58 protein-coding genes, 1 other RNA gene and 1 pseudogene (1 of these 60 running past the window's edge) are annotated in these 57671 nt (G+C 49.5%); 8 read left to right on the top strand and 52 right to left on the bottom strand.

Annotated elements, in window-relative coordinates; translation table 11 throughout:
* From AWJ19_RS08485 to AWJ19_RS08475, 4 genes are all read right to left on the bottom strand, one after another.
* Window positions 1-1052, bottom strand: partial view of an S-layer homology domain-containing protein gene (locus tag AWJ19_RS08485; protein ID WP_068722871.1) — the beginning only. The gene continues 4195 nt to the left of window position 1, outside the view; only the first 1052 of its 5247 coding nucleotides appear in the window; its start codon is at window positions 1050-1052; its stop codon lies beyond the left edge, outside the window.
* Between the two features lie 378 nt (window positions 1053-1430).
* Window positions 1431-1604: a hypothetical protein gene (locus AWJ19_RS35155; RefSeq protein WP_157889970.1), complete on the bottom strand. Its 174-nt coding sequence runs from the start codon at window positions 1602-1604 to the stop codon at window positions 1431-1433.
* Between the two features lie 13 nt (window positions 1605-1617).
* Window positions 1618-2823, bottom strand: a complete 1206-nt coding sequence (locus AWJ19_RS08480; RefSeq protein ID WP_068722870.1) for a Ger(x)C family spore germination protein — start codon at window positions 2821-2823, stop codon at window positions 1618-1620.
* Window positions 2820-4400 (bottom strand): spore germination protein, encoded by a 1581-nt coding sequence (locus tag AWJ19_RS08475; protein WP_082707774.1) that lies wholly within the window; start codon window positions 4398-4400, stop codon window positions 2820-2822. The genes AWJ19_RS08480 and AWJ19_RS08475 overlap by 4 nt, the downstream gene beginning before the upstream one ends.
* Window positions 4401-4532: 132 nt before the next feature.
* Here AWJ19_RS08475 and AWJ19_RS08470 point away from each other — a divergent pair, with 132 nt between their 5' ends.
* Window positions 4533-5645, top strand: coding sequence for an endospore germination permease (locus AWJ19_RS08470; protein WP_082707773.1), 1113 nt, complete (start codon window positions 4533-4535; stop codon window positions 5643-5645).
* A gap of 125 nt (window positions 5646-5770) precedes the next feature.
* On the opposite strand, the gene AWJ19_RS08465 is transcribed toward AWJ19_RS08470, so the two are convergent.
* From AWJ19_RS08465 to AWJ19_RS08435, 8 genes and pseudogenes are all read right to left on the bottom strand, one after another.
* A complete protein-coding gene (locus AWJ19_RS08465; protein ID WP_068722866.1) occupies window positions 5771-6688 on the bottom strand; it encodes a VOC family protein in 918 nt (305 codons plus the stop codon).
* Window positions 6689-6691: 3 nt separating this feature from the next.
* Window positions 6692-7120 (bottom strand): VOC family protein, encoded by a 429-nt coding sequence (locus AWJ19_RS08460; protein ID WP_068722971.1) that lies wholly within the window; start codon window positions 7118-7120, stop codon window positions 6692-6694.
* A 455-nt stretch (window positions 7121-7575) separates the two neighbouring features.
* Window positions 7576-12273 carry a polysaccharide lyase family 8 super-sandwich domain-containing protein gene (locus AWJ19_RS08455; protein WP_068722864.1) on the bottom strand — a complete coding sequence of 1566 codons (4698 nt, stop codon included), beginning with the start codon at window positions 12271-12273 and terminating at the stop codon, window positions 7576-7578.
* A gap of 239 nt (window positions 12274-12512) precedes the next feature.
* Window positions 12513-13557: pseudogene (locus AWJ19_RS08450) on the bottom strand (glycoside hydrolase family 130 protein).
* Between the two features lie 32 nt (window positions 13558-13589).
* A complete protein-coding gene (locus AWJ19_RS08445) occupies window positions 13590-15122 on the bottom strand; it encodes an extracellular solute-binding protein (protein WP_068722862.1) in 1533 nt (510 codons plus the stop codon).
* A gap of 76 nt (window positions 15123-15198) precedes the next feature.
* Entirely contained in the window at window positions 15199-15729 is a 531-nt protein-coding gene (locus AWJ19_RS33940; RefSeq protein WP_082707771.1) for a carbohydrate ABC transporter permease, read from the bottom strand.
* Window positions 15642-16082, bottom strand: a complete 441-nt coding sequence (locus AWJ19_RS34690; protein WP_128083542.1) for a carbohydrate ABC transporter permease — start codon at window positions 16080-16082, stop codon at window positions 15642-15644. The genes AWJ19_RS33940 and AWJ19_RS34690 overlap by 88 nt, the downstream gene beginning before the upstream one ends.
* 10 nt (window positions 16083-16092) lie before the next feature.
* On the bottom strand, window positions 16093-17031 hold the full coding sequence (locus tag AWJ19_RS08435) for an ABC transporter permease subunit (RefSeq protein ID WP_068722860.1): 939 nt from the start codon (window positions 17029-17031) through the stop codon (window positions 16093-16095).
* A 252-nt stretch (window positions 17032-17283) separates the two neighbouring features.
* On the opposite strand from AWJ19_RS08435, the gene AWJ19_RS08430 reads away from it, so the two are divergent.
* On the top strand, window positions 17284-19632 hold the full coding sequence (locus tag AWJ19_RS08430; protein ID WP_068722858.1) for an AraC family transcriptional regulator: 2349 nt from the start codon (window positions 17284-17286) through the stop codon (window positions 19630-19632).
* Window positions 19633-19928: 296 nt separating this feature from the next.
* Window positions 19929-20207, top strand: coding sequence for a hypothetical protein (locus AWJ19_RS08425; RefSeq protein ID WP_068722856.1), 279 nt, complete (start codon window positions 19929-19931; stop codon window positions 20205-20207).
* Between the two features lie 144 nt (window positions 20208-20351).
* Here AWJ19_RS08425 and AWJ19_RS08420 read toward each other — a convergent pair whose 3' ends face one another.
* Both AWJ19_RS08420 and AWJ19_RS08415 read right to left on the bottom strand, forming a co-directional pair.
* A complete protein-coding gene (locus AWJ19_RS08420) occupies window positions 20352-20984 on the bottom strand; it encodes a lysozyme (RefSeq protein WP_068722854.1) in 633 nt (210 codons plus the stop codon).
* An 11-nt stretch (window positions 20985-20995) separates the two neighbouring features.
* Entirely contained in the window at window positions 20996-21436 is a 441-nt protein-coding gene (locus tag AWJ19_RS08415; RefSeq protein ID WP_241781657.1) for a phage holin family protein, read from the bottom strand.
* Window positions 21437-21694: 258 nt separating this feature from the next.
* On the opposite strand from AWJ19_RS08415, the gene AWJ19_RS08410 reads away from it, so the two are divergent.
* Window positions 21695-22210 carry a stalk domain-containing protein gene (locus AWJ19_RS08410; RefSeq protein WP_068722852.1) on the top strand — a complete coding sequence of 172 codons (516 nt, stop codon included), beginning with the start codon at window positions 21695-21697 and terminating at the stop codon, window positions 22208-22210.
* Here the strand turns inward: AWJ19_RS08410 and AWJ19_RS08405 are convergent.
* Window positions 22204-24021 carry a phage tail spike protein gene (locus AWJ19_RS08405; protein WP_241781656.1) on the bottom strand — a complete coding sequence of 606 codons (1818 nt, stop codon included), beginning with the start codon at window positions 24019-24021 and terminating at the stop codon, window positions 22204-22206. The two genes, AWJ19_RS08410 and AWJ19_RS08405, sit on opposite strands and share 7 nt — an antisense overlap.
* A gap of 24 nt (window positions 24022-24045) precedes the next feature.
* Window positions 24046-25038, bottom strand: a complete 993-nt coding sequence (locus AWJ19_RS08400; RefSeq protein WP_068722851.1) for a tyrosine-type recombinase/integrase — start codon at window positions 25036-25038, stop codon at window positions 24046-24048.
* A 130-nt stretch (window positions 25039-25168) separates the two neighbouring features.
* Here AWJ19_RS08400 and AWJ19_RS08395 point away from each other — a divergent pair, with 130 nt between their 5' ends.
* On the top strand, window positions 25169-25387 hold the full coding sequence (locus tag AWJ19_RS08395) for a helix-turn-helix transcriptional regulator (RefSeq protein ID WP_068722849.1): 219 nt from the start codon (window positions 25169-25171) through the stop codon (window positions 25385-25387).
* A 64-nt stretch (window positions 25388-25451) separates the two neighbouring features.
* On the opposite strand, the gene AWJ19_RS08390 is transcribed toward AWJ19_RS08395, so the two are convergent.
* The 32 genes from AWJ19_RS08390 to AWJ19_RS35715 form a co-directional block, all read right to left on the bottom strand.
* Entirely contained in the window at window positions 25452-26684 is a 1233-nt protein-coding gene (locus AWJ19_RS08390) for a hypothetical protein (RefSeq protein WP_068722847.1), read from the bottom strand.
* 93 nt (window positions 26685-26777) lie between these two features.
* The gene (locus AWJ19_RS35730) at window positions 26778-28970 is read right to left on the bottom strand and encodes a hypothetical protein (protein WP_068722845.1); all 2193 of its coding nucleotides are present in this window, start codon (window positions 28968-28970) and stop codon (window positions 26778-26780) included.
* Between the two features lie 12 nt (window positions 28971-28982).
* The gene (locus AWJ19_RS08380; RefSeq protein ID WP_068722843.1) at window positions 28983-29789 is read right to left on the bottom strand and encodes a phage tail domain-containing protein; all 807 of its coding nucleotides are present in this window, start codon (window positions 29787-29789) and stop codon (window positions 28983-28985) included.
* Window positions 29786-32281: a phage tail tape measure protein gene (locus tag AWJ19_RS08375; protein ID WP_068722841.1), complete on the bottom strand. Its 2496-nt coding sequence runs from the start codon at window positions 32279-32281 to the stop codon at window positions 29786-29788. Before AWJ19_RS08375 ends, AWJ19_RS08380 begins: the two co-directional genes overlap by 4 nt.
* 4 nt (window positions 32282-32285) lie before the next feature.
* Window positions 32286-32561: a hypothetical protein gene (locus AWJ19_RS08370; RefSeq protein WP_082707767.1), complete on the bottom strand. Its 276-nt coding sequence runs from the start codon at window positions 32559-32561 to the stop codon at window positions 32286-32288.
* 20 nt (window positions 32562-32581) lie between these two features.
* Window positions 32582-32950 carry a hypothetical protein gene (locus AWJ19_RS08365; RefSeq protein WP_068722836.1) on the bottom strand — a complete coding sequence of 123 codons (369 nt, stop codon included), beginning with the start codon at window positions 32948-32950 and terminating at the stop codon, window positions 32582-32584.
* Window positions 32951-33012: 62 nt separating this feature from the next.
* On the bottom strand, window positions 33013-33900 hold the full coding sequence (locus tag AWJ19_RS08360; RefSeq protein WP_068722834.1) for an Ig-like domain-containing protein: 888 nt from the start codon (window positions 33898-33900) through the stop codon (window positions 33013-33015).
* Window positions 33901-33903: 3 nt separating this feature from the next.
* Complete coding sequence (locus AWJ19_RS08355; protein ID WP_068722832.1) at window positions 33904-34281, bottom strand: hypothetical protein; 378 nt, start codon at window positions 34279-34281, stop codon at window positions 33904-33906.
* Window positions 34282-34283: 2 nt separating this feature from the next.
* Window positions 34284-34706 (bottom strand): HK97 gp10 family phage protein, encoded by a 423-nt coding sequence (locus tag AWJ19_RS08350; RefSeq protein WP_347231095.1) that lies wholly within the window; start codon window positions 34704-34706, stop codon window positions 34284-34286.
* A 9-nt stretch (window positions 34707-34715) separates the two neighbouring features.
* Complete coding sequence (locus tag AWJ19_RS08345; RefSeq protein ID WP_068722828.1) at window positions 34716-35024, bottom strand: phage head closure protein; 309 nt, start codon at window positions 35022-35024, stop codon at window positions 34716-34718.
* Window positions 35025-35028: 4 nt separating this feature from the next.
* Complete coding sequence (locus AWJ19_RS08340) at window positions 35029-35304, bottom strand: hypothetical protein (RefSeq protein ID WP_068722965.1); 276 nt, start codon at window positions 35302-35304, stop codon at window positions 35029-35031.
* On the bottom strand, window positions 35294-35584 hold the full coding sequence (locus AWJ19_RS08335) for a hypothetical protein (RefSeq protein WP_068722826.1): 291 nt from the start codon (window positions 35582-35584) through the stop codon (window positions 35294-35296). The genes AWJ19_RS08340 and AWJ19_RS08335 overlap by 11 nt, the downstream gene beginning before the upstream one ends.
* Window positions 35585-35600: 16 nt before the next feature.
* Window positions 35601-36806 carry a phage major capsid protein gene (locus tag AWJ19_RS08330; RefSeq protein ID WP_068722824.1) on the bottom strand — a complete coding sequence of 402 codons (1206 nt, stop codon included), beginning with the start codon at window positions 36804-36806 and terminating at the stop codon, window positions 35601-35603.
* A gap of 13 nt (window positions 36807-36819) precedes the next feature.
* Window positions 36820-37464 carry an HK97 family phage prohead protease gene (locus AWJ19_RS08325; RefSeq protein WP_068722822.1) on the bottom strand — a complete coding sequence of 215 codons (645 nt, stop codon included), beginning with the start codon at window positions 37462-37464 and terminating at the stop codon, window positions 36820-36822.
* A complete protein-coding gene (locus AWJ19_RS08320; protein WP_198536522.1) occupies window positions 37412-38656 on the bottom strand; it encodes a phage portal protein in 1245 nt (414 codons plus the stop codon). The genes AWJ19_RS08325 and AWJ19_RS08320 overlap by 53 nt, the downstream gene beginning before the upstream one ends.
* 12 nt (window positions 38657-38668) lie before the next feature.
* Window positions 38669-40408 (bottom strand): terminase TerL endonuclease subunit, encoded by a 1740-nt coding sequence (locus AWJ19_RS08315; RefSeq protein ID WP_068722820.1) that lies wholly within the window; start codon window positions 40406-40408, stop codon window positions 38669-38671.
* Window positions 40401-40787, bottom strand: coding sequence for a hypothetical protein (locus AWJ19_RS08310; RefSeq protein WP_068722960.1), 387 nt, complete (start codon window positions 40785-40787; stop codon window positions 40401-40403). Before AWJ19_RS08310 ends, AWJ19_RS08315 begins: the two co-directional genes overlap by 8 nt.
* A 373-nt stretch (window positions 40788-41160) precedes the next feature.
* A complete protein-coding gene (locus AWJ19_RS08305; protein ID WP_068722818.1) occupies window positions 41161-41436 on the bottom strand; it encodes an HNH endonuclease signature motif containing protein in 276 nt (91 codons plus the stop codon).
* 840 nt (window positions 41437-42276) lie between these two features.
* On the bottom strand, window positions 42277-42516 hold the full coding sequence (locus AWJ19_RS08295) for a hypothetical protein (RefSeq protein WP_128083541.1): 240 nt from the start codon (window positions 42514-42516) through the stop codon (window positions 42277-42279).
* Window positions 42517-42555: 39 nt separating this feature from the next.
* A complete protein-coding gene (locus tag AWJ19_RS08290; RefSeq protein WP_128083540.1) occupies window positions 42556-42933 on the bottom strand; it encodes a hypothetical protein in 378 nt (125 codons plus the stop codon).
* Window positions 42934-43347: 414 nt separating this feature from the next.
* Window positions 43348-43971, bottom strand: a complete 624-nt coding sequence (locus AWJ19_RS35725; protein WP_068722800.1) for a hypothetical protein — start codon at window positions 43969-43971, stop codon at window positions 43348-43350.
* A gap of 271 nt (window positions 43972-44242) precedes the next feature.
* Window positions 44243-44404, bottom strand: coding sequence for a hypothetical protein (locus AWJ19_RS35720; protein WP_198536521.1), 162 nt, complete (start codon window positions 44402-44404; stop codon window positions 44243-44245).
* 561 nt (window positions 44405-44965) lie between these two features.
* Window positions 44966-45694, bottom strand: a complete 729-nt coding sequence (locus AWJ19_RS08260) for a hypothetical protein (protein WP_128083539.1) — start codon at window positions 45692-45694, stop codon at window positions 44966-44968.
* An 88-nt stretch (window positions 45695-45782) separates the two neighbouring features.
* A complete protein-coding gene (locus tag AWJ19_RS08255) occupies window positions 45783-46067 on the bottom strand; it encodes a hypothetical protein (RefSeq protein WP_068722795.1) in 285 nt (94 codons plus the stop codon).
* Between the two features lie 4 nt (window positions 46068-46071).
* Window positions 46072-47064: a DUF3102 domain-containing protein gene (locus AWJ19_RS08250; protein WP_068722793.1), complete on the bottom strand. Its 993-nt coding sequence runs from the start codon at window positions 47062-47064 to the stop codon at window positions 46072-46074.
* Complete coding sequence (locus AWJ19_RS08245; RefSeq protein ID WP_068722792.1) at window positions 47061-48626, bottom strand: PcfJ domain-containing protein; 1566 nt, start codon at window positions 48624-48626, stop codon at window positions 47061-47063. Before AWJ19_RS08245 ends, AWJ19_RS08250 begins: the two co-directional genes overlap by 4 nt.
* A 12-nt stretch (window positions 48627-48638) precedes the next feature.
* A complete protein-coding gene (locus AWJ19_RS08240) occupies window positions 48639-49025 on the bottom strand; it encodes a hypothetical protein (protein ID WP_068722790.1) in 387 nt (128 codons plus the stop codon).
* A gap of 281 nt (window positions 49026-49306) precedes the next feature.
* Window positions 49307-50482 (bottom strand): hypothetical protein, encoded by a 1176-nt coding sequence (locus AWJ19_RS08235; protein ID WP_068722787.1) that lies wholly within the window; start codon window positions 50480-50482, stop codon window positions 49307-49309.
* A 117-nt stretch (window positions 50483-50599) separates the two neighbouring features.
* Window positions 50600-50989, bottom strand: coding sequence for a hypothetical protein (locus AWJ19_RS08230; RefSeq protein ID WP_068722785.1), 390 nt, complete (start codon window positions 50987-50989; stop codon window positions 50600-50602).
* Window positions 50982-51386, bottom strand: coding sequence for a hypothetical protein (locus AWJ19_RS08225; RefSeq protein WP_068722783.1), 405 nt, complete (start codon window positions 51384-51386; stop codon window positions 50982-50984). Before AWJ19_RS08225 ends, AWJ19_RS08230 begins: the two co-directional genes overlap by 8 nt.
* Window positions 51387-51479: 93 nt before the next feature.
* Window positions 51480-51818 carry a hypothetical protein gene (locus tag AWJ19_RS08220; protein WP_068722781.1) on the bottom strand — a complete coding sequence of 113 codons (339 nt, stop codon included), beginning with the start codon at window positions 51816-51818 and terminating at the stop codon, window positions 51480-51482.
* A 465-nt stretch (window positions 51819-52283) separates the two neighbouring features.
* The gene (locus AWJ19_RS35715; RefSeq protein WP_198536520.1) at window positions 52284-52601 is read right to left on the bottom strand and encodes a helix-turn-helix transcriptional regulator; all 318 of its coding nucleotides are present in this window, start codon (window positions 52599-52601) and stop codon (window positions 52284-52286) included.
* Between the two features lie 214 nt (window positions 52602-52815).
* On the opposite strand from AWJ19_RS35715, the gene AWJ19_RS08210 reads away from it, so the two are divergent.
* On the top strand, window positions 52816-53205 hold the full coding sequence (locus AWJ19_RS08210; RefSeq protein ID WP_068722777.1) for a helix-turn-helix domain-containing protein: 390 nt from the start codon (window positions 52816-52818) through the stop codon (window positions 53203-53205).
* A 191-nt stretch (window positions 53206-53396) separates the two neighbouring features.
* Window positions 53397-53627: a helix-turn-helix transcriptional regulator gene (locus tag AWJ19_RS33920; protein ID WP_347231091.1), complete on the top strand. Its 231-nt coding sequence runs from the start codon at window positions 53397-53399 to the stop codon at window positions 53625-53627.
* 158 nt (window positions 53628-53785) lie between these two features.
* On the opposite strand, the gene AWJ19_RS08205 is transcribed toward AWJ19_RS33920, so the two are convergent.
* Entirely contained in the window at window positions 53786-54103 is a 318-nt protein-coding gene (locus AWJ19_RS08205; protein WP_068722775.1) for a LytTR family DNA-binding domain-containing protein, read from the bottom strand.
* 56 nt (window positions 54104-54159) lie between these two features.
* Here AWJ19_RS08205 and AWJ19_RS08200 point away from each other — a divergent pair, with 56 nt between their 5' ends.
* A complete protein-coding gene (locus tag AWJ19_RS08200) occupies window positions 54160-55629 on the top strand; it encodes a recombinase family protein (RefSeq protein WP_068722772.1) in 1470 nt (489 codons plus the stop codon).
* A gap of 27 nt (window positions 55630-55656) precedes the next feature.
* Here the strand turns inward: AWJ19_RS08200 and ssrA are convergent.
* The 3 genes from ssrA to AWJ19_RS35140 all read right to left on the bottom strand — a co-directional run.
* Window positions 55657-56021: a transfer-messenger RNA gene (gene ssrA / locus AWJ19_RS08195) on the bottom strand.
* A gap of 196 nt (window positions 56022-56217) precedes the next feature.
* Complete coding sequence (smpB, locus tag AWJ19_RS08190; protein ID WP_039869079.1) at window positions 56218-56697, bottom strand: SsrA-binding protein SmpB; 480 nt, start codon at window positions 56695-56697, stop codon at window positions 56218-56220.
* Between the two features lie 744 nt (window positions 56698-57441).
* Window positions 57442-57671 (bottom strand): hypothetical protein (locus AWJ19_RS35140; protein ID WP_157889963.1); only part of this gene is annotated, 230 nt, incomplete at its 5' end.

Genomic DNA, 57671 nt, shown 5'->3' with positions numbered 1-57671 from the left:
GTTACACTCTTATCCTCTTTTACCGTTATCGCAGCAATCTTCTCGTCGCTGATCGACCATGTAAACGTCCGGTCCGTTGCATTAATAGGCATTACAACCGCGCTGAATGTGGCCGAATGCTTGTCCGCAAGCGAACCTTCCCCGTATTCCAGATTGGCAGCAGAAGCTGGAGAGATCGTTAGTTCACTAGGGTTAATGACCGGCTTCACTCCGCCGGATGCTGCGGCCTTGAAGATGATATTATCAACACGCATACCGTAAGAGTCTTCATTCCAGTCCACACCCGTAACCGCGTTAAACCTTGCCCAGTTCTGTCCGCTTGCCCGGCTTGCACCGATGCTCATGCTGGTCAGTTTATCGGAGCCTATGGCTATCGGCTGAGGCGTGGTATACACCCTTGAACCGCCGTCAGTAACGCTGATTGATGCTACTTGAGCCAGGAGATCAACCTTTATGGTAGCCGATAGCTTTGTCAGGCGCGGGACACCTGATAACGCAATAGTAGCCGTTCCTATTTCAGGAGCGTTACCCGCTGTCATATTGCCAGTGTAATAGGATATGTTCGCCGGTGAGTCTGCATTTGTCCCGCCCCCGGCGGTTCGCAGCGTTACAACCTGATCCGTTCCGTCATTAAGACGGACATCAAGCGAATTTGCACTTGGACGGGTAATATCCACCCACCAGTCAAAGGATACTTCAACCTGATCCTTGCCGGTAAGATCGTATTTACCGCTATCCAGCGGAAGCGTCCACCAATAGCTTGCCTGTTTGGCCGCACTGGAATCGGTATCGGATGGAGGCTGAACGCGGAGTGCCTTATTAGATTCATAAACTGCTACCGTAACGGACCCGGGTCCTGTGATTGCCGGAGCGCCGGTTACTGTCCCTAGTAACTCGCCATCTTCAAAATCGAGTACATCGCCCACTTGTGTCAAAGCGGCAGATGCAGTTCCGCCGCCTTCAGGCGCACCCAAAACCATCGAGGGCATAAGCATAAATGCCATAGAAACGGTGAGAACTACAGACACGTACTTCTTGAGCCTTCTCTTCATTTACTCACTCCTCGTCTATTCGTTAAGTTCCAGTCCCGCCCTAAAAAGCATACTCTCCGGTTTTATAATAATTAAGCGCTTTCAACAAAATGTGGAAACGCCTCCTTTTCTGCTTTCACCTCGCTTTTGCAGGGGATATTAAACCGAATATAGATGTTCTTATATTGGCAGGGATATGTCAGGATTGTAAGCTATCGCTGATTTCCCTGTAAATCATGGCTACTGATTTCTCTGGTCACTTTTGATTTTGTATCAAAAGTGACCAGCAGGGTCAGAAAACGTAATCGCTTTCAAAAATGTGCAACCACAGGAAAAAAGCACCCTTCAGGGTGCTTCATCTATAGCAACAATAAACCGGCCATAAACCTTTAATTACTTCTATTCGCGGTTTTCGGACGGCCTTGATTCCGGCGCCTGCGGTTTAGATTTCTTCCCGCCGTTTCTCTGCCTGACGCCTGATATGATCATTCCAACGAGGCCCCAGCCCACGAACACAAGCTGCATGACCCACGGGCTTTCCATCATTACCTTAGAATGCCAGGGAAAATGCATGCTTCTTATCCCCCTATTCCTTTTCTTCTTTTAGATGTAGCGGCTTGCCATACATCCCCGTCCGGGTAATGATAACGGAGCTATTGACCGTAATTTCCGCTTCCGGATAAGCATCGACCCACCGGTCCTTAAGCTTCCTCCACTCCTTGGGGTTATGGCGGGAAATTTCCTGGCCTACTCCAAAGATATCCGCCTTCAGCAGGCTTTGGGATATTCCGGAAACTTGACGTATGCTACTCTCAATACTATTACTGAGGGCTTCTTCGACCTGCACAATATTTTTGGGATCGCTAAGATCCAGATCCGTATTATTCTCGTGAACCGGTCCGCTGGTCTTCACAGTAATATACACCTGTATCTTTCCGTCCCGGATACGGGTCTTGAGCTTTTTGCCTGTCTTGTCGAGCTCCATGACTACATTCCCTTTGCCCGGGATATCCCCCGTAATGCTGACCCGCTTGTTCTCGTTTAGCACCCACAGCAACCCCCGGGTCTGCTCCATATCCAGATAGCCTGCCAGCTTATAATCTTTAATAACGGCGGAGCCGGCCAGGCGGAAGGTCATCATCTTGCTTTCCTCATCTTTCCCGGTGCTGACTCCTGCGCCTGCGGTTCCCTCTATTAACTCCAATGCGCCTACGGTCGGAACGATTTCATCTCCGGACATAGCCGTAAATAATTCCCGCAGCGTTGTTGTAATTTCAGCATTGATTTCCTGTAGCGAACGGACTGCCCTTGTCGGAACCTTCTCAAAGGGGACAGGCTGCAGTAAAAGCTCAACCGCCCGGGCATTCTTCGCGATCAACAGATAAGTCTGCAGCCTGCTGTCCGGATCGCGGCTGAAATGATCCAGCGTATCCTTTAAGCCATTCCTAGCCAGCGCTTCTCCAATAAGCAGCACCTTCCGGTGTTCAATGAAAAGCTTGCGGGAGAGCTTCCGCTGCAGCTCATCCATCGCGTCGTGTACATTCTTCCCGACGGCGGATACAACGGTGAATCCTCTGGCCCCCGCTCCGGACTGTGTCGCACCCCCCTCGGTTTGAACGCTGCTGGGCACGGCGATTTGCGAGGAGGCCATGATATTTCCTTCTTCCGTATAGTCCAGGGCTGTGGCCATAACTACAGCAAGCTGGTCAATGCTGCGGCTGTCCCAGCATCCCGTGAGGCCGGTGCTGAGCATGGCCAGAATAATCAGACCCCATGTAAATCTTGGCTTCATGATTCCCCCCCCGGCTTCTTAGGAGGTTTCGGCATCTGTCCAGCCGGAATCCGGACCGGTTCATTGCTCCCGGGCTGGGTTGGCCTTCTGCGCATGCTCCACCAGGGAACACGAATCAATACATCTTTCAGATTGGATACCGTCAGCGGAGCGACAGGCGAGAAATATGGAGCGCCGAACGACCGCAATCCGCACACATGGAGCAATATAAACAGCACACCCAGCGTCAGCCCGTACAGTCCTGCAGTGCCAGCGGCAAAAATTAAGGGAAACCTCAAGAAACGCACGGCCAGGCCAGCGCTGTAATCCGGGATGGTGAAGGAAGCAATGCCTGTTATGGAGACGACGATAACTAGCGGTGCTGACACTATTCCTGCCTGTACCGCCGCCTGGCCTATGACCAATGCTCCAACAATACTTACGGCCTGTCCAACCTGTCTGGGCAGCCTGAGCCCCGCTTCACGCAGTCCTTCAAACGTAATCTCCATCAGAAGGACCTCTATAATGACTGGAAAAGGTACACCTTCCCGGGCCGAAGCGATGCTGAACAGCAGAGAGGTGGGAAGCATTTCCTGGTGAAAGGTAACGATGCTTACATATAACCCCGGCAAAAAAAGGGTTGTCGCAACACCCAAATATCGAATCCAGCGCACAACGGTGCCCACCCAGAACCGTTCATAGTAATCCTCATTAACGCTGACTGAGTTCCAGAAGTTTGCCGGCATAACCAACGCAAAAGGGGTGTTGTCCACAAGTACTGCCACCCTGCCTTCCAATAAATTGGCCGCTACGATATCGGGCCGCTCCGTGTTGTATACTGTCGGAAAAGGCGAAAAGGGCGCGTCTTCGATCATTTCCTCTATATAACCGCTGTCCATCACTCCGTCGATCGCAATTCGCTTTAGACGGTCGCGTACTTCCTGCACCAGCGAATCTTGAACAATGCCGTCAATGTAGGTAATGACAACGGAAGTATGGGAGACGTCGCCGATATTAAGCGATTCCATTTTAAGCCGGGGCGTACGCAGTCTTTTGCGGAGCATGGCGGTTCCGGTTCGGATATTCTCGTTGAAGCCCTCCCTGGGACCCCGGATAACTGTCTGCGTCTCGGGTTCTTCAATGGCCCGCATGGTCCAACCTTTGGCATCCGCAAGAAATACATCGGTCCGGCCCTCAACAAAAATCGCCGCTTCGCCGTAAAGCACCGCTTCAATCACTTTCTTAAAATCTCCAGTAATCTGTGTCTGCGCCGCCGGAACTGTTTCCTGTCTGAGCCCCTCGGCACCTCCTTCCCCTTTAGGGGCTGCGTCATACATAGGCGGTTTTAATACAAGCTCATCCACAAGCTGCTGGTTGACCAATCCATCTATGCAGATCAGCAAGGCCTGAGTCTCCCCGTTGATCCGAAAGGGACGGAGAATGAAATCCGAGCATTGTTCAAAGACGCGCTTAATATTCTGTTCATTTTCCTTCAAGTCGCTGCTTACTTCCGAAGGCACATCTGAAAGGGTAAACGGCAGGCGGTCCTGCTTCTTTTTTTGGGGAGTGCTTTTCCTAGTCTTTTGTCCAAACAGCATATACAGACCTCCAAGGCTCCCGAAATTGAACTTCAACTAGTCATACTTTCTCATTTAAATGATGAAATTATGCGGATATAGAACCCTCCTTTTCGGAATACTGGAAAAAGCACCTGCAGATTTTACCGGAGAATGGAGATTGGCATGCAGAGAATATCGAACTATCAACTATTTACATTGATGATGCTATTTCAAATCGGCACTACCATCATTTTCGGATTTGGGTCCGGCGCCGGCAGAGATGCATGGATTTCCGTTCTCCTCTCTGCAGCAGTCGGAATTGTAATAACAGGAGTGTATGCGATACTTCTGATCATGCATCCAGGCCTCACCCTGGTGGAATGGTTCCCGAAACAGTTCGGTAAATGGCCCGGGTCATTCCTCGGTTGGCTGTATCCGCTCCTTTTTATATACAATGCCGGGAGAGGACTGGCCGATATGAGCTTTTTAATCCCGGATACCCTGCTGCCGCAGACTCCTCCGCTGTTCTCTGTGGGTTTATTAGTACTGCTCCTGATCTATGGCCTGTATAAGGGAATTGAGGTCCTTGGACGCCTGGCTGGTATTTTGCTTCCTTTTATCCTTCTCCTGCTTATGCTTGAAATTGTATTTCTGCTGGTGTCAGGGACCATTAATTTAAGGGAATTGCTTCCGATCGCCGGCAAGGGATGGGCTCCCATCCTCAAAGCGGTTTGGCCTGCGGGAATTACGCAATCGTTCGGGGAAATGAGTGCGATGACTATCCTTTGGCCGCTGGCCAAAAGCCGAAAAGGCGCGATCCGGACCGCCCTGCTCTCCACCCTCGGAACCGGGCTGTTAATTGCCGCAACCGATATTCTCGCCCTGGTCGTCATAGGTGAGCCGATATTTAAGCGTGCGTATTACCCGATGTACATCCTTCTTCGCCAGATTGAAGTGGGTGAACTGCTCGACAACCTGGATGTGCTGGCAGTGCTATACTTTGTGATTACCGTTTTTTTTAAAACAGTCCTTTATTTATTTGCAGCCATCCGGTCGATCCAGCTGCTCGCCAACCTTCCATCCATCCGCCCCCTTGTCATTCCAGCCAGCCTGTTTGCTCTGTTTATGAGCATGACCATGACGGATAACCTGATGGAGCATATTATGGGTGTCCATATGACCATCCTTTCGCCTTATTTCTGGATCCCGCTCCAGTATGTTTTGCCTATCATGCTGCTCCTTACGGCAGTAGTGCGAAGATTCGTTTTTAAGAAGCGATGGTAGGATTCTGCCGGAGCAAAGCAAAAAGACACCTATCAAGATGTCTTTTACTTTAAATCCCTATGGAGCCGAGGGGCTATACGTTGGGTCTGCCTGATTATCTCCTTCCAGCTAATCCCCAGGAGCACCTACCCGCCATTATAAGCCTTATGCAATGCTGCAATATCAAATTTCTTCATCTGCAAAAAAGCCTTCGTAACCCGCTCCATTTGCTCAGGTGTTCCATTTCCCAGCAGCTCATCCAGCGCAGAAGGAACAATCTGCCAGGACACGCCAAACTTATCTTTCAGCCAGCCGCACTGTTCAGCCTCGGGAACGGCAGACAGCTTCTCCCAGTAATGATCAATTTCCTCTTGCGAATCGCATTTCACCATAAAGGAGATGGCCTCGTTGAAACTGAATTTATGCTCATGTGCGCTGTCCATCGCGGTAAACCACTGATTCTCCAGCATGAAGTCAGCGAACATAATGGTTCCTTCCTGGTCAGGCTCCAAACCTTTGGGATAGCGGGCAATCGTTCCCTGCCGCGAGTTGCCAAATACGGATAAATAGAGAGACATCGCTTCTTCCGCCTTGCCGCACTGATCACCCACAAACAAAAAGGACGGAATGATCGCCGGACGCTCCTCGCCCTCCGGATTCGTAAGCATCAGCTGCCAGGACACGCCGAATTTATCCTGAATCCAGCCATACCGCTCGCTGAACGGATATTTATCAAGCGGCATCAGTGCTTGTCCACCCTCAGATAACTTGTTCCAGACCTCATCTATTTTCTCAGCTGCATCCTCATCGCGTGACGGATCAAAATTAACGAAGAAAGACACGGAGGGGTTTAACTTGAAGTACGGCCCTGCGCTAATCGCCATAAACTTCTGTCCCCATATCTCAAAAGAAACCTGATCACAGTCACCTGACGGTGTGTCGTGAAGTTGCGTAACACTGGTCACTTTGGATTCGGGGAAAACAGAGGCGTAAAAATGAGCGGCTTCTACCGCTTCTTTGTCATACCATATGTGCGGCACGATTGTTTGTTTTGCGTTGATCACAAATCATTCCTCCTCAGTTACATTTACCTGAAAAGTAACGCCGAACCTGTCCTTAACAATACCATACAACGGACTCCAATCCGTCTTCTGCAGAGGCATGACCACCTGACCGCCGTCTCCCAGCGCAGCAAAAATCTCCCGCGCCTCTGTCTCCTCTGTAGGATGAATCGCAATCTGAACCGTATCCCCGTCCGCCTGATGCGCAGTACCCGGAAACGTATCCGAGAACATGAGATCTGCACTACCGACCTTCAAATGTGCATGCATAATGAGGGACTTCATCTCTTCAGTCAGCGGATGATCCGGATTGTCCGGCAAATCCCCAAACGTCATAATCCCGACCACACTCCCGCGCAGCGCTTTTTCATAAAAATGCAGAGCTTCTCTTGTGTTTCCGTTAAAAACAAAATACGGGTTCAAACCGATTGACATCATGCTTCATCCCCTTTGGAACAAGTTGGCCAGTCAGCTTTATTATACACAAAATTTTAGGAAAATAAACGATTTTTACGAACATATGCACGTATTTTTTCACTGGTTTTCTAATCAAAATAACCCCCTGACTAACTGCTATTAACTGCTGAAAACATGAAAAAAGACACCGGTTAAGGTGTCTTTAGTTTACTCCATATGGAGCTGAGTCGTGGACATGCAGAGCCACAGTCCGGCGGGGTTGCTGCTGAAAATGTATAAATAACCGGGAATGACTGAATACAGATAAATAGAAGGAAACCGCCTCCTCCGCCTTCCCCAACTTATCCCCGACGAATGAAAATGACGGCACTATGTTGGCCGGAGAGAGGGGACTGCATCATAATCCCCCTTGGAACAGGTTGAATATCGGGAATCTGAGCAGAGAAGGGGGGGACATTCCCCCCTGCTTATTTTTACTTCTGCTCCTTGGCTGCCAGCATCCTGAGCAGAACTGTGACTGTCTCCGCCCTCGTCGCGGCATTGTTCGGAAAGAAGCTGTTGTTGCCTTTACCCTGCATAATGCCCAGCTTCTTCATCTCGGCTGCCGCTCCTGCAGCCCAGGCCGGGATGTCGCGGTCATCTGCGAATCCGGCTGAGCGGGCTTCAGGCACGAGATTCAAGGCTCTCGCCAGCATTACGGCCATTTCCGATCTGCTGAGTAGCGCATCCGGACGGAAGTTGCCGCTCGCATCGCCCTGGATAAGACCCAGGCTTACGGCCCGCGCAATAGCTGACCGGGCCCACTGCCCGATCCGGTCCGCGTCCTTGAAGGACAGGACGGCTTCTTCGTTCTGAAGCTTCAGCGCCTTCGCCAGCATTACCGCGAATTCAGCGCGCGTCACCGTGCGGTCGGGACGGAACGAACCATCCGGGTAACCTGTGATGATTCCCTTCTGTGCGGCCTCCAGGATATTGGCTTCGGCCCAATGTCCGCCAATATCCGCCAAAGCATGACCGGGTACCGGAACATCCGGCGTATCGGTGCCTTCTTGTGGATCATCCTTCGGATGATTTGGAGTTACTGGCGGGATCACGGGCGCTCCACCTCCCGGAGGACCTCCGCTTTCGCCGTTTGAACGCTCGTTAACGGATACATTTATTTTCCCCGTAACGGACGGACTCGCGGTCAAGACCGCCGTAATCGTCACTTCTCCGGCGGCAGATGGTGCGGTAAAGACCATGCTGAACCGGCCATTCGCATCCGTGAGCACTTTAGCCGTATTGAAGCTGCCGGCTGAAGCTATGACTTCAGCCTCCACGCCGGAGACCGGAAGATTGTCACCATCGTAGACGATTCCCGCAATGGATACATCGCCACCGACCGTCACAGCTGACGGCGTCGCCTGGAGTTCGATAAGAACGGGTACTGGTGCGGCCTTAATTACGGAGACGGTTATCGTATCCGTCACTGCCGGACTCGCGGTCAAGCTGGCTGTAATAATCACATCTCCCGCAGAAGGCGGTGCTGTAAAGACTGTGCTGAACCGCCCGTTCGCATCCGTGACGGCTTTTACCGTCTTGAGGCTGCCGGACGAAGCCAATATTTCAACCTCCGCACCCGGGACCGGAAGATTAGCGGTGTCGTAGACGGCTCCGGTAACGGATAGGTCGCCTCCTGCCGTCACGGAAGAGGCTGCTGCCTGGAGTTCAATCCGGGCAGGCACTTGTACTACGCCGTCTACGTGTACGGTGGCCGTCCCTCTCACGAACGGATTCGCGGTCACCGCTGCCGTAATTGTCGCTTCTCCGGCAGCAGGCGGCGCAGTAAAGACTGTGCTGAACCGCCCGTTCGCGTCCGTGACTGCTATAACCGGCTCAATACTGCCGGGTGCAGCCGTGATCTCGACCTCTACGCCGGAGACCGGGAGATCGCCGCTGTCGTAGACGGCTCCCGTAACCGATACTTCGCCTCCAGCCGCCACGGAAGACGGCGCTGCCTGAAGCTCAATCCGGGCGGGCACTTGTACATTCGGGTTCACAGATACGGTTATCGTATCTGTCACGGCCGGACTTGCCGGAAGAACGGCTGTGATCCTCACATCACCGGCTGCGGATGGCGCCGTATAGACCGCCTTGAACTGGCCGTTCGCGTCTGTTACGGCTTTCGCAGCTTCGATGCTGCCGGGTGCGGCCGTGATTTCGACCTCTACGCCGGATAGCGGAAGATCACCGCTGTCGTAGACGGCTCCCGTAACCGATACTTGGCCTCCAGCCGCCACCGAAGATGGGGTTGCCTCCAGTTCAAGCCGGGCGGGAACCCTTTCTACGTTCTCTGGACCATACACTTTAAACTCCCAGAGCGAGTAGCCGTACGTGGTTGCTCTTTTCAGGCCATACATCTGAACGTATCTTGCATTCACCGGATCGAAGGAGATCTCGTCCGTTTCACCGTCTCCGGTCGCGGTGCTGTATACGGTCTTCCAGTCCTGTGTGTTGTCGGAGACCCGGATTTCGTACTCCTTCCCATATGCACTTTCCCAATGCAGCATGACCTTCGCGATGGACTGGCTGGAGCCCAGATCGACGTAGATCCACTGCGGATCAGAATAGTTAGATCCCCAGCGGCTTGTCATTGACCCGTCAACTGCATTTCCGGGAGACACGTCGGCAGCTTTGGATGAGCTTGCTTTTGCCTGCATGCCTTCGGCGAGATTAGGCGCCACCGCTTCAAATACGTTAAATTCAGCCAGCGAGTAGCCGTCTCCGGTCCCCTGCTGAACGCCCTGCATCCACACGAACCTGGCACGAACCTTACCGAAGGAAATATCGTCGATTCCGCCGTCACCCATCGAGGTTGTATAAACATCCTTCCAGGTGACCGCATCCTCCGACACTTGAATTTTATAGCTTTTCCCATAGGCCTTATGCCAGTTTAGCCTAACTTTATTGATCATATAAGAGTCCTGCAGATCGACATAGATCCACTCGTTGTCCGAAGCACTGGAGCTCCAATAGGAGCTTCTGTATAGATCTGTAGCATTCGAGGCAAATTGCTTGCCTTCGCTGGAGGAAGCCGTCGCTCCTTTACTGTAAGCAAGATCGAAGCCCCTGTCGTCGAGCGAGGCTCCCTCGTTCAGGGTCACGCTACGGCCGGCAAACGTATCCTTGCCGAGTCTGTAGGTGGTTGTGGTTTTTTCTCCGTCCCGGTTCAGCGTCACGTTCACTGTAATCCCCGGTGTTTCCGGATTAGCAGCCGAGATGCGGACCGGTGTCACGGATTCGTCAAGGATCACCATGGACGGCTGGTCCACTGTGACCGTCAAGCCGTCTTTTACCTTCACTGTCCCAGGCTGATAGAACAGCAATTCCGCAATGCCAAGAGCATTATGCCGCACCGCCTGAACCGAAGGCGTATTGGACAGAATACTAATCGGGTTCACGGCTGCGTAGCTGCCGACCTCTTCGGGGGTTTTATCCGGCAATACGATATACTCATAGGAAGCATCAACCGGCTTCACGCCATGATCGAGCCATAGGGAGAAAACCGGTTTGGTGATCGGCTCTGTTGAGCTTCCTGTGATGACGTCGCTCCATTGACCGGTCTTCGTCTCATGCTTCACTTGAAAATCTGTCGGGTCTGGAAAAACATAACCGATCTTATCATTATACGCCCAGCGTCCGTTGGCCTTCTTCGTACCGTCCGGGATGACAGCGCCGTCTACGAGCACATCGCCTACTGCCAGACTTTGGTTCAGTGTCGTGTGCACCGGCGCGGTATTCGTAGAGGTGATACCTGCGCCCAGCGCGACCATTTCATCATCGAAGAAAAAGTAGCCTTTTTTACCGCTTGTGCTCAGCTTGTTAAAGTCAAACGCGGTGGCTCCATAACGCTCATTGGTTACGCCGCCTACAAACGTTTTGGGATTGTTGAAGTTCGTATCCTTCGTGAGTACGTAGGGGGCCGTCGTGCCGGGAACATGCGCCCAGTCCATCAGCGGGTATACGGGTCTGTATTCATCGCCGGTTCTCTGAATGGCCGTGGCTCCCTGCGGTGTCCAGTAGAGCAGGTTATATCCGCCGGGGTTAATAGTTCTCCATTCGCCGCCCTTGACCGTTTTGGAAGCCATCTTAACCGTAATTCCATAATCCTTCCGCATATGGGAAGAGACGAGCGTCTGCCATTGCGTCATGTTGTTCGCATCCATTCCGTTGCCCGTGCTGGTGCCGAAGCTGCGGATATTGGCCAGGAAACTCGCGAATTCCCCAGCCCGCTTCGGATTGGCCGCCTGCATCCACTGAAGCGGATCTTCATAGAAGGTTAGAGCCGAACTCTCATAACCCGGCCATTCCGGTCCGTTCATCCCCATCCCCAGATCGGCAACATCGCCTCTCACGAGATACCGGGTGCCATCCAGCAGGTAGGATGATAACGAATCAATCGCCGCCTTGCTGTACGAGAATGAGGTATCCGAGGTGACATACGCCCAGAATGACATATCTCTGGCAAAGCTTCTTCCATAGCCTGTCGTATAATTCGTTTTGCCATGCATGAAAAACGACATATCCGACTGGATGCCGGTCACGGTCGCCGTCACATTCGACAGCACGTTGAACGCTTCCACAGCGTTCCGGACGTTCTGGGCATCCTCCAGCAATAGGCCGCGGATCATATAATTCTGATTGTACCAGGACGAATTGGCTCCATCGACAGTGTTAGGACTGCTGTCCAGTGTGCCGATAATATTGGAAGCTTGTTCTGCAGTTAAATAGCCTTCACATAAAACCGCAATTTTTGCCAGTCTTAATTGCTTGCCGATGCCGGTCTCCCACCAGTTGGTTGAAGTCGGTTTTACCGTAAACCAATAGTCGAGCCCCTTTTGAATACCTCCCAGCAGGGTTTCATTATGATAGTAGGGACCCTTCGGGTCAGCAAACGCCTGGGCCATCGACTGCATCCGGTCTAGGGCGAGATAAGGCGACCACGCCCGCCCGTTGGCACTGGAGGTCGTATTCGCGTAATCTACATCCCCCCAGCTTCCATTAGCGTTTTGATTGGATAAGTAAGTGCCAGCCTGTGATTTGAAGGTCCATTCGACCCGGCCGTTCGTACCGTCGTTGATGATATCCTTGGATACGTAAAAATCGACCATCCGCTTTTTCATTAATTTCATTTCAGCGGTCTCTTGAGAAGCGCTCACCGGCCCGGATGCGCTTGCCGATGCTGGCGAATAGAACCATATGGACGATATCATCGAACAAACCATAACAAGACATGTCCACCTCATTACATACCTCTGCTTTTTGTCAGCCATGCACATTCACTCCTTTGTCCCTCTAAAATTAAAACCGTAAATGATAGCGCTTTCCTTTGTGCGGACGAAAGAAGGCAGCTTGCACTGCCTCCAGCTTGTTACCATAGCGTACTTAATATATCCTCCAAGGGGATATCCGCCACTGCCATCACTTCGTCCGCAGCTCCGTAATACATGCGTACCGTCTGATCCAACAGCAGGGCACCGCACGAGAACACGACTTTGCCGAAGAATCCATTCACCTCATAGGCAGCCTCCGGCTCCAATATCGGTAAGCGGGATCTCGCAATTACCTTGGACGGGTCCTCCAGATCAAGCAGCACCGCGCCCATGCAGTAGCGGTGCTTGCTGTCCGCTCCGTGGTACAGCGCCAGCCAGCCGCATTCGGTTCGAATCGGAACCGCCCCGCCCCCATACGGGCTGAATCCCAGCCTTGTTCACTAAGCCCCATCAGGAAACGGTGGTTCCCCCAATGGTCAAGATCGGGCGATTCGGCGATCCACATCTCGGGAGAGCCGAACGAGTTCGGCACCGGACGGTGCAGCGCATAGTATTTGCCGTTAATTCTTTCCGGGAATAAGATGACATCCTTATTTTCAGGAGCCAGCATCAATCCGCGGCGCTTGAATGTCCGGAATCCCGGGTCTCAGCCAGTCCGGCGCCAACGCCGTGAGCCGAGGCGGAGCTGTAAGTAATATAATAGATGTCTCCGATTTGGGTCACACGCGGATCTTCAATTCCCCACGCTTCCAGAGCGTGTTCCGGGAACAGGGCCGGCTGCGGCTCAATTTCGAAATGTATGCCGTCTATGCTTCGCGCCACCCGCAGATGGGATAAGGAAGTGAGCATGACTGTTCGTCCGTTCCTTGCGATGAAGCGCGAGTCGGAGAAGTCATAGGCGGGATCGTTTTTGTCGTAGCGCTCCACCCGTACATCTGTACCTGCCTCATTCAGCCGGGGGACGAGCACCTCGTCCGCCCGGTCCGATATCGGCGCTTCCGCAATGCGCAGTAAAAGGATCGTTTCATCCCCTAACTGCGCAACGCCTGCATTAAACGCACCCAGCACCCGAAAGTCGGGGCGGGAGGGGACAACGTCCCGGACCCGTATAACAGGATTTTGCGCGCTGCGTGTTATGTTCATGTGAAATACCTCTTTCAGTATTTTTAACGCTGTTATTTACCGGATGTGACAACGTCGATTTGCGCCTGAATTTCATCCATTACTTTTTGTCCGCCGAGGCTCTCCATTTTTTTGTCCATTATCTTCTTGCCTTCTTCAGCAGGCACCAAGCCCTGGCTAAGCGGCAGGAAGGTGGAATCGTGAAGCGGAGTGATTTTGGCATATTCCGTCTTCACCTTTTCAGCGTTAAAGTTGAAGCCTGCCGTTGGACTGAGCGTGAAATTGTCCGGGTTGGTTGAGAAGTCGAACCACTTCTTGTCATCCTTCATCATCGTGTCCGGCGTGCGGTTCAGCGTTGGCCGCCAGGTCAACACAAAGCCCGGGAAGGAATAGCTGGACAGCACCTTATAGCTTGAATCGCCGACCGGTTCCCAGTCTTTACCTTGAATGCCGTATTCCATCAAATCGTGGTTTTCCTTAATCGACAACCAATTGGCTACATCCAGAGCCAGATCAGCATGCTTGGAGGAAGCCGGAATGCACAGGAAATTCCATTGCTGGAAAGCGGTATACGGTTTGGCCTTATCCCCGTTCGGAATGAAAATCTCCAGCTTGTCGCTGCCGTCTTGCAGCATTTCCGAATATTTCAATCCTTCTACACCATCCGCCGCATAATAGGTAGCTGCATATTTACCCTGCTTGAACAGTGTTTCTGCATTTTGTTCCTGCGCGATATTTTTGGAGATGATGCCGTCCTTATAGTATTTGGTGACGCGATCATAACCATCGGCAATCATCGGGCTTGCCCATTGGCCGGTTACCTTCTTGTCCTTAATGGAATATGCGAACATGTTGACACCAATTTCAAGCACTTCATTCAGCGCCAGATTCGCGGATTCGCTCAGGATAAACGGGAGTTTATCGGCTTTGATGCCGTTAATGACGAAGGGCTTCACATCCTTCTCTTTTTCCTTGACCGTATACAAGAATTTCTCCAGATCGCCAAGGGTTTTTAGCTCGGGAAGTCCGTATTTCTCGCGCAGGTCTTTGCGGATTAGAAGGCCGTAGAGCTGACCTTGGGTAGTGCCCAGCGGAATCCCCATAATTTTGTCGCCGAATTTGTTATAATTCCACATTTCCTCGGGAATGGATGCTTTGAGCTCCGGACGCTGCTCCACTCCGGCATCCAGTTCCATTAACGAATTGCTCTCGATCATCTGATTCATGGATAACCATGGGGCATCCAGATACATATCGAAGTCTTCGCCGGCAGACATCTTCACGGAGACCGCATTCCCGTAATCGGACCAAGGCAAGAAATTAACATTCAAGGCCGCTCCGACGTTATCCGCTTTCAATTTGTCGTTGACCGCCTGCAGCACAGCATCAAATCCGGCCGGTTTATCCCCTGGAAAATAGGCCTTCAACGTCACCGTTTCCTTCGCTTGGGGTGCAGTGCTTTGCGTATTCGCTCCAGAACTTCCCTCATTGCCGTCCGTCTTCGTATTGCCGCCGCAGCCCGCCAGCATCAGTGAGGATACCAATACCGCTGTCGTCGTTGTGCCAACCCATTTTTTTAACCTCATTCTGTAATCCTCCCCTGTCTATGAAAACAATCTATGATTCACCCGGACTAATCCGGTTAATGCCGGAAATGCTTCGTTAACCTTTTACCGCTCCTACCGTTAGACCTTTGACAAAATACTTTTGAAGTAAGGGATACAGCAGGACAATCGGACCGATCGTCAATACGGTCGTCGCCATCCGTACGCCATAGGTAGGTGGCGTCACGGCAATGGCTGCGCCGGAGGGAATCAGATTTTTGGCCGCTTCCATATTGGAGACCATCCGGCGCAGAATCAGCTGCAGCGGGAACAACTTCTCATTATCCACGAACATCAGTCCCATAAACCAGTCATTCCAGTAGTTCAAGGCATAGAAGAGGCCGACGGAAGCCAGAATCGGCTTCGAGATCGGAATCATAATTTGAAAGAAAATCCTCATTTCATTCGCTCCGTCTATTCTTGCGGCCTCCTCCAATTCCTCAGGAATGGTACGGAAGAAACTGACCAGCAAAAAGACGAGGAACGGCTGGCATAACATCGTCAGAATGAGCACCCAGACGGTATTCTGCAAATGCAGCCACTGGCTGACCACAATATAAAATGGAATGATGCCTCCGGAAAAAAGCATAGGCAGGTAGCAAAAAACAGAAACGGTGTCTGCAGGACATTCCGTTTGTTAGCCAGCGAATAGCCGAGCATTGCCGAGATGCATAACGCGGTTAATGCGCCTACGACAGTGATAAAGATCGTGACTGCATAGCCGTTGAACAGCACATCCGATTGTAAAACCGCCTTATACGCATCCAGCGATAAGGTTTGCGGAAATAAAGTGTAACCGTGGGCAATCAGTTCCTCTTCGTCCGTAAAAGAGCCGATAATCATCAGCAGAAAAGGAAACACACAAAATAAGGTAAACAACAAAATGAACGTATGGGCAAATCCCGTAAAAGTTCGATCCGCAGCGCTCTGTTTCTGTCTCATAGTTCTTCTCCTAGAATAAAGCAGATTCTTTAGACACTCTTCGGGTTATCCAGTTGGCGGTAATGACGAAGATTAGACCCATTATCGACTGGAAGAGGCCAACCGCCGAGGACATGCCGAAGTCATGCAGCTGTCTCATCGAGCGGAAGACGAAGGTGTCAATGACATCGGTAGTCGGATAGAGCGATGAATTGTCTCCAATGATGGCATAGATCATGGCAAAGTCACCATTGAAAATCTTGCCTACGGCCAGCAAAGTCATAACCATAATTGTAGGAACGAGCAGCGGCAGCGTAATGCGCAGCACAATCTGAATTTTGGACGCCCCGTCAATCCGGGCAGCCTCATACAAATCCTCCGATATGCCAGTAATCGCTGCCAGGAAAATAATCGAAAGATAACCGGCTCCTTGCCATACACGGATTACCGTCAGAATGTAGGGCCAAAGCTTGGACTCAAACATCCAGTTGACCGGTTCCATCCCGAGATTCATCAGCCAGGCATTAATCATCGGCTCTTCTCCGCCAAATAAGGATTGGACGATCATTCCTACCACAATCCAGGACATAAAGTAAGGAAGGAAAATGAGCGACTGTGAAATTCGTTTGAAATACTTATTGCGGATTTCATTGAACATAAGAGCAATCATCACCGCAGCCACCGTAGTAAACACAATAAACAGGATGTTCAGCACCAGCGTATTACGCAGAATGACCCAGAAATCATCTGAAGTAAAAAAGTAATCGAAGTTCCTAAAACCGACCCAATCGCTTCCCGTAATGCCTTTGGCAAAATTATAGTCTTTGAAGGCGATTATAATCCCGTAGATAGGAAAATAACTGAACACGAGAAAAAATAACAGCCCCGGTACAGCCATAGCATATAGAAATGGATTCCGGATAATATGCTTCAGCTTGGACCCCTTATTTGCATTAAGTTGGTATTGCATCTTGTTACATCCCCCCTCTCATCAAGACCGGCAAACGCATCCGCGTCCCGTTATCTCTGCCGTTACCTTATCAAGCCCCTGCGGCAACGGCAATTCAGAAAAGCTCCAATTTATCCTGCAAGCGCAGATTTACGAAATTCCCAAAAACAACACTACTTCGGAAATAAACGATTCTGAAGACGAAAATGTCCGGTATGCTATAATAAATCTACAATTTATGAGCTCGGAAGTTATGATTACGGAGGTTCCAGCATGAAATTCAGACGTCCACTCCTCGCATCCTTGAAGCAGCATCCTACCTATATGAGGCTTATTTTTTATTTTGTCAGTGCAAACGTTCTGGTGCTGGGTATATCCTTTGCGCTGCTCTATTGGCAGTCCTCCAAGACGCTTCTGGAAGAGATCGGCGATCATTCCGAATCCCTGCTGGTGAACAGCGCCCAGAACACCGCGCGGCTGATGGAATGGGCACTGGAATTCAGCTTCTCCTCTAGCGATGACAGCACCCTTAAGGTATATGCCTTGTCGGATCAATACAGCGATTTTGAAACTTTCGAGGTATGGAGCCGGCTTATGGACATTAAGAACTCCAATCCGTCTATTGACTCGGTCTACCTCATCAACGATTACACGAATACGGTAGTCGATTCCCGACTTGGATTGAATGATGCGGGAACTTTCTACGATCAGGACATCATTAAGCGTCTGCGGGACCCGGTTACTGCGAATCACAGCGTGCTCATTCCAAGAACCCTGTCTCTCCCTCTTACCGGGAATACGCCCAAAGAGGTGATGACCATTATAAGATTTTACGAAAGAGGCAGTTCGATCTCCGCTTTCGTGATGAATGTAGATACAGAGAACCTCATGACCCTGATTCAGAACAATTCCAATTATCCTAACCGGTCCGTTGCCGTGCTGAATGACCGGGATGAGAACGTGTTTAGCAGCACTTCTTTGCAGCAGGAACAGATTGCGGAGCTGAGGAGCCACGTGATTAAGGGTGGAAGCGGATGGAAGCTCTTTCATCCCCGGACTCAGGGAGAGCAGCTAATGGTTTACACCGCCATCTCCATCAAGGGAATCCAGGATTGGACCTTTATCGAAACGGTACCGAAGTCTGTCATTCTGAGGAAAATTACGGTTCTTCGCAACACCAGCCTGATCTTGTTCATCGCCCTGTTCATCGCTTCCTTGACCGTCATCGTGCTCATTTCCAAACGGGTATACTCGCCCATTCAAGAGCTGATTACTAGAGTCATGCGGCAGCATCAGGCAGAAAAGCCTGGTCTGGGATACAACACCAATGAACTGGACTACTTATCCAATGTGTTTACAGCCCAGCATAATCAGATCAATGAGCTGACCGAGCAATGGCGGCTTAACAAGTTTTTGGGCAGAGAGAGGTTTTTACGGGATTTTCTCGGGGAGACCTACCATTCCGCACAGGAAATAGGTGCTCAATTTCAGGAGTGGGGCATTGACCTGCCGATGGATCAGCTGTCGGTGGTTATCTTCCGGATTGACCACTTCTCAGAATTCTCGGAGACCTACCCGGAGAAGGACCGGCGTCTGCTCCGGTTCGCCATGTCCAATATTATTCAAGAGTCGCTGCAATCGTCCAGGCACAAGCTGCAAACGGTGGACATGGGGGACGATCACGTAGCCGTTGTCCTGTCCGTCCCGTTGTCCGAAGAATATGTGAAGAAGCTGCAAGTATCCCAGCAGTTAATAGAGCAGTATTTGTCCGTTGGAACGACTGTTGCCTGGGGTAGAACGCTGCCCGGCCTGACCGACATGCATGAGGTATATATGGAGACGTATGAACTGACGCAGGAACGGTTCCGGTTCGGACACAGAGCGCTTATTGTGAAGGCATGGCTGCCGGATGCACCCGGAGAACTGTACCACTTGCCTGTGAACAAAGAGCGGCAGATCGCTCAGGCCCTTCCCAAGGGGAATGCAGATACGGTTCTGGAGGTGATACGCTCAGCCGTAGTCAAGCTGCGTGAAATGCCTTATTTTGAATGTAAAATGTCGCTGATTACCTTGTTTATGGATATACGCCGGCTCATGCAGGAGCACTCCGTTCAGCCGTTGACCAGCTCATGGGGGCTAACCTCCATCGAGAAACAGATCAACCAGCAGGAGACGATGGAGAATGTGGTGCCATGGATGGAAGCACTGGTGACCAAGACGCTTGAAGACATCGTCGCCGCCCGCAGTCTGTCCAAAAACACGGCTCTGATCGAGCAGGCGGACCGGTTCATTGAAGAGCAACTAACCGATCCTAACCTATCCGCAAAAATGGTCGCTGATCAATTGGGGTTATCTGTAAATTATTTCCGCAGTTTATATAAAGCAGAGACAACCCAGTCCATTACGGACAAAATCTCGGAGAAGCGTCTAAGCTTCATCTGTCAGGAGTTAATCGCCTCCGACTCACCCATTGAGCCCATCGTCCAGCATTTCGGATTCACGTCGCTCAACACATTTTATTCCAGCTTCAAAAAGGTATACGGAATGACTCCGGCCCAGTACCGGAAAAAGCATAGAACCGAAACAGAAAAGGTACAACGCGCAACCGGCCGGGAGGATTAGGAACAATAGGCCTATTAATAAGCAGTAAGAAAGCAATTGTCGATTCAAAAGTGATCGGCTTCCTGACTCGTGACACAGAGGCCTTTCAGAAGCCATAGCCACTGTTTGCGGGGCATTAACCACTGTGTTTCTGCCCCCCTTTCTCTCGCCTATTCATGACCACAATACACCCCTGCTTATCTCCCGAAAACATGAAAAAAGAGTACCAATTAAGGTACTCTCTCATACTCCATATGGAGCCGAGGGGAGTCGTCTCCTACTTTGTACTTAATAAAATACAAAGGAGGCACTTATCGATGAAAATTGATTATGAATGGTTATTTGGAGTAAGTTGCGCTGAAGTGGTTGCGGATGTTAAGCGGGTAACTGAAATATTTGACGAATCATCTATAGCAGATATAAGAGTTACTTATGATCATACATTCACCACAAAAGGCAGAGATCAGAAAATTGCCGTTGCACTCGTCGGCAAGAGAGGCATCGTTTTCGAGATTCGATATTGGCCAGGGGGACGCATAGATGTTAATCACTTTTATATTGCTGCAGCCGATGTTTCTCTATTTTCAAAGTATTAACTAACAAAAAAGCCCGCCGACCAGTTGAGGTTGACGGGCTTTGCCGATTCTTTCGGACTGCACGCTACGGCGCTTCCGTTCGTGTAACGTCAGATTAACATTCTCACGGAATTTTGTAAACCAAATTCCCAAGCGTTTGGGATTTTACTTTTTAGCAACAACAAACGTCAGCCACGCAAGTTCTGAAGTCGTCAGCGTTTTTTTGTCGATCTTATCCAACCAGGATTCATCCTTGATCACCCCGGCATCCAGCAGAGCCTTAACTCCATTCCGCAGCGTTGTCCATTGATAAGTTGTCAGTTCCAATTTGTCGTCCCCCTTGACCGTCTCGGCCGTAATAGTTTTATTGAAAAGCTCCTGTTCTTCCTTGCGCCGTTTCGTCAACCCTGCCAATACCGTACCGCTGGACTTATCATACTTGATGATATTATCCGCAATCTGCGTGATAGTCCGACCTTTGCAAAGGATCTGAAGATTACCCGCTCCGCAGTTGTAGCAAAAGCTCACCAGCGCATCAAATTGATTCTGCGTGAGCTGCGCCGTCACAGGCACATAAGCCGAACTATTAACATAGACCTCATACTTGGCGAGATCTGTTACCAACATACTGTCAGCCTTAGCCTGCGTGATGGTCATTCCTGACGTAACATCTTTACCGTAGTGCCCCCAGCCAATTGTCCAATATTGTTCTGTCGGCACCGGCTTATATGCCGTGAGGCGGCAGCCTTCATACTTTTTAATCAGCTTAATGCCCGATTCTGATATTTTACGACTCACTTCCATTCCCCCTATGCTGATTGATTGTTATCGGGATGTTCCGGCTTTGCCGGGTTATTCTTGGCTTTGTCCTCACTAAGCTGCAGCAGGTATTCTTTGAGTTTGTCGGGCATCGGAACTCCCAGAACACCAAAATTCTCGATCACTGATAACCCTTCCCGGCCGGCATAAAACAGGATTGCCGCCATCCGGAATACTGGCGCTCCAGGCTGCACCCAGCCATCTACCAAAGCAGCCAAGCCGATGACAAAGAGCACGGTGATCTTCCGGATGCCGCCCCAAAACATAATGTCCGATGATACCGTCTTGGTTTTGAATGCCCCTGCCACACCGCTGGCATAATCAGCCAACATGAGCACAATCAGCAACTCCAAGGGTTTGTCGTATCCACCCAGCCACCCTGCCGCCATTGCTAACAAGCCGCCAGCTGAAACCGCTCCGCCCACGGCCACCTCCTTTCCTCCCGAGCCAACTGCTGCTGTCATCACTGTAGTTCCAATTTGTCTAAGATGATCCAACATTTACTATCTACCCCGCTTCCAATTTGATATATAATAGCCCCCGGGGATTCGAGGGCAAAATAAAAACACGCTCTTCAGCGTGCTCTTCATATTTATGAATTTAGGCTGTCACCTCCCACATTTAATCTAAAACCTCTGCCATCATTTGCCGTAAAATATGGTAATATGATGCTGAAGGAGATGATATTCTTGAAAAAAGCAATAATAGGACTTGCTGCCGGAATGTTGATCGGATCGGCTGGAATGGCTGCAGCAGCTACCACTCAAACGGTGCAAGCTGCTTTTGCAAAATTCACGATAAGTATAAATGGACAGAAACAAAGCCTAAAAAGCGATCCGCTTATCTATAATGGCACTACATATCTACCAGTACGTGAAGTGAGCAATCTGCTTGGCTACACACTGGAATTTGATAATTCATCAAAATCAATTGATCTTTCTAAAGGAGGAAATTCAGCTATGCTATCCACAGATAATTGGTTATCAATAATGGATCTTAAGGATTATGGCATTACCGTTACTGGAAATTTGAATGATGAAATGATTTTAGTGTACGGTTCAAACACATTGAAAATCCCGCTTCCAGCTTTAAAAAACGGCATCTACATTTCCAATACACCATCTGGTGATATTGAAATAGATTTCAGTGAAGAAGGAACAAAAATTAATTTAGATAGTTTGAAAGATGCCGGAATTATTCAATAATCACCGCCGCCACGACTTTGCACAAATAATTGCATCACTACACTAGCCACAATGCGTCCGAGAGAATCGGGCGCTATTTTTATTTCGTGCCAAACACCTCTTTGTACCCTTCCGTTCGCATCCTTAGATAGATATGGAATAATGTCGATATCAGCTCCACTAGTAGATCCGCCAGGCATTGTATTACCATCAACTGTAATGGTGAGAGCTGAAGGAATAGGTCCTTCAAATATCCCATATTCTATTTCATGTGTGTGTTCCGGTATTTCATGTGTATGTTCCATCTCATGATAATGGGCCGGAATATCAAATACATGTTGATGGGAGACTAATCCGTGTGAATGGTTGTCAGCTCCAACAAATGTCACATATCCTCCACCAGGTGTAGAAAGTTGCGTTCCAGGAGCTATTCCATGATTATGACCGCCAGTCCTTTCAGACACTTCAGGTAATCCGTAATTATAATCAATATTCCATAACTGTTGGCCTGTATTCGTATTTATACTCGCCCCACCATTTTCGGTTGTCTCTATACTACTTGGGCCTGAAGTAGTTGCTGGAGCTGCTGCAATTGCCTTGCTGAAGGCTCTGAACGCTTCCGTTTCATACATGAGTGACAGCTTATTAATCCTAGCCGTCCCTTCCGGCACATACACCTGCAGAACAGCCGGATGATCCGGATCACAGTTATCAGCGAAATTCTGCGTATCAATGTTTGTCGCACCCTGAGCGTAGGTTTCGCTTATCCGCTGCCGGCTGGCCAGCTTATTAGTGTCCGTCGCCTGACTGTCCGCTTTATTCGCAATCTCCAGCTTCACATCTCCCGGTGCTCCCTCGATATCGGGACGGCCCCGGACCTGTACCCGGTCAATGATATCGATCCCTAATTCTTCATCAATGATCCGCACCATTGCACCGGTCCGGAATTTATCAATAGGATCTGATGTTAACCGGTAGAGTTCCAGTCCTTCTACGCTATACGTCCGCCTCGGGCGCTTCATCTGTTCAAGTACTGATTTAGCCGCGGCATATAGAGTCGCTGCATTATCGATGGACAGATCCACATAAGGGTAAGCAATAACCCCATACTCTCCGATGGTGTCCGCATCAATGTACGGCAAGCCGGTAGGGTTAACATCCACAATATTCAGCTGGTTCACGCCCTCGCCGTATCCGAGAGGATATATCCGGGTTATCAGCTGCGTCGGGTCCTCATCCACCGTGATTCCCTCCAGGTTCTTCCCATACCGAATCCATGCGCTCGGCTGCGTCTCAGGCCGTACCAGATTAAGCGTCCAAGGTGTTGTGGATGTATCCCATGTCCACATATAGTCCGATTCCAGGGGCTCTGTAACAGCGAATAGGGCGGATATGAGGTTATCATTCTCGTAGTTGTACTCAAATTCATCGTCGAACTCGCAGGCATCAAACTCCCAGCGCGGTGTTGACTGCTTAGAGAGAATGTATTGGATTACGCTGCTGATAGGGAACCCGGCCCCGCCGACCTGGTGATACTGGAACATGATATCATCCATCAATGTGGCCAGAACATGCTCACAGCTGTAAGTAATGGTTTTCCCGTCATAGCTCCGCTGCGTTTTCGTCGGCATGATCCGGAAGAGATCCACCCGCTCCTCGCCGTCAAAAATCTCCACATACCGCAGCGGCAGGCACTCTGCATTCTTGTCATCGTCCGCCGGCAAAGAGAAAGAAGCGCTCCAAACTTCGTTCAGGCGCTCCTCATATCCAATACCGAAAGCATTCTGCAGATAAGCCATCAGCTGCATGCTTTGGTTATATACCTTGATCAAGTGATCGTCACCTCTCTATGATCTTTATTGAACCAGGAACCGCTTGTGCTGCTCCCGCTTGCGGTCCTCTGTGATGCGGGCATACCGTAGGGTGGTTTGAGGATCGGAATGGCCCATAAGCTCCTGAACAGCCACCAACTCCGCACCGTTATTAAGCGTCAGTGTGGCGAAGGTATGCCGCAGTACGTGCGGGCTGACCTTATCCTGCAGGCCGGCTGCCCGGGCAATCACGGCAATTTCCCGTTGAATGCCCCGCTTGGTCAGGCGGCGGTGCGGCTTGCGTTCAGTAACCATCAATGCCTCAGAATCATCCGTCCGGCTATTCAGATATTTATTCAAGTGGTACATCGCCTTAAAGCTAAAGTAAACCTCCCGCTCCTTGTTTCCCTTACCGATCACTCGGCAGCTCATAGACTGCTGGTTAATGCTATCACGGTCCATGCCGTATACTTCAGACAGCCGGCAGCCGGTTGCATACATCACCTCGATAAATGCCCGCTGCCGGACAGTCTTGCAAGCTTCCCGCAGCATCTCCAGCTCAGGGATCGTCAGCGCCTTCGGCAGCCGCTTCTCTAGTTTCGGGGTTTTCAGTTTGGCCGAAGGGTCCCGGGGCAAAATTTCCTCAGCCGTCAGCCAACCAAAGAAGCTTTTCAACACAGACAGCTTCTTGCCGATCGTGCTCATTTTCAGGTGATTAAACTGTCCCAGGTAAGCCCGGATGTCGGCCGCTGTAACGTTGTCTGTTCGCTTGCGGACATGCCGGAAGAATATGTGTAGGTCCAGTGCATATCCATCCAGCGTGGACGAGCTGAGCCCCTCCAGCCGCTTTGATGACAGGAACATCTGGATTTTCTCCGTACCGTCTGGATGTGGCTCATCTTCCTCCACCCGCTGCACATGGTATTTTGATACTACTACGGAAAGCAGGGACTTCGTCCGCTCCGCATTCAAATCAGGAAACGCGTCATAAATCACGGCCACGACATCGGACAGCAGTTGCTCACTTGCATTAATCATGCTGTTGCACCTCCAATGACTCGTTTAACGTGTCTAAATAATATCACGACCCGTTAACTGTGTCATTGGACTATTGACCCTTTTTGTGAGTCAATATATAGTGTAATATAGGACCAAAGGAGGCTATTTCATGTCTACTCTAAATTCTGATCTTAAGCGCATCATGGATGAGCGTGGTCTCTCCATTAGGCAAGTAGCAAAGGACATTGGCTATAGGTTTGATTCCGTCCGGAATCTGTATAACGATGAAACTGAGCGTTATCCAAAAGAACTTATCCTAAAACTTTGTGATTACCTGGACGTAACACCAAACGAAATATTACGATACAAGAAAGAGCCGTCGGAGTGATCCGGCAGCTCTTTTTTAATGCCCATTTTCGGTTATCGTTAGTGCGCAGTATTCTCCTACTGCTCTATAATACAATCCAAGCAAGAACAGTTACTACAGCCGTAGACCAGGTTATCACAACAACTCTCATTAGTTTAAATTTACGTGTATTAAATCGTTTCTGCAATCTCGTGTTTGGTTGCACTACTTTTGTAGCCTCTTGGGACAGTACTCCGAATACAAAACAAAAGACATTAAAGTAATAAAACCATCCTTCCATGATTGGTTCCAACATAAACGTTGCGAAAAACGCAGTGATATAGCAGGCAAATAGCAACTTAGTGTCTTGCGTGACAGAACTCCGTAATACAAGTACTAATTTATCAAGTGCCATTATGGTAAATGTCAATAGTAATAACGCGGCGAGCAGCCCGGCTTCGTAGCCAACATCCAACCACAAATTGTGAGCATACCCCAATGGAAGGATTGTGAGTTTGCCCCCGAAAGGGTTAATGAACAACCCTTTAAACGCTGCTTCCCAAGCAAGATATCTCGGATCAGACAACAGTCCGCCTTCAGACATCCTATCACCGAGGTTTGTTGTACCTAGATACTGGTAAAATAGAACTGACGATAGTATAAGAAATGCTCCAAGGGGAATCTTTTTTCCTTTTATCTTGCCAGTAAACAGAAAAGATACAATAACCGAAATGACTATAATAAGGATACCTGTACGATTACTTAAAACAAACGTCGAGTAGGCTGATATAAAAAACAAAAGAAAGCTAACTAGTCTAACTTTTTTATTTTTACTTAACAAAGCGAGGGGCAATAAAGAGAGACCAATTGACAGATAAGTATTCACACCAGTGGCAGATATCTTACTGCCCCATATACTGACAATCCCGCGCCACCCGATATAAACATCGCCGGTGCTGACTACACCGAGAAAAGCGAATACAGATAGCGATGCAGGAACAAGCAGCATTATTTTGACCATCTTTTCCGAACTGTGTGATTTAAAAAGATTATATCCACAAAGATAAAAAATAAGAGGAGATATTACATTCAACCAGAGAACACTGCTCTCCCGCAAATGGTACTTGTTTAAATAGTAAGCAAAGACGAGGCTAAAGACTGCGAGCAAAATTTGCAGTTTATCTAACCGAAACCGCCGCTTTACTAAAGTGAAAAACGCTACTACTCCAAGGACAACTAGAGCAAGGTATCCTTTATTACCTACATTAAGACAGTAGTACACAATGGCTAGAATCGTAACTAATTCGGTTTTCGTCATCTTTTTACCGCTACTAATCATTTAACCTATTCCCCTTGCATTTATATTTACAAAGAGAATTATAAGTTCATTCGACCAGTTTTACAATGATTTGGTAGTTGATTGTTAACCAACTTATACCGTAGAGCCTGTAGCATCTTTCCACACAGTGCCGTTATACCAAATTGGCTTGCCTAGTGTGGTGTCAAAGTATTGTTTATTGATATACAGCCCTACCGTTGGCCTGTTTGCAGTCGTACCATAGGATAGATTTTGCACCTTTGTTCTAATTTGAATGCTGTCTGCGTTTGTCGTGATTCCGAATACTCTTGGGTCTAGGGGCTCATAAGTGACAGACAGTTGAGAGCGAAGCGCAGCCGTCTCAACACCACCATTCAGAACGAATACTGTTATAGACTGTAAAGAAAGGTTTTCGTTGTATATGGTCGCTATACCTTCCCAAATCATAAACTCATCTTTTCTTTCTATGTCTGGAACCGGATTATTTACATCCAAATAGTTGCCTAAGGTTCTATCTCCAAAGTATATCCGGAACCGGTTGTACGTTGCTGGAAGGCTTCCGAGACCTGTAACTTTTATGTTTTTGATAGTCTGATACGGCGGAATAACCAGAGTTTTTCCAAGGGCTATACCTTCTTGAGAAAAGTTAACCGTCCTCTCTGTTCTCCGAATTAAACTTAAAGCCGCCTGATTGTTGGTTATCTCAAAATCAAGAAAGCCGTTACCGTTCGCTAGAGTGCATTCCTCTACTTTGAGGTTACGGAAAAATTGTGTGGTAGAAATCAGAATATCCTTAAGCGCAAACTCGTTGACGCCGTCCCAATATTTAAACGTATACTTTCCACCTAAAAGATCACAATACCTTAAAAGTGCACCATTAGCAGAAAGTCCTCCCGTTATCGCTTCGTTCGTTGCAATTGGCAACAAAAACAAAACTTCGTTAAAGGCAACATTGTCAAAATTAATATTTGCCAACCCGTAAGCCGCGACAATGGTTTTAACATTGGATGCTCCAGAGGCGAGTCTCAGATTGGTATTCCTCATATTCATCCGACCAAAGTTCATGTCCGTAAGCTTCCACGTCTGTCCTACAGCTCCATATAGCTCAATACGGTTATCATCAAAATTAAAGTTGAATAGCGCCGATTGGGTAAACTTCCCAGCGGATAACTCTGATCGGGTACGGAGCATAGTTTCATTGGCAGAAACAGAAAAGGAACAGTTTCTAACGTTGAAATTATCCTGCATTTTGGTGAAGTCAAAATATACCGAGTCAGTAAACCCTGCCGCATAAAATCCGCAGTTTTCAATTGTCCAGTTTACCGCTTCAGCATTCTCTCCACGATAAAAGGTATGAAAATAATTAAATCTACAGTTCTTAACAGTTGTCTGGTCACCCATCGCATTTCCTACGTTATGGAAAACACGGTTTATGCGTGTTGAGTGACTCGGGTTAGCTGTGGCTCTTCCCGGCCATACACTTATATTCTCGAAATAGCCTCGTGAAGCGTCTGTCTGTCCAAGAGCTATATTTTGAAAGTACTTAAATATGGTCCCACCTAATGCAATTGTTTGGTTTTCAGATATCGGAATGATCGTGATTCCCGATACTTGGGGCATTGTCAACGAGCCATCGAAATAGAAAAGTTCGTCATTCTCAGTTTCAAGTTCCCATAAAATCGTGGCGTTATCCCCTACTAAGCGAAAAGCTATTGGGTACTCGCTAGGTCTTGGTTGTCCCTCAGGAATAGGAGACCCAAACACATGATTACCACGAACCCGGTAAATACCTGCTGGGATGTAAATCTGCATGGAGTTAGTAGGTATGGTTTGAACGTTCGGCACTTGTGCCTTGTTATAACCATATAGATTTGCTGCTCGAATAGCAGTATTATCGTCTGACGTTCCGTTGCCGAGTGCCCCGAAAGATTTAACGTTAATCACTATATCCGCCAACTGTTCACTAAATTGCTTCTGCATATCCCGCACCATATCACCTGCAACAACAATTGTCCGGCCAGGGGTGTATCCCGGGTCAGGTGTTTGGATATCCGTCAGTTCGGGGTCCTTTCCTTCGCCACCACCGGCGATAATTGTATCAACTCGGCCATCTACAAAATCAACAGCCTCTTGGATATTCGCCACACCCGAAACGGATCCCGAATAGGTAATGCTTTCGGCGGCATGGGCAGCGCCAGAAGCTTTATGATTGATAATATCACTATTAATTGCCTGCTCGTTACGCTCTATGATCGGCCATGCCTCGCGCAACTTTTGTAATCCCTGTAGATCTTCTAACTCTGCCATGACCCATACCTCCTAAGCGTATTTCGGTTTGAAATTAAAAGAGACCGTGCAATTAAGCCCAGTCCCTCCTATAGTGACTTGATTCACTCCCGGTAACAGGTCTACAAAATGCCCCGACATGCTCCATAAGGCGTTTGCCCCACCAAGCTTCACTTTCATCTGCTCCCCATCTATAACCAGCGTCTGCCCGGAAATAGCGGACCCGAAACCGAAGGTTTTCCCGTTTGCGGTGATAGACAACGTTGTGAAGCTTCCCTGGACAACAATCTCCGGCTGGGCAGCCAGTGTCCCGAAGTTGTTGACCTCTACATTCCCGGGACCAGCTACTGTAAAGCCGTACTCGTCGTCCAGACGAATGTCTGAATCCAGGATGATGTCCGAATCCAGCGTAATATCTCCAGGATTGATGATGAAACGGGCAAAGGGATCATGTGCCACCAGCGGCAGCTTGAAGGAACCCCGCTCGAACAGCCGGTCCGGAGTGAGCGATCCGTCATATTTGACCAGGTAATAGACATTCGGTTCATAGTTAAAGATCATCTTCATTTCTCTTGGTCTGGCGTAAGCGTCCAAGAGAAATGCCGAAAATGCCCTGATCCGCTGCTGCAGCTCATATCTGCTCGTCTCCTGGGCGAAGATCAGCGGAAAAACGAAGCGCCGGGAGGTCAAGGTGCTGCCGAAGTCATACAGGCCGTGACGGCCAGCAATGGCCTTTGTCCGGCTCACGCTGTCCGGCAGCATGGAATGTTCATGTCCCGGCTGAGGGGTAAGCCCGAATTCAATCAACCCTTTGCCGTCTAACGTTATGAGATCTATCAAATCGTCGCCACCCCTCCGCTCCGTCCAACTGATCGTGTCAATGCCCCGAGCGCGGCGCTCATGGGCTTAGCGATGGCCGTTGCTACGTTGTTTCCATCCACATTAATCTGTACAACAATGTATTTCTCTTGATCTGACCCAGCGCTGCCATAGCCACCAGCGCCTGCTATGCTTGCCGTATAGCTTCCTGCGTCCATATCCTCTACGGAAGGGAGTGCCGCTGCCGCCATGGCATCAGCTTGATCCTGAATGTCAGATATTTTGTCTTCCAGGCCGATTACATACCCTTCACCAGTATCGTTACCCATTGATCGTAGAACCCGGGAAGGAGAATGCATATCTAGTGCCTCTCGAAGCCCCCCGGTTACCTTGTTAGCGATACTGGAAATGGCCTTGCCTACCCCGCCAATCATATCCTTAATTCCATCAATCAGCCCCTGGATGATGTCTTTGCCCATCTGCAGCATTTGTGCCGGGAGCTTCTTCAGATAATCCATTGCCGAAGTCATACCCGTAACAATCGCTGTCTTCACAGTGACAATCGCCGTGGAAACAGCATCCCGCATCCGGTAGAACATATCGGTCCCGATGTTGTACAATTTCCCCGGCAGTTCCCGGAACCAGTTCAGTACACCGTTCCAGGTGTCCTTAATCCACGATACCGTTGCGCTGATAACCGTCGAAATGGCCGATTTGATGCCATCCCAGGCAGCTGAAGCAGTGGACTTGATGCCATCCCACAATCCCGCCAGAAACGCCTTGAGCCCGTTCCAGACTCTTTCTGTCGTTTCCTTAATTGCGGTCCATGTCGCACTGGCTGCGGCCTTGATACCGTCCCACAACTCCAGCAGGAACGCTTTGATCGTGTCCCAGTGCTGAATAATCATCAGAGGAATGCCCAAGAACGGAGCAATCACCAGAAGAATGGCCGGTCCCCATTCCGTCAGGAATGAAACCATCCAGTCCCATAGTCCGGTGAAAAATGACTTAATCCCTTCCCAGGCTGCAGAAGTGATCTCTGTAACGGAAGCCCAGAGATTGACGAAGAACTCTGAAACAGGCTCCCAGTTCTTGATGAGCAGATACGCACCTGCAGCCACTGCTCCGATGGCGATTGCCACCAGTCCGAGAGGGTTCGCATTCATTGCGGCGTTCAGCAGCCATTGAACGGTAGTCTGCGCGGTTGTGGCGGCCTTCCATGCCTTATAGGCCATGGTCACGGTATTAATGACGGACTGAGCCGCAATTGCCGCCGTGAGGCCTATGACAACCGGCAGGAGGATATTCCCGTTGTCGATCACCCAGCCAATGGCAGCACTCAAGCCATCGAATGCTTTCCCGGCTCCTTCAATGGCTGCATTGATCCCCGCCTGGATCTCAGGCATATGACCGCTGATCCAGTCAGCGAATTCGTTTAGCTTCGGCAGGATCTTCTCGCCTAATGGCAGCAGTATCCCGGTCTCCAACTGGCGCTTAATCCCACTCATCGCCTCGCCAAAGGTGTTATACTTCACAGCATTGATGCTCTCCAGGGCCCCGTTCGTGCCGGTAATCGAAGTGTTCAGCTCCGTCATCGCCAGTACACCAGCAGCGCCGACATCCTCGAACTTGGTGCCAAAGAGCGACACTCCTAATGCGATTTGCTCCTGCTTGTCATCAACCTGGCTTAGTGCTTCAGCCACTTTACTGAAGGCTTCCCGTGCTCCGTCGCCGCCTTTGGCAAATTGAGCCTGCAGCCCCGCTCCATCCAGGCCCATTTGATTCAGGACCTGTGTGGTCGCGTCTCCGCTTTCCGTCATCTTGATACCGAATTCCTTGACCGCATCGGCTGCATAGTCCAGGTTGAATACCCCGGCATTCTTCGCATTTTCAAACACGCCGAACATTTCACTTGCGGAGAATCCCGCTTGTGCAAAGTAAACGGAATATTCATCGATGGTAGGCAGCAAATCGTCCGCATAATTCAAACCTTTTTGTGAGGCTTCCGCGATTAGGCCCATAGCCTCCTCGCCAGAAAGGCCAAACTGCCTCATGAGCTTATCGCTGGACCGGACAGACTCGTTCACTTCATATTCGTAGGTATCGCGGAGCAGCAGCGCATTGTTGGTCAGTTTCTCCAGCTCAGCACCTGTCTGGCCCGTAGTCTGCTTCACGAGCGCCATGGATTTAGCGATGTCTTCAAAATTCTCGCCCATACCATTGTTATACATGCGCTTCGCTGATTCCTCGAATCCTTTCATTTCTTCTGTAGTAGCTCCGGTCTCGGCAGCCAGGCCGTTCATAGACTTGCGGAAGTCATCCGTGAAGCTTACAGCTGCCACACCAACACCGACACCCATCGCGCCAAGCGCCAGCCCTGCAGCCCCGGCCAGCTTTGCGATATCGCTTAGCCTGGCTCCGGCAGACTTCCCTCGCTCGTCAATATGGTCAAGCGTGTCATCCGCACCGCCGGAGTCGATAAAAATGGAGCCGAATAGACGAAAGATTTCCACGGCTTCACCCCGCCTTCCGGAAGGATGCAAGGATCATTTCCGCATCCTCTAAAATTTCTTCTTTGGTCTTGGTGCTTGCAGAAGCCTTTTGAGCAGGCTTCTGCATAAATTCAGAAAACGGCACGAAATCATTCTTCGTCATGTGCTGATAGCGCATGAGGTAAAGATCCCACTGCTTTTGCTCTGTCTCCTTCTCGTAAGCCTTCAGGATCTGCTCCACGCCGCCCTCATAGCCCATCTCCAGGATGTAATCTATGGAGCCATAGCGGTGCAGAAGCAAGTCAATGACCTCGACCTCGTCTATTGACTTGCTTGTTTCAAAAAACTTGCAAACACTTTTGAACCCTTCAACTGGTCAATGATCCCCAGCGTTTCCGTCAGCTCCAGCTCCGCAAACTCCTCCGGCTTCAATCCGACCAGATCTGCAAGGAATGCATTGGTCTCCTCTTCAGCCAGGTACAGGTTCTCAAACAAAGTGGCCACAATATCCGCACCAAGCTTCATTTGAGCGGAAGCCGCCGCACTCTTCTTATCCTCTGGCTTGTTTGCTGCTTTCGCATTCGCAGCCATATTTGCAGCCGCCTCGCGGATCACATCTTTCAGGCCGATTTTTTTCAGAATCCGCGACATTGGGAAAATATCCTTTGTTTTCAGCGCACGCACTTGCATGGTTCATTCCTCCAGTGTGAATTGTGGTCATAAAGAAAGAGGGCATCGCTGCCCCCTCGCTGTTATGCCGTTATGAAGCTAGTTGCGGTATTCGCCGCCAGTGCATTCCCCTTGAGATCCTTCACGTTTGCCGTGACCATTGCGACATAAGCCGTACCCGCTGCCAAGTTTACTGTTGGATTCAGCGTAACTACTGTCTTCGCTACATTGAGCGATAGCGATCCAGGAATCAGTGTGCCGTCTTCCGCTTCGAACAGCAGGAAGTTGGCCGGATTGACCGTTGAAGGGTTAATCGCCTCGCTGAAGGTCCAAACCACATCAGCGGATACCGGAATCGCCGTCGCTCCGTCCGCAGGCGTTACGGTGACGGTAGGAGGTGTAGTGTCCACGGTCAATTTCGGATAGTAGACAGCGAAAGGAACCTTGTCCAGATCCGCCGCATCGTAATGGGCGGCGAAGTTGACCGGCAGAAGACTTTCCGACTTATCCGCCGTGGTTAGTGTAACGCCGTCCGTGCTCAGCGCATTGTAAATCTGAATGACTACCGGGTTGCTGCTGCCGGAGAGCCGGCCCACCCAGGTGATATTGTCGATATAGTCCGTCAGCTGCAGCGTGTTGCCCGCTGTGATGACATGATATTGATCATTGGTGCTGGAATCGACGCTGCCTGTGCTCAGTGCCGCTGCTAAACTGTCCGGTGTGATCTCCAGCAGGCTGGCTTTGATATAAACCTCCCACGCATCAATGGCATTGAGCCCCTTGGCCCGGCCCTTTACGCCGTCTACTTCAATCGCCCGGATGGTCGGCTTCGCGGAAAACTCCCCGCCGCCCCGCGTCGCCCCCAACAGCGTGCCGACTCCTGTGCTCAAATCATAGTTTTTATAGAATGCACCTGAGTCCAGCACCAAATGATCGGCGGTGGTACTTGTAAAACCAGAATATACAGGCATTTGTTAACCTCCTCCAAAAGTTCGTACTTGATAAATGATCCGCCGCCCCCGCAGCCGCTTATCAGGATCATCCAGGGGCAACCGGTTCTCACGGTAAATAATAAAGGCCATCCCATTCGTGCGGATGACCTGTTTGTGAATAGCTTTATCAAATGCATCCATCAGTGTTTCGAGCGCCGTAGTGTCTCCGTCTTCCGGAGAATCCCAGCCATCGACCTCCAGCACAAAGTTCTCCATCGTGCCGTCATCATAGGAGTTGGACAGCAGGAACGAACCCAATGGATACTCCGCATCCTCTGGAGCAATCTCGTAGAAGACCCGGGAATGAACAGCTCCGAGTAGTGTGCGGAGCGCTATGCGCAGGCTGATGACCTTGTTCACACTTACCAGCTCCCATCCTCATTAATCAAGCCGGCTGCTTTGTTCTCGTCCTCGATAGCAGCAATATAAACCCCGGCAATACGCCGGATATCGTCCACATTTTCGAAGACCGTATTCATGAGGATGGCTTTCTTCCGGTGGTTCCGCGTCCCGAGCTCCTGGTCAACCCCGTACCAGGTGTTATGCTTAATCCCGATCTGCAAATCGTTCTCCCGCTTCCGGCGCCAATACTGGAATGAGGCCGCAATCCGCTTATTTCGCTTCATATTCCGCTGCAGCTTGGCCTTGGCTACCATCTTCTTACGGATGTAACTGCCGATCTCCGTCAGTGCTGCTGCCTTCAGCCGCTTCATTGTGTACTGAGTGCGGTCAATATTACTGACGAACTCCACACGGTTACTTGTGGAGCGCACCCCGCGCGTCATCCGTGCCACTTAGATCCCTCCGTTCACAAGTCCTGTGCAGATCAATTCCGTCATGCGGTCAGGTCGCTGATAAGAACGAATGATTTGATAGGTCTTGCCTTCGTATTTCAGTTTCGTTTCACCGGCATATTCTGTTTCGCGAACCGTGAACATGATTTCCGGCTTCAGCCCGCTGCCCACCGCCTGATACATCTCCGATTGACGAACCGAATTACGGGCTGCGTGTGTCTCCCGCTGCGCTAGATTGAGTATCGCATCACCCATTGCATTAGAATCCGATGTTGTGCCGATTAGCGTAATGAGATGATTTAATCGCATGCCATCACTCTCCAATACTGACGGCCATCAGCTGCGGAAGCAGCATGTCCGTGAATGCAGGAGAGAACGCGACCTCTCCGGAATTAATATTCCAGAGATCCGAAACCCCAATGGTCAGTGTAGCGATACCCAGATCACTTTCAAGTTGTGCCAGGCTCACACCGGCGTTCAGCATGTAGGCTTTGGCAGCCAGCACTTTCGGCATGAGCGTTGCATTGTTATGGGTTCCCACATCGGTCAGTCCCGCTTTTACCTCTTCCAGTAGTTCATCATTCGTCATCAGCAGCATCCGCCTTTACATCCGGATCAGCTGGCGGCGAATCGCCATCCGGAGGTGAGGCCGGCTCTTGGGTAGTATCACCTGCTTCAGGCTCAACAGTGAACGGAACAAGCACGATGTTAATTCCGGTTGCTTCGGCCTCATGCCGCAGCTTATCGGATAAATCAGCGTGTTCCTGTACCGTCAACGGACGAGTTGCCCGCCAAAGCAGTACGCTACCAGCAGAAAGAGAAGCGCCCGCCACCTGTTCGGCTTTGGGCGTCGTTTTACGTTTAGCCATGCGTCATTCTCCTCTCTTAGGTCGCGGAGTAGCCCCAGTATGTGAACGTCAGTTTCGGGAACAACGGTTTACCGCCGCTGTATACCTTGCCGCGCCACATGGTCTGGTCCTTACCAAATACATCATCACCGACGCCGGAAGACTCGATGGTAATCTCCTGGGATTCATTGACCACATACTGAGCCAGATCACCGAACAGGATATCATCCAGTTCCATGGCCGTCGTAAAGATGACCTCATGTCCATCCAGGTAGAATTTCGTCTTACCGTTACCTGTGATAACCGGGATTGTCGTCGTGATTGGTGCGCCGGCAGCGTCGGTCATCTTACGGAAACGATTGAAGAATGTTTTCCGGCGCATAACGAACACCCCATCATCACCGTATGGGCTATCCACTTCTGCTTCAATGTCCATCAACTGGCCCCAATCCATATCAGAGTAGGTTTTCTTCGCGGAAGGTGCTGCTACAATCGACGGCAGGATACCAGTGAACGTCCCGCTGTCCCCATTCAGTACAGCATTGTCCAGATATGTGCCGAGGTACTTACCCATTTCCGTGGCAAGATAGGTTTCCAATGCAGCAATGCTGTTCTTCAGCAGCAGATTCTTGATTTTGATTGTGGCCACAATCGCTTCCTGCTGCAGGTTGACCTCCGTGAATGTAAAGTTGAGCGATGTAATGCCGTCGGTCGTTGTCGGTGTGCCGGCCGTACCGATTGGAATCGATACATTACCTTCGAAGCCATACTTTGTAATGGCCGCATACACCTGGCCGTACTTTGTAATCACCGATTTGATTACATCCAGCGTCGTGGTCGGCACAAGGTACTCCGCACCGCTTGTTACGCTGCCGCCATTCATGTCTGTGATAACACGCTTACCCATTGACAGAATTGTGCTGTCGTCCTCAGACACCCGGCGGTTGATGAAGCTCCGGAAGAACGCATCCCGGTATTTCGCCGAACTGCGATAATTTTCTTCAGTGATTTCTGCTGCCTTCACATGGACTACCCCTCTCTTATCTTCAGGCGCGTCAGCCAGATCGGAATTAATCTCGTCAAGCCGCTCCGACATCGTACGCAGTTGCTCGGTCGTATCGGCAAGCTCCTCGGTCGATGCACTCCGGTGGTTCTTCACCTTCTCCTTCAGGGCAAGGCGTTTCTGTTCCAGTTCACTCTTCTCACGGCGCAGTTCCGCCGCCTGTTTTTGTGTCAATTTCATGGTTGATTCCTCCTTATAGTTGGTCAATCAGATTTAATAGTGCTTGTCTGCGGGCTTCGTCATCAGCTTCCAGAACAGGTGTAGGATCTGGATCAGGTGCGGGATCGGGTTCTCCGGTCTCAGCAATGATGACGGTCTGGTCATATGCAGGGAACGTAACCAAGCTGACTTCATACACCTCATTGATTTTCAGGATGACATCGACTTTATTGGTCCAGTCGCTTGCGATTACTGAATCGCTGTCAAACCAGAAACTCATGCCGTCGATAATCTCCCGGTCCACCCGGTCGAACACATAATCATCCATCCAGTTGTCGCCCAGTGTGGCTTCAATAAAAAGACCGGTGTCATCGACAACGGCCCGAAGGTTCTTGCCTGAGCGACCCAGCACCCAGTTTGTATTGTGGTCCAGCAGCAGCACCAGCTTGGAGAAATCAACATCCTTCAGTGCATCCTTGTCCACCTTCTCCACCCATTTACTACCGCGCCATGGCCGCCCCGCTACGCCAAACAGGATCGGGTAGCCTCGAAGGCGGCGGACTTGTTTGCCGTCAACATCTTCAGTCACTGCCCGGAACCGGGAACGTTCATCGTCATATCCTACTTTACGCTGGGCCTGAGACGCCAGCGGGGACTTCTTCTCCTCCTCCGTTTTCATCGTTCGTCTCACCCCCTTTCACTGTGTAATTGCCAGGCTCCAGCGTCTGAAAATTCTTGCTCTCCATATAACGGTCCAGCTCAGCCGGACCACGCGGCAAACCGACGCGCCGCCGGATCTCATTGCGGGTCATTACGGAACCGAACAGCATTTCCTTGAAGAATGTTGTCTTCGCGGACAACGTGCTGATCTCCAGGTCCACCAGTTCTGCAAGAATCTTGTTGTTATGGCCGATCTCAGTATCCGTGAATACCTTGTACGTGCATTCCTCTTCGATTTGATAGGTGAACGGGCGGATTGTGTTGTCGATGAACTGCTCGTACTGCAGCTCTGTAGCGTTGTTATTGACAATCTCCCGACTGACTCCGAAATACAGATACAGGTAACCGATGACCGATTCCATCAAATCTTTATTGAGAGGGTTCAGCTTCATGTCCAGCTTCACGACGTCATACTCCGCGCCAATCATCCCGAACCCTGTCGTGTTCTCGGCCGTCAGGAACAGCTCTTTGAACTCCTCCAGCTTCTTCTTCATGTCACTGCCCTTTAGGTGTGTCTTCGCCTGCAGGAGTGCGGCAATTCGCTGGCTGTTCTCTGAATCATTCACAGCCTGCTGCTGCATCGTGTTAACGATCTGGACATAACCGCCAGTTGCCTGTTTAATAGCCCCGCCGTTTGCCGTTGGAAAGCGCTGCAGGTGAATAATATCGTCATAATAAAATTCGTATCCCGGCGCTGCCGGAAACTTAATGGCCAGCTTCCCGTCATCTGCTGTATAAAACTCGTGCCGGTTAAAGGGCAGCACATACATCGCCTGTAGCTCGCCGCGTTCACTCCAGTCCGGCATGATATAAGCGTTATTCGCAAGCAGCAGCCTCGTCATTGCATAGGTCCAGAATACCTGCGGTGATTGGTAGGGATTAGCCCGGACAGTCAGCACATACTGCACGCCGCTTTTCACCATCTCGCTATTTCCTTCAAGGTCGGCCCGGACATGGTAAAACGGAATGCTCCCAATTTTCTCAGCGACGAAATTAATCGCCGTGCGCACTTCGGGAATGTTGTATAGTTCCCGGCCGAAACTGATTAGTGGTGTTCCGCGGTTAAGCAGGTCAATGACTTTAGATGCGGTAACCTGCTCTGTTGGTCGAATCGAATTTATTAATCGTTTTCCCCAATCCAAAATGCTCAATGTTTCACCCCCTTACGCTTGGTACTCTTCGAATTGATCCCTGACTTTCATGTAAGCAATATAGGCAATCAAAAAAGACACGTATCCATCAATACGCGCCTTGCTCTTCGCCTTGTCCGGCTGAATATTGTTGTTCGTATCAATCTTGGCTGCCGTGTTTGTTGTACACCAGCGAAAGAGTCCGTTGTGCCGGCTAAACTCGATAACCTTATCTTCAAACAGCGAACGGGTCTCCTTCATGGGACCAGATAGGGACTTTGCCCCCATGGCTACCGGAAAGGTTACCCCGCGCTCCTTGGCATCCTCTTTAGGGAATCCGTGCATCTCCATGTCATCAACCCAATCCCCGCCATGCCAGCGGTCGTACCCGATCTTCCAGAACGTCACCTCATATTTTTCAGCCAGCTCCACATACCAAGCGGTGACGTCTGATTTGCGGACCATACTGCCCTCGCAGATATGTAGCAGTTCTTTGTTCAGCGTATCCTCGGCATTCGTTGAGCAGAAGGTTTCATAGGCCATCTTGTCCGCTTTACTGTTCTGCTCGATCCGCTGGCTTGCAATGAAATACTTCTGAACGAGCCGCAGCTTACCACCAATCGGAATCAGCGCCGAAGCACAGCAAAGGTCGGTTGTCTCCGCCATGTCTACGCCTCCAACCGCATATTTCCCGACATACATCTCTTCGGTCATATCGACTGCACAGGCGTCCACCTTAGCCAGATCAAAATAAATGACTGACAAACTGCTGGCACGGTTCAAATGCTTGGCCAGAAAGGACGGCATCTGTGCCGGATCTTCCAGCGCCTTCTGATATTCGCCTTCCAGGTAACTCATGGTTGGATGACTGCCCAGTCCCGGGTTCGCTTTTATCCAGCATGACCGGTCCGCCGGATCGTCATCGTCGTCAATCCGGAAGATCATCGGGAATAGCCGCTCCGTGCTCTTCCCAGTAAGAACCTTGCGGCAGCGCCCCAGCACGCTATCAAATATTCCTTCGCGCACAAATCCGTAAGTGGAAATGATAACGCCCATGGGCTGCGCTCGAGCGCCCTGAGCCGACGAAAAGACATCATAGGTATTCCGGTTCTTAATGGCGTGCAGCTCGTCAATTACATAAGCGTGCGGGTTAAGTCCGTCCTGGTTCTCGCTGTTCTTTGAGCCGGCTTTCATGTAACTGCCGGTCGCCGGGTAGAGCAGCATTTCCGTGTTATCTTTATCCCGCTTGGTCCGCCAGTGCTTGCGCGGGTTCCCTTCCGGCGTCAACACATCACTGGACTGAAGAAAAGCCTTGGCATTCTCGTATACGATGGCCGCCTGAGTTTTCATTGTGGCCAGGCACCAGACCTGCGCGGCCGGTTCACCGTCCACCATCAGCAGGTAGTCCGCAATCGCCGAAATGAACGTGGACTTGCCCCACTTACGCGCAACGAACAGAACGAATTCACGGAAGTACCGGACCACCATGTCCAGCTCTTCATCATACATTTTGAACCCGAAGATGCAGGCAGCCATATACTTCTGCTCAATCGAAAGTTCAAACGGCTGCCCCGCCCATCGGCCTTCCCGGTGCTTCACCAGCTTACAGAAATCTATGAAGGCTTCGACATCCGTCGGATCATACTTCACTGTCTTACTCTTCAGCAGCTTCTCAATCAGCCGCTTCAGCGCCTTGATATCTTTGCCGTGCTTCTTCGGTTCCCGCTTTACATAATCATGCCAGGCAAAGATATACGGCGGCACATTAACCATTGCCTTCCTTCTTCTTCGCGAGCAGCTTCTCGAATTCGTCCTTTTCCTGAACCTTCGGAAGAACCGGCGCGGGAGGAACCAGGTCGGCTAATTGCTTGATGATGCTCTGATAGTTCTTATTCATGGTCCCGTATAAACGGGCGACCGGACGCTCCCGCTCATACGGCGGGGCATTGGCAGATTGCGTGAACATCTCAACATATCCGTTCTCGGAGAGATCCTGCTCGTAATCTTCCAGCGTAACCCGCATGAAGGCGGCTCGTCGGATCAGACCGTCAGCAACCCGCATCAAGTCTGGCGGCAAATCATTGTAGCTTTCGCGGAGCCGCCTTTCCTCTTTTGACTGCCGGGCCTTCTTTGCCTTTTTCTCCTTCTCAATACGCTTTTTCTCTGCATCCTCTTCGGCAGCCTGCGCCGCACGTTCAGCAGCAAGTTCTTCCCTGCGTAAACGGGCCTTTTCCTGCTCCACTTTGATATGGACAGCAGCCTCGCGCTCCGCTATTTCTTCCGGAGTGAGCCGGACCCGCTCCTCCCACTCCCCATCCGGCTCATTTAATTTTAATTTTTTTTTAATTTCGTCAAGTTTGCCCAAGTCCAGAGAAATCACATCCTTTCAGGGGGGAGGGGGGTCACGCGAAAATGGCCCGCGAGTAAATACGAAACTTACCCCGACGGTCCTGTTTAAAAAAAATCAAAAAAATTACCCCGGGGGGGGTCTGAAAAAAAGAAAAAATCCTGCAGAATCTGCGGATTTAAGGTGGTTGCAGGAAGTTTTGAAGTCCAATTGACCGCGAATGCTTGTGATTGTGGCAGTCTGTGCAAAGATACTGCAGGTTATCAGGGTTATATGCGATGTTCCAATCGTGCTTGTTGTCATCCGTCAACTCGATGATATGGTCCACATCCTTGCCGCTCTTAACCTTCCCTTTACGCCGGCACTCTTCACATAGACCGTTTGCTCTGACGATGACGAACTGCCTGGCATGCCCCCATTCAGGAGCAGAGTATATCTCCGGATGTCTGGCCATACATTAACCTTCTCTCAAGCCCAGGTCATTCTCAATGCTGTCACAAACAGACTGCGCTCTTCTCGCAATGTCGCCCCGAACATCCGGTACAAGACCTCCTTTGTCGAGCAGTGCTGACAATCTATCCAAGTAGAGCAGCTTCATGTTAGTTGATGTTGTTCTCTTCCTCGTTCTTTCCAGCTCATCGCCTGAGATTGGCATCACCGGACCCTCACATCTTGGGCAGCACACTCCATCTCTGTTACCAGGAGCCGTAAACCCCCAGTCACAGGTCAAACATTTGTAGTTGACTCTCACTTTACCCACCCTTTCTTTTAGAGAATACAAAAAGAGCCGCTTTTCAGCGACCCGCTCCCACTATTAAATTCCCAAGCGTTTGGGATTATCCTGAGCATTATGCGCTCAGTAAAGGGCTGCTAACCGTGACTCTCACACGGCTTTGGTGGGTTGATGCTCTCTTTGCAGCGCCTTACTCAATTCATAATGATTTGCCTGTATTTCCGCCGTAATATCGAAGTCTGCCAAGATTACACGGCGCTCGTAAAGCGCCCAGGCTGAGCGCTGTGAGGGTATGATTAAACCCCCATTCCCCGCACCACGCCGCCGCAACGGCTACACTCTACGTGTGCTTACAGCTCCACTTCTCCTGCAGACATGGAGAGGTTTCATCACCGATTCGTCGTGGTCGAGTCCTGCGGCGATAAGGGGCAGCAGGGACACCCGGACGATGTTGCCGTCCTATGTCCCTACTGTAAATCTGTTTTTGTCTCAAATTGGTCTCAACTTAGTCTCACGTTTGTCTCAAAATTTCGCCGTATCTTCGTACTGCACATCAGCATGTCATCTTCTGCCATAAATTTTATTGTGGAGTTTCGTTATTTTCTTCCGATCTTCATCTGAAATCCAAGTGCCATCGGAAGCTTCATCCGCATTTACGTACATGCCCCAAATCATGCTGAACGCATCTTTATCGTCTTGTGTAACGGTAATTCTCCGTTGCTTTGGCCTATGTCGTGCAATGATTTCGGACGCAATTCTGGACGCTTCCTCAATTTCTTCATGAGTCATACGCTTCCCCACTGTCTCACCCTTTCTTACGTCATATGCGTCTACTGGGCATCAAATGATGCCGGCCAGCTTTAGGTGCTCCGCTATGGTCTCAACTCCAACGTCGATCCGCCGATTTATAGTTGCCTTGCTGCTGTTTGCCGTGTACCGCAGAATGGTCAGTTTATGCTTACGAGCATTTACATATCGGTGCTTGATAATGGCCGCTACCTCATCATCTAAGATAAGCTCAAATGCTGCGTCGATCTCTCTGACCTTCCATCTGCAGTCTTCCAGCTCCTGTGCCTCCAGCAGCGTCAGACTAGCCTTACTTCCGTAGACTCTTATTTTCCGGACCATTTCGGGGTACTCTTCCAGCTTCTCCCTTGTCAATTCCTTCTCTGCTGCTGTCACCCTTGCGTACAATTCCATCTGCACCACCGCTCCCACAAGGACAATCCCCCTCTTTGTATACTCCAAACACTCCCCAGGCAAAGGTACGGATATTGGTGGAGATCCAGTCCTTCATATGTGGCGTGGTGTACCGGACATATGAATTACCCCATCTGATCACTTCCTGTACCACCGTTTGCCCACCGATGCCATCCGCGATAAAGTGCCGCTCTCCTGCTTGCAGTGCCTCCTGGACATCCTTAACCGTCATGGGCCTGTTCAGCTGCTTACTCACGGGCCCGCCTCCTCTTGTTGTACTCATAGATGGGTATGGGCTTCTTAGCATTAGCCGGCGCCGGGTTCGCTGCTCGGAATGCTTCCAGCTCCTCCGGAGAGAGGCGGGAGAACTTGATTTCTCCCTGCCCTCCAGCTGCCCGCTCTATTTCCGGGTCTTTATTTGCGAAGTGCCAGTTATTCATGATGACTACCATTATTCAAGATTGCTTCCATCAGGTCATTTGTGGCGACACGCAATTCAGATTGATAGTAGCGTACTTTCTCCTCATGTTTTTCCTTGAACTCTTCCAGCTCCCGTTCCAGATCAGCAATCCGCTCAGCCTGCATATTGATGATATCGGAGCTGCCGTCTGTATCCGTTACTGCCTGCAGGTATGAGTTGTACCATTCGTCCCGCTCCCGGCTGACTTGTCCCAGCTGCAGCAGAGTGGACTTATATGCCTGCAGTACATCATCCAAGATGCTATCAGCGTCGATTGTAAGAGGTATGGAGCCCGGGCAGCTCCGCTGGAACAATACCCGATCACCAGGCGATAATATGAGTTCTGTGCCATCCAGGAGCGGGAATACATCCTCCGGGCAGCAGGCGTAAGCATCAATGCTCTGAATCCATTTCCAGAGGTCAGCGGCGAGCTTATCGTTTTGACCTGCCGTCTCTTCAGCGTACCGTAGCAGTGCCGGGCGGGCAGCTGCGTCCTTATCAGGCTGGAGTACGAAATAAGCCCCCTCTGCCTCTTTGCTGGTCTCCCGGTTGATTACAATGTATTTGTTATAGAGTCCTTTGTCTTGATCGCTCATTACTCCGAATCCTCCTCTAAGTTCCAATTCACATACGTAGTGATAATTTTTGTGCGGGACTCCTCAAGCTCGATGCCGCACATCGGACAGAATCTCATTTCTGCCAAGTATCCACGGCGATGCTTGGCCCTCCTAACCTCAGCTCCATCTTTGACAGGTTTGGCCACTTCAACGGAAACAGAAGCTTTCACTAAGGCACCCGCCTTTTTCCCGTAATCCCCATATACGCTGGAATACATTTCCCCGACTTTCTTGAGGCATTCGCAAGCCATTAGGACATCACCGCCCCTAAGAATCTGGTTTTGCCGCTATCCCGATGAACAATTACAATGCCTTTCGGGCTGACCCGCTCCACAAGCCAATTGCTCGGGTTTAGCTTTTTGGCTGCCATTGCTTCCTTTTGCCGGCGCGTCGGCCGTTTGGTCTTCTTCATGGGTTATCGTTCCTCCTGTCATTTAATCGCCAGAGGTGCAGGACGTGGAACTGATCCAGCTCCCGCGTCCATTTATCTGCTGGCTTGTCTTTAAGCCGGTCATATATGTCTCTGTAATCTATGATTTGGCACGGTGGATGCTCTTCCTCAAAGAAAAAGAACATCACGCCCCGCTTCTGATACTGGATCTGTGATTTGACGATAAGTGAATCTTCCGTATCTCATTCTCTCGATCAGCTGCAGCCTGCGCCTGTGACTTCAACGCTTCCCGTCGATAGCGGGCACCCCATCCATCATTCTGCAGGGGGAGCTCATCTGTAATTTCTAAAAACCTTGGCGAAAATGGAGAAGTGACACAGGCCGGGTCAAAATCAATTACTGAAATTCCCTTGTGGTTAATCCGGCGTGTTACCGGCTTGTTCTCGTAGCACCAAAGAGTTGTTTCCCCATCAGATACAGAAACATGTTGAACTACAACCATCTTGTCTGTACTGCTGCCGGTAGTAACCCTGCAGACCAATCCGCGCCTGAATTGAGCAGTCTCTGCGAAAAAGAAGAACATTACAATTCCACCGCTTTAGCGCCTACTGCTTCCCGGAGCCTCGTTACACTCCGTTCGACCGAATCCACCGCATATTGAATTTCCTTGCTCACTGCACTGGACAGGACCATTTCCTCCAGCTCGTCAACCCATTTATCACTAAACCATCCGTGGCAGCCCACTTGATCGGCCAATTTCCGCAACCGATCATAGACTGCTTGAGTCTGGTCAAAGCGTTCATGCTTCCGACGAATCTCAGATGCTTCCTTTTCCAACTCATCCAGCCGGGCAGCAATTTTATGTTTATAGGTTTCTGATAAATGATGGCGGTTAGCCTTATCCTTGATATATGCCTCAATCTGCTCCCGTTGATCCGAGAAGAACGGATGTCGATCATTATCCAGCCTGTTCATGATGATGTACATGAGCATATTGGCTGGAATCTCAACAAGCCTGTACACAGCCTTACGCTTCGTTTGCAGCGTCTCTTTGTCCGGATTGTAGTAGATTAGCCCGACCTGCTCAGGAAGTTCCTCCGGCTTAATTAGCCCTGCAGGACAGACAAATGAAAACTCATGGCATAGTGGCAGGTAACCCATCCACTTATCATCACGTAGAAAGTCGCTTCGACTTACCTTGACCTCATATCCGGACAGGAGCGGCTTTGACCAGCTCTTGCGAATCGCCAGGCCATCAAGCTTAAGGTGATGCCGGACGGACTGTGTAGGCCCGTCCTTTACCTCTGTCATGAAAAAATCATCCTTATGTCGGTCTGCCAATGCCTTCTTGATTAAATCAGCCCTTACGGGTGTGGATTTTGCCATACTGTTCACCCTTTCAGATTGCTTTATCAAATATGCGTTTCATGAGCGTTTCCGCCGCTGGGAAATAGTTGTCCCGCTCCAGGATGGAACGATCGTACCGGGCGAATACCCGGCTGTACTGGCTGTCCTCCGCTATACAAAGGTCAGCCAAGCAGGAAGCCGTCAGAACGTAGTAATGGCTTATCTGTCCTGTATGGGTCTGATAGGAGTGGTACTGCCTTTGCAGCAGTACCTCCTCACCTACCAGCTCCTCGATGACAGACGGCCCGGGACCATCCGTGCTAAAGAAGAAAAACATTGGCCTATTCTTTCCTGGACAGCAGTTGCACTGACTTCTGCAGGCGATCCACCAGTTCCGATAGTGAAGCAATGCATTTGTCGGCATCTTCTTCACTTTTGCTGCGCAAGGTAGCAACTGAATTCATTGCTGCGGTAAAGGCGCTCCCTACACTTTTGACGTGTACCTTAAACATGGCAATTTCTTCAGCTGCCGGACCATTCTTTTTCCGGAGCAGCTCCAACTCCTCAAGCACTTCCGGCGGGGTAACAAATTCGGTTACGGTTGCTGTGGCCACTTCTACCGGCTTCGCCTTCAGGGCTTCTTCCAGCTCCTTTATACGCCGTTGAGATTCGATCAGCTGTTCATCGGATTTGCTCAGGCTGGCACGAAGCTGTTCTGCCGCTTCTTCTGCTGCGGCTGCTGCTCCATCATCGCCGGCAGCGGAAGCGGCTTGTGCGGCATCCAGCTGTTCCTGCAGGCGCTCCACAATGGCAGCATGGTCTGCTTGCTGCTTCTCCAGCTTCTCCCTGGCCTTGCGCTCTTTCTCAGCTGCCTTCTCCGCTTTCTCCTTGGCCTTTTCTGCAGCTTCCCGCTCCGCTATGGCCTGTTTCCGTTCCTTGACTGCTTCCTGCAGTTCCCGGGTAGACATGTCCTCAACGTTGTTTTCAACAGCGAATGCTTCCCGCTCCTCTGCCGGAATACCGAGCAGGGCCACCGCTTGCGTATAGGTCAAACTGCCAAGCGCTTGGGAATTAGTGTTATCCCCGAACAGCGTCAGCTGATCTGTCCCGTATTCTTCGAAGATCCGCATGAGGTTGTTCGCGGTGCTCTGGCTGTAATCCACTGTGTCGGCCAGCCAGTTACCCCACTCGCCATGCTGCATCATAGATTTCGCTTCAACCAGCCGGCGGCCGATCTCTACACTGGCCTGTAACATAATGCGTTGGGTCTGTTCCTTAATGCTGTTGATCTCTACTGCGATAACTTCAACGGTACGAATGGATAATTGCGTCATACTGCTACCCCCTGAGGTTTATTGGATTTTCTATCCTTTTTCTTGCCTTTAACGAGCTTGTCAGCTTTGAATGCATCTATGAGTTCAATCAAATCTCCGCTTGTCCGAAGATTCTTGTAACCATAAACCTGCCTTACCTGACCATCCTTTATTTCCATCGTAAAGAACGGTGTATCTGGATCGGCATATTTGCGAATCATCATAATGCTCGTTTCGCCGGCAGCGTGGCTTTTCGCATAACTCCCAACACAATGGCGCAGGATCTTCCCCTCTTCAGTGATTTCCTTTCCGGATTGCGCTGGACGGATAATGTAATCTCTCCATGCAAAACGGTATATCTCCAGCTCTTTCGCACGATTTGCGATTCGCTGCTTTTCAATCTCCGACATATGGATTTTAACTTGAGATGAAGTGCTCTCATGAGCAGCAGCAAGATCGTACGGGAAAATGATCTCCTCTAGTTTTAGATCAAGGTTGAGCATCCTGCATTCGTCAATGTAATCTTTCCACATCATCACAACACTGGTTCCATCACTAAAAACACGTTTGTTCTTTTTCAACTGCTTCTGAATGTATCTAGCACAGAACCGAACGTTTTGATATTTGAACATGGGTTTCATTTGGTTAAAATACGGCCGTATACTTGATGCAATGCGCTTCAGCTCTTCAAAATCAGGCCGATTGCTATCATTCAACGTTAGCTGATAGAGCCTTAACGTGAGCGCCCCTATATCATCGCGCTCCAGGATAGTAGGCTTACTGCTCATGAACTGCTTCATATCCCTTTTCGGGAGTCGCAGAACCTCGGCAATGGTCTTACCACTCCACTTAATGGCATCATAAGTGCGCATATCATAAAGCTTCGCCCAGACAAAATATTCATATTTCAGCTTTGTGAGGTATTCAATGCAGGGGTATTTAGAATACAGACCGAAGAACTTTGTCATATCTGAGTCGCTGCCATCCCAATAATTCTCCCAGGTACTGTACTGCATTGGTGTTCCTTTAATCGCCGCCTTAATGCTGTCCAGTGAGCAGTAACATGGAACACCGTTTTTGTATAACGGATACTCCGAGGCGATCTTATCCCGCTTAAACCACTTTGTATCACTGTAATATCCGGTATAGTACATGGTGCTTTCACCGTTCATTTTGAACACATAGCTGCAGGATGCTTTGTAATGAGTCTTAACATCCTTGAAGTCACCTGCATAATCCCGCCTAACATAAAACCCAACCGCAGTCATTACCTGAGGATCAATGATAGATTTCTCGTAAAAAACAACATAGGCCTTGTCCTGCATATATTTGCGGCCAACATGACTTTTCTTTACGATGCATTGGGAGTTGCAATGAGGGCAAAAAGCAATGTGAGAATGCTTCAATGGTTCCTCCGGTCGATGCTGCTGATTGCAATGAGTGCAATATGCAAACTGAACACGCATGACGGTTTTGGTAAACAAATAGCGGCTTTTGAGCAAAACATGATTTTCCACATAATCAGTCATTTCCTTGCTGATCGGCCCAAAATGAGCCTGGTGCGCATGAAATTCAGTGTTCATCTCGCTCCCCCTCTACAGACCGCCAAGCAGATCATCGAGCCCCAGGTCGAACGCTGGCGGCCCTGCAGCCGGAGTAACCGGTGGTACCGGCGCTGCCGTAACAGGCGCGGGTGCTGCTGAAGCAGGAACTGCCATATTGCCGTCAAAACCGTAATACTTCAGTGCGATGGCATACCCATCTTCATCCGACAACATACCCATACCTTCAAATTTGGTCTTCATCGCTTCAGACTTCATAGCAGACAGGGCTCCGGCGATGGTTTTACCATCTGTGAGCACCTTTTCAGCGGCCGCAGGATTGACCTGCAGGACCTTCAGCACATGCTCCCCTACCACTTTCACATAAGGGTGTTTCGAAGCTTCCATTTCCTTCTGCAGCTTGTCTATTGCTTGTTGCATACCTGCTACCTCCCATATCCACGGCTCTACCGTGTGTAAATTTAGACGGGCACCGCATATGCGGCACTCGCGGATCATTGTGTGATCTAAAATCAATAGCTTCCCGGCAGCCTCGCCGCAGCAGAAGCAATATCCGGGGATCTCCCGTAATGGTATGAGTGCTGTAACTTCGAAACACTTTGGACATTTATCGACCGGCTTCATAGCCTTCTTGTCACGCTGCGGCCTGCCTTCCCAGCCACATGAGCAGCGGTGCATCCCTGGTGATCTCAGAAGGTAGCTCATCGGCCGCCTGCCTCCTTAATGCGGATCTTCTCAGCCTTTATTTCAGCTGCTCTCCGCATCATGGCCGCATATTCGCTTTCGGTCGGGGTGCCATCAGTTCCGTTGTCCTGGGTGATCGGGATTTCCTGCTTCTGATGGCCGTATCCCCGGCCCCCGCCCGCGCCGCCGGAACCCTTATTCCCCGTTGCTGCCTTCTTCGACTCTTTCATTGCTAGGAGTAATTTCGGGTACTTTTCCCGGAACGTCTCTCCGCTGAGCACGTTTCGCTTCCAAAACGAGTCCTGAACCACCCAATCCATGACATCAGCGATTTGCTGAATGTCGCTCTGTTTGTCCAGTTCAACCAACTTTCGGAAATCGTCCGCCCAGCTCTGCAGATTCGCCCGAGGCACCAATGTTTCCACGCCTTCGGCTTTGGCCAGCTTGTCGAGACGTTCCTTGAATCCTGTGGCCATCCGAAAATACAAGCTATCGGCCGCATATTCGGGCTTTTTCCGCCCTTTCGGCCCTTTTTCACCCGGGTTTTTCGGTTTTTCGGACTCTTTCGGCGCTTTTGGCTTTTCGGCGGTCGGTTCGGATTTCAGATCTGGTTCTTGTTTTGGCTCTGTTTTTGAGTTTTGGTCTGCATGACCGTTTATCTTTAAATCTTTATTTAGTTCTAAATCTTTATCTATATCTAAATCTTTATCTATAGAGAGGACTTCTTTTGGAACTCCTTCGGATGTCCCGGGATTGTCCGTAGGATGTCCGCCGGACTTCCCTCGGACATCCGAAAGACCTTCTTTCTTTTGACGCTTCTTTTCCCGGGCTTCCGCCTTGCGTTCAGCATCCTTTTTCTTGGACTCAATGATCTGTCCACCGATCCTGAACCAGTTGGCAATCTCGCGCCCTGACTGGGTTTCGATGACATAACCGGCATCTACAAGCGCCCTCATAAGCACCTGGGGTTCGCCCTCAAAACTCACCGCATCAGCGATATCAATATCCTGATATTTGGAGATATCCCCGTCCTGTGCCCAGTCCAGCACCCACCACCATAGCATGTGTAATGTGCCTACTGCAGCGGGGGTACTCAGCCCTGTCGAACGGCAAAACCGTCGTGTGATGGGGTCACGATCTGTCGCTTGATAGCTCTTGATCCATAACCTTGGGGCTTCTGTTGACTCACTCAATTGCTATTCACCGCCTCCTGCATGGACAATGTAAGGACAGGCTGCGGACATCCGCGCGTTGTCCCGTTGTTATCCGATGGACGTCCGCTGGACGTCCATCGGACACACTGCATGCCCTTATTGCCAATATTGCCGGCCTTCTCCGGCCGTGTAGTAAAGGTAAAGCTCTGCCTGCTTCCGGGCCTTCCAGTCGCGGCCCTCCGTTGTCTCGTCTGCCCAGTGATGGCAGCTGCCGTTATCATTACGCGGCCCGCACAGGATGACGATATTCCACGGCGCTCTGCCTGTCCCATATTGGGAAGCATTGAGCATGTGACACCGTTCAAAACGAAACCTCGGTACGCTGCAGCCGCAATGCTCACAGACCGTATATCCCGCTTCACCGGCCCGGCGGTAAACTTCCTTATCAACCTTTGCGGTGATAGCCGTCTCCTGGCCCCGCTTACGCTTGCCGCGCTTGTGCTCCGGCTTTGGAACCGGATGGTAGCCAAACACTCCGTTATCCATGCGTCACACCTCCTGTTTGCATATCAATACGAACGCGCATCCGGAGTTCGTAAATCTTCTCTTTGACTGATTCTCTTTCATTACGCCAGAACATCTTCTGTTCATAGGCATCAGCTTCCAAGTTTCGGAGTTCCATTACGGCCAGCTCTGCAGTCAGTATCCTGTCTCCCTTTTTGGCTTGTGATTTGGCCAAAGTGAAAGTGTTCTGCCGAAGGGTATAGAGCTTTTCATAATCTCCGTCCATCTGAGCTGAGATACGGCCCATAAGGTCGTATGCCGCTGTCAGCAGCCGGACAATCTCAACCATTGCACCAGGCGCATCCTCATCGTATGCCCTTGCCTGATCACGTAGTTTGTTACTCTGTTCGATATGCCAATCCAGCTCTTCATGAGTCATAGGCGTTGCACCGATGCCGGATGTATCTTATATAGGGCGTCCTTTGCTCTCTCTATCTGAGCGTCGATTTCTACAGACCGGCTACCGTGCTGCTTAATATAGTCCGCCTGCTGGGGATACAGGGACCGCAGCTGCAGACGCAGCTTGTGCCGTTTCTCCCAGAGAGTCGGGGCTAATTTCTTCCGTGGCATTGCCATCCCCCTTAATCAATGGTAATCTGGTCTTAATTGTGATTTTCCAGCTTAATGACGGCTGTCCGGCTCCTACCCCGGGCGGCCGTTTTCCGTCTGCCTGGTAAAGCAGCTCCTGATAATTGCGGTAACCCTTGTCTGCATTGGCAGCTGCCTGGGTTAACCCTTCAGCTTGAGCTTGGTCACGCAGCGTAAGAAAAAATGCACAGACATTACGGATCATGTTTTTAGTCAGCTTCAAACTTCTTCCTCCTTCATAGGTTTTATGGACCTTGATGTCGAATATTGGTAATGGCCTCGTCGTATCAAGGCGGAACCCTCCGGGCAGAAGGGAGTGATGCGTCTTCTTCTTTTTCTTCTTTTTTGAAGACGATTTTTCCAAACGGTTAACGGCCACTATGGAAAATCGCGGAATTGACGCTCGTTTGCTTTCCCTAATTGCCGGCGTTTCACCCTCCACGGTGGAACGCTGGATCGAAGGAAAGTTTAAACCTAGATATAAGAACCTTGTACGCATAGCGGACGCACTAAATATCTCTACCGATTACCTGACAGACAGAACCTAATTTAATGGCCCGGAGGGTTCTGCCTTGATACGACTTTAGATTTGTTGGTGTCTACCTCCTTTCTGAAGGACTTATCTGGTCTTTAGGACTCAGAATTTGCTTAAATTCAAGCTATTCGTCCTTTTCCTTTTGAATTCTCTTTAAGTAATCTGTTTTTCGCGATGCTGGACGCTGCTTTTTCGAGAAGCTCCCTTGGGAATATTCCGGTGTCGATGGTTACCTTCTCCTGCTTTACTGAGTTGACTAGCATCATTCTCCCTCCGTTCAATATTCACAAATTCAATTGAGATCCCCAGAGCATCAAAAACCTCATTTATAATGCTCTCGTGCCAGCGTCTCTTTCCCTTGAGAAGATCGCTAATGTACTGATAACTCCTTCCAGTCCTCCGTGCAAGATCCGAACGAGTCGTATCCGTTGCACTCATGGCTTTTGTCACTGCCTCTGTAAAATTCATCAATGTTGCTCACCTCCATGAATAAATAATAAGCATAATGCGTATAATAGTAAAACGGATTAAGCCAGCAAAATGCTGATAAAATAAACATTATGCTTATTAATGCGCTTAATAGCTCTGTTTTCCTCTATATATAAGCATAATGCTTATTGCAAGTGTAAGCAGAGAGTGGTATAGTTTATACAGCAAAATGCTTAAAGAAAAGGAGAATGTTGAAATGGAAGGAAGTCCAAATAGACTAAAGGAACTAAGAAAGGAGCGAGGTAAAAGCGGTATTGAGATCGCCAAAACTCTTGGCATATCGCCGCAATACTACTATGACATTGAAAAGGGTGAACGGCGCTTAACAACTGAAATTGCGGGGAAATTAGTTCCTATATTGAATGCAACTGTAGATTATATAATTGGCATTTCAGATGTTAATCAAATGGAAGACGAAGAACAAATAAAAGACCCCGATCCTCATGAAGAATCGGAGTTGGCTGACATACCTATTGAAAGATTAAATCAGTTCAATTTGACATACAAAGGAAAAACTCTTAGTAAAGATGAAGCCGATGATATTATTGAGCTACTGGAGGCTGCTCTGAAGCGCTGGAAGAAATAATTAATTCCAAAGCTTCCTCGACTTGATTAGTATCTACACCCTTATTTTTTAATATCTCTATGTACCTCTCTAGGTCTAAATCCATATGCAACATCCTTTCTGTCTGATAGAGTAGCCGAAGTTTATAGAATGAGTATAGCACAAAAATGCGAACAGTATACGAACGCCATGTAAAAAATGTTTGAAAAAGGATGATGAAACGCTTGGCATACTCCCGTGGGAGATGTCAGCTGCAATATTGGCTTGATCAGAGAGGATATACTCAAGCACAATTTGCCCAACTAATAGGTTGGTCTGAGCGCATGGTATCCTTTTGGTGTAAAAACCAGCGATTAATGAGCGTTGATGCAATGTATAACGCATCACGAATTCTCAAAATTAAAATGGAGGATTTATATCGCTGGGATCTGATTGTCCAATAACAGCAGACTATAAGGGCAGCTTACCAGCTGCACTCCCCCGCAGAGTTAAGAACGTATACGTACTTTTCTGTTCGCATCTTAATCATAGATCAGCATAAACAATATTCCTGTCACTTAATGTCGCAACTTAATTACCGTTTACATAGTGAAAGTGGTTTTCAATCTTCAATTATGTGTCTCTTTCTTCGAGATACTTCAACACTCTTCCCTTTTCGTCCTTTGTCGAAAAATACTCGCTTACTAATATCGTCATAATTATCTATTCGATTTGTATTGGTGACATTTGATTTGCTGAGTGAAATAAAGCCCTCTGAAGAAAGCATTAAAGAAAAATCCTTAAGTGTTATTACTGGTCTATATACTTGATCGCGTGTATGTAATAACACCTTATTCCCATAAGACTCAACATATAGCGTTTCTGCGGAATCAATCGACGTAACCTTTCCAGTATTAATGTTAACAACGTTAATTTTCATAAGTTCACCTCACAGTTATACTGTCCAAAAATCAAGAACAATCAGGAGGAAAAATTATGAAGGCTGCAATTTATATTCGTGTTAGCACTGAAAGACAATCAGAGGAAGGGTATTCAATGGAGGCGCAGCATGATTTATTAATGGATCTCCTCAACCGCAAAGGAATGGAGTTATACCGTGTATATTCCGATCCGGGTATCAGTGGTAAGACAATGAGCAAACGCCCAGGAATGCAGCAGCTGCTTACTGATCTGAGAGCCGGAAAGTTCGAAGCTATTATGGTCCATAAGCTTGACAGATTGAGCCGAAATCTCGGTGATTTGTATGATTTTATAGCCCTGGTGAATAAACTTAACACCCGCTTGGTCATTGCTTCACTTGGATCTGAGGAGATTGACACTATTTCCCCTATGGGAAAAGCCTTTCTCTACTTCAATGGGATCTTTGCAGAAATTTACTCCGATAATTTACGAGAAGAGACATTAAAAGGGCTAACAAAAAAAATGAGCAACGGCGGTTTACATATGTCAGTTGCCCCGTTAGGCTATGAATTTGAAATTGATGATCAGGGAAGATATAAATTGGATTCTGACGGAAATAAAATATTATCTATCGTCAGCCACGAGGCCGCTTTGGTACGCGAAGTTTTTGAACTGTATTTACAGGGAAAAGGAGTCGTTTGGATCGCCAAACATATGAATGGACATAGCAGAGGGAAGAAAGGCGGTGTTTGGGATAGTAAGTATGTGAAAATTGTTCTGGTTAATCGAACATACAGAGGACAAAATCATTTCAAACCAGCCGATTGGGATGAATCGCGAAGAATAATTACAGAAGGAGCGCATGTGGGAATCATTTCACCTGAAGACTTTGACAATGTCCAGAAAATGATGATTCGCAAATCAAAAGGGCAAATGAGTAAGAGCAGCTATGATTATCCTTATGGCGGGATAGTACGTTGTGAAAAGTGCGGAGCCACTTACATCGGAAATTCCTCGAAACAGAAACTGAAGGATGGAAGCTTTCGGCTTTACAAAAGTTATAGATGCAGAAATGCCTACAGTAACAACACTTGTGATGCGCCCTCTATTTCGGAGAAAGCTTTGAATCAAGAGCTGTTTAAATCTCTCCGGGTTACCAGCGAGAAAGTGCAGGAAAAACGGAGTAACAATTCCGGCAAGATGGATAGAAAAAAACTCCAAAAAGAGATTGATCTCAGTAACCGGAGACGTAAAAACTGGATGATGGCATTAGGGGACGGTAAATTGGAACCTTCAGATTACGCTTCTCTCATGGATGAAGAAGAGGCTCGTATTTCTAAACTGACTGAAGAGTTTCAGGAAGAATCCCTATATGTAAACGAACACTCTGAAGAAGAAATCAAAGATATGATGGTAAATCTAAAGGATAATTGGGACCTCATAGAGGCAGATATCCAAAAACAGTTGATACAATCCATGTTCCGCAAAATAACAATAAAAAAAGAATCAAACGGATGGGAGATTGTTGATGTCCTCACCGTTTGACTCTTTCCCTCAAAACTTTAAGTACAAAAATGGAGCCGAGGGGAGTCGAACCCCTGTCCGAAGATAACGGCACATAAGTTTCTACGAGTGTAGTCACAGTTTTGATGTCACCCGAGTATCGCCCCGTAACCGGCTATACGTTGGGTCAGCCTGATTATCTTCTTCTGCTGACCCCAGGCGGAGACCAGACAGCGTATCCCACTACTTGTTAGCCCCTATCCCTGTCACATGGGCGATGCAGGGTAGAAGCACGCACACAGGTTATTAAGCTGCGAAAGCGTAAGTTTGTTGTTGTTTGCCGTTTAATAGGCTTTAGCGTTGATGAAGCGGACGCGTCCCCACTACTCGCTGCTCATGCTCGAACTACCCCCGTCGAATCCAAGAACGGCCCCTCATTAAAAAGGGCGCTTCGGATCAAGCGGATCTTCTAAGCAAGAGAGATCCAATCTGCAGCCTCTAACCTGAGGACTGCCACGAAGCAAAAATCTTACTTACACAGTATAGCACATTTATCAACACTTTAACACGTGGGTTAAAGGAATTGAAGGAGCAATCTGGAATTCCGGCTTCCCGTAACACGTTAGCAGCTTATCTGGCGATTTTCTGCTTCTCACGCAGCGCGCGCTGGATATCGCGTTGAGCGTCCTTTTTGGCGGCAGAGTCGCGTTTGTCGTATTGCTTCTTACCTTTACCGAGGCCGATCAGCAGCTTGGCATAGCCGTTACGCACATAGATCTTCAGCGGCACTATCGAGTAGCCATCCTGTTTGGATAAGCCCAGCAGCTTATGAATCTGCACCTTGTGCATCAGCAGCTTGCGCGTACGCGTGGGATCGTCAGGATTGGAACGGTTACCCTGCTCAAAAGGGCTGATATGCATGTTGTGGATATGAATCTCACCATTACGGATGGTAGCGAACGCATCACCAATGTTAGCGCGGCCATTACGCAGCGACTTGATCTCTGTACCGGTTAGCACCATACCCGCTTCAAAAGTGTCCTCGATAAAATAATCATGGGAAGCTTTTTTGTTCTGGGCGAGCACTTTCCCGTCTGCTTTTTTACCCATGAAAGTCACTCCTTGAATCGATTTCCCCGCAGGAAGCGGAGTTAGTGTCAGATCTATATTGTATCAAAATGGATCCGGTGAACGCAAGGAAGCACGTCTATTGGCATTGCATGACATCGACTTACCCGCCGATCTCCATTTTGACAACTATATGTCAGGTAGTAGATAAAGCGATATGACACAAGTCAATATCGTCCTCCATACACGGTCATTTCTGCATAGTTGTACTTCTTAAGAGGACTCCGTTTCATAATGTTATTACCCATTATGTAGGAGAGATAGACCCTAACAGCTATAAGGTTGATTATCCAGCAGAAAAAACATATGTCCAGCGATCATTGTTTAGTATTCGACTGGATTAATCGTAACGCTAATATTTAGCCCAATTGGGTACATGTAACGGACTCAGTGGACCTTATTGGGTGATATTCCTGCAGTTTGATATTCTAACGGACACAGATAACACTATTTATGCCGGATCGCGGTAATGGTCACACTTTGGTGACAGATAAGGTCACTGGAGTCCGCAACATGCTGCAGGTGAGTAATATGCAGAGAATAACGGCATCTGAGTCCGTTAGAATCATTGTGATGTAAGCTCGGCATAATTATTGCACCAGATAATTCAGGAAGGCTAACCACAGAAAGTGTGTACAGATTAAGACACCCGCAGACAACAGGGGTATGCAAAAAAAGCGCTCCAAGCAGCCATATAAGCGGCTTGGAGCGCCCCTCAGTCTCAGTCTATTCCTGAGACTTCTTCTTCTTTTTCTTGCGGCGCACGGCGTTCTCCGCGTTGCCGCTGCCCTGGCCGCCCGGCGTGACAGCCGGGCTGGTGAACACGCCGCCTTTCTTCTTGCGGCGGCCCTTGTCCTTGCCGCTGCTGCCGCGGCTTTCAACCCCGCGATCCTCCCGGCTCGTGAACCGGGTGTTCGCGTCAACCCCGCGCAGCTCGCCGCTGCCCGCGCCGTCTC

It is taken from the genome of Paenibacillus sp. DMB5 (genome assembly GCF_001517085.1).
Taxonomy (GTDB): domain Bacteria; phylum Bacillota; class Bacilli; order Paenibacillales; family Paenibacillaceae; genus Paenibacillus_AQ.
Note: the sequence above shows the minus strand (reverse complement) of the source record. Positions and strands in the feature narration are given on the sequence as shown.

What these genes read in the sequence shown, in the direction of transcription:
- AWJ19_RS08340 (WP_068722965.1), bottom strand. Translation starts at nt 35,304, where the DNA reads ATGACGAATGATGAACTACTGGAAGAGGTAAAAGCGGGACTGACCGAT.
- AWJ19_RS08470 (WP_082707773.1), top strand. Translation starts at nt 4,533, where the DNA reads ATGGAGATTGGCATGCAGAGAATATCGAACTATCAACTATTTACATTG.
- AWJ19_RS08230 (WP_068722785.1), bottom strand. Translation starts at nt 50,989, where the DNA reads ATGGATAACGGAGTGTTTGGCTACCATCCGGTTCCAAAGCCGGAGCAC.
- AWJ19_RS35155 (WP_157889970.1), bottom strand. Translation starts at nt 1,604, where the DNA reads ATGCATTTTCCCTGGCATTCTAAGGTAATGATGGAAAGCCCGTGGGTC.
- AWJ19_RS08425 (WP_068722856.1), top strand. Translation starts at nt 19,929, where the DNA reads ATGAAAATTGATTATGAATGGTTATTTGGAGTAAGTTGCGCTGAAGTG.
- AWJ19_RS08475 (WP_082707774.1), bottom strand. Translation starts at nt 4,400, where the DNA reads ATGCTGTTTGGACAAAAGACTAGGAAAAGCACTCCCCAAAAAAAGAAG.
- AWJ19_RS08395 (WP_068722849.1), top strand. Translation starts at nt 25,169, where the DNA reads ATGTCTACTCTAAATTCTGATCTTAAGCGCATCATGGATGAGCGTGGT.
- AWJ19_RS08225 (WP_068722783.1), bottom strand. Translation starts at nt 51,386, where the DNA reads ATGACTCATGAAGAGCTGGATTGGCATATCGAACAGAGTAACAAACTA.
- AWJ19_RS08360 (WP_068722834.1), bottom strand. Translation starts at nt 33,900, where the DNA reads ATGCCTGTATATTCTGGTTTTACAAGTACCACCGCCGATCATTTGGTG.
- AWJ19_RS08315 (WP_068722820.1), bottom strand. Translation starts at nt 40,408, where the DNA reads ATGGTTAATGTGCCGCCGTATATCTTTGCCTGGCATGATTATGTAAAG.
- AWJ19_RS08350 (WP_347231095.1), bottom strand. Translation starts at nt 34,706, where the DNA reads ATGACGCGCGGGGTGCGCTCCACAAGTAACCGTGTGGAGTTCGTCAGT.
- AWJ19_RS08460 (WP_068722971.1), bottom strand. Translation starts at nt 7,120, where the DNA reads ATGTCAATCGGTTTGAACCCGTATTTTGTTTTTAACGGAAACACAAGA.
- AWJ19_RS08430 (WP_068722858.1), top strand. Translation starts at nt 17,284, where the DNA reads ATGAAATTCAGACGTCCACTCCTCGCATCCTTGAAGCAGCATCCTACC.
- AWJ19_RS08305 (WP_068722818.1), bottom strand. Translation starts at nt 41,436, where the DNA reads ATGGCCAGACATCCGGAGATATACTCTGCTCCTGAATGGGGGCATGCC.
- AWJ19_RS35730 (WP_068722845.1), bottom strand. Translation starts at nt 28,970, where the DNA reads ATGGCAGAGTTAGAAGATCTACAGGGATTACAAAAGTTGCGCGAGGCA.
- AWJ19_RS35725 (WP_068722800.1), bottom strand. Translation starts at nt 43,971, where the DNA reads ATGAGCGATCAAGACAAAGGACTCTATAACAAATACATTGTAATCAAC.
- AWJ19_RS08390 (WP_068722847.1), bottom strand. Translation starts at nt 26,684, where the DNA reads ATGATTAGTAGCGGTAAAAAGATGACGAAAACCGAATTAGTTACGATT.
- AWJ19_RS08205 (WP_068722775.1), bottom strand. Translation starts at nt 54,103, where the DNA reads ATGAAAATTAACGTTGTTAACATTAATACTGGAAAGGTTACGTCGATT.
- AWJ19_RS33920 (WP_347231091.1), top strand. Translation starts at nt 53,397, where the DNA reads ATGATGAAACGCTTGGCATACTCCCGTGGGAGATGTCAGCTGCAATAT.
- smpB (WP_039869079.1), bottom strand. Translation starts at nt 56,697, where the DNA reads ATGGGTAAAAAAGCAGACGGGAAAGTGCTCGCCCAGAACAAAAAAGCT.
- AWJ19_RS08245 (WP_068722792.1), bottom strand. Translation starts at nt 48,626, where the DNA reads ATGAACACTGAATTTCATGCGCACCAGGCTCATTTTGGGCCGATCAGC.
- AWJ19_RS08445 (WP_068722862.1), bottom strand. Translation starts at nt 15,122, where the DNA reads ATGAGGTTAAAAAAATGGGTTGGCACAACGACGACAGCGGTATTGGTA.
- AWJ19_RS08400 (WP_068722851.1), bottom strand. Translation starts at nt 25,038, where the DNA reads ATGATTAATGCAAGTGAGCAACTGCTGTCCGATGTCGTGGCCGTGATT.
- AWJ19_RS08210 (WP_068722777.1), top strand. Translation starts at nt 52,816, where the DNA reads ATGGAAGGAAGTCCAAATAGACTAAAGGAACTAAGAAAGGAGCGAGGT.
- AWJ19_RS08250 (WP_068722793.1), bottom strand. Translation starts at nt 47,064, where the DNA reads ATGACGCAATTATCCATTCGTACCGTTGAAGTTATCGCAGTAGAGATC.
- AWJ19_RS08335 (WP_068722826.1), bottom strand. Translation starts at nt 35,584, where the DNA reads ATGGCTAAACGTAAAACGACGCCCAAAGCCGAACAGGTGGCGGGCGCT.
- AWJ19_RS08200 (WP_068722772.1), top strand. Translation starts at nt 54,160, where the DNA reads ATGAAGGCTGCAATTTATATTCGTGTTAGCACTGAAAGACAATCAGAG.
- AWJ19_RS08345 (WP_068722828.1), bottom strand. Translation starts at nt 35,024, where the DNA reads ATGCGATTAAATCATCTCATTACGCTAATCGGCACAACATCGGATTCT.
- AWJ19_RS08255 (WP_068722795.1), bottom strand. Translation starts at nt 46,067, where the DNA reads ATGTTTTTCTTCTTTAGCACGGATGGTCCCGGGCCGTCTGTCATCGAG.
- AWJ19_RS34690 (WP_128083542.1), bottom strand. Translation starts at nt 16,082, where the DNA reads ATGAGACAGAAACAGAGCGCTGCGGATCGAACTTTTACGGGATTTGCC.
- AWJ19_RS08240 (WP_068722790.1), bottom strand. Translation starts at nt 49,025, where the DNA reads ATGCAACAAGCAATAGACAAGCTGCAGAAGGAAATGGAAGCTTCGAAA.
- AWJ19_RS08480 (WP_068722870.1), bottom strand. Translation starts at nt 2,823, where the DNA reads ATGAAGCCAAGATTTACATGGGGTCTGATTATTCTGGCCATGCTCAGC.
- AWJ19_RS08455 (WP_068722864.1), bottom strand. Translation starts at nt 12,273, where the DNA reads ATGAAATTAATGAAAAAGCGGATGGTCGATTTTTACGTATCCAAGGAT.
- AWJ19_RS33940 (WP_082707771.1), bottom strand. Translation starts at nt 15,729, where the DNA reads ATGCTTTTTTCCGGAGGCATCATTCCATTTTATATTGTGGTCAGCCAG.
- AWJ19_RS08365 (WP_068722836.1), bottom strand. Translation starts at nt 32,950, where the DNA reads ATGCAAGTGCGTGCGCTGAAAACAAAGGATATTTTCCCAATGTCGCGG.
- AWJ19_RS08330 (WP_068722824.1), bottom strand. Translation starts at nt 36,806, where the DNA reads ATGAAATTGACACAAAAACAGGCGGCGGAACTGCGCCGTGAGAAGAGT.
- AWJ19_RS08260 (WP_128083539.1), bottom strand. Translation starts at nt 45,694, where the DNA reads ATGACAGAGGTAAAGGACGGGCCTACACAGTCCGTCCGGCATCACCTT.
- AWJ19_RS08325 (WP_068722822.1), bottom strand. Translation starts at nt 37,464, where the DNA reads ATGAAAACGGAGGAGGAGAAGAAGTCCCCGCTGGCGTCTCAGGCCCAG.
- AWJ19_RS35720 (WP_198536521.1), bottom strand. Translation starts at nt 44,404, where the DNA reads ATGAAGAAGACCAAACGGCCGACGCGCCGGCAAAAGGAAGCAATGGCA.
- AWJ19_RS08435 (WP_068722860.1), bottom strand. Translation starts at nt 17,031, where the DNA reads ATGCAATACCAACTTAATGCAAATAAGGGGTCCAAGCTGAAGCATATT.